Below are 55,676 nucleotides of genomic sequence, written 5' to 3'. Positions count from 1 at the left end.
CCTATCCGCTGATGCGCGGCTGCGCACCGCTGGTGGTGGCGCTGGTCAGCCGGTTCTGGTTGGGCGAAGCGCTGCCCGCGCTCGCCTGGCTGGGCGTCGCCACGATCTGCGCGGGCATTCTTACGATGGCGCTGTGGGCTAGGGCCTCGCTGCGCCCGGCCGGCCTCACCGCCGCGCTTGCCAATGCCGGGATCATCGCCGCCTACACGCTGATCGATGGCACGGGCGCGCGGCTCTCCGGCACGCCGACTGCCTACACGCTGTGGCTCTCGCTCCTCACGGGCCTCGCGATGATAGCCTGGGCGATGCGTTCGCGCGGGGCAGCAGCCTCCGCTTATATCCGCCGGAACTGGCCGATCGGATTGCTCGGCGGGCTGGGGACTATCGTGTCCTATTCCATTGCGCTCTGGGCGATGACGATGGCCCCCATCGCAATGGTCGCGGCGCTGCGCGAAACCTCGATCCTGTTTGCGACGGCGATCTCGGCCTTTGTGCTGCGTGAGCGCGTCGGCCCGCCGCGCATTGCGGCCGCCGCGATCATCGCATGCGGAGCGATGCTGATGCGCCTCGCCTGAGGCCGCCGCGCGGGCAGCCTCAGGAACAGTTGAAGTGGGTTCAGGCGTTCGGGTTCGGCGCGAAAGCGCAGATCTTGTTGCCGTCCGTATCGCGCAAGTAAGCGCCATACTGCTTGCCCGGTGCGTTCTCGCGCACACCCGGAGGGCCTTCGCAGGTGCCGCCATTGGCAAGGCCTGCCGCGTGGAACGCATCGACTTCGGCAAAGGTCTTGGCGGCAAAGCCCTGCGTGAAGCCGTTCGACCAGGTATGCGCCTCGCCATTGGCGGGCGTTCTGATCATCAGAGCACCAGTGGCGGCCGGGAATAGCGTGCCATTCGGCAACGGCACCGCCTGATAGCCCAGCGCGCCCATCACATCGGTGTAGAACGCGCGCGACCTTTCGAGATCGTTGGTGCCGAGAACGGTATGAGTAAACATGCAAAGCCTCTCTTTCTTCTATCCAAAAAACGTCGCCCAAGCAGGCACATGCGTGCCCAAAGCCCGGTCAGATCGCCAAAGTGCCCGTGATCCGGTCCGTGATATCGCCGCCGATCCAGAAACGATCAGCGACGCGGTCGACATAGACCCTTCCTTCCCGCCCAAGCACGGTCCCCTGGCTGACCACATAATGATCCGGCGCCAATCCGGCACCGATCAGCCACCGCGCAACGCTGGCGTTGAAGCTACCGGTGACCGGGTCTTCGCCTCCGGACAGGGTCGAATCGAACACCCGCACTTCGAAATCAGGATGGTCTCCACCGGAAGAGCCGCCCCAATGAGCGATCAGGCCGACCCCGTCCATGCGCAGTTTGGCCCAATCCGGCTTCACTCCCAGCAGGCGTTCGCGGCTCCTGATCAGCACTGCCGACTGTTCCAGCCCGGCATCGAGCAGGCGGGAGGCGACAATCTCGTCCTCCGCGAGACCAAGCCCAAGCCGGATCCGGCCAAGCGTGTCCGGATCGATCGGCTCGGATCGGCGCAGCGGCGGGGCGTCGAACGCGAGCCGTCCTGCGGTTCCCCGCAAGCGGACCAAACCTATGCCGCATTCCTGAACGATCTCGGCGCTTCTCGGCTGGCCCCCGGTAGCAAGCCAGACGTGACAGCTGCCGAGCGTCGGGTGGCCGGCAAACGGCAATTCTTCGCCCAGCGAAAAGATGCGAACGCGGTAGTCGGCCTGCGGATTGGTCGGGCGCAGCAGGAACGTGGTTTCGCTCAGATTGGTCCACCTGGAGAAGAGCTTCATCTGCTCATCGGTCAGTTCATCGGCGGCGACGACGACTGCCAGGGGATTGCCGCGAAATGGCACGGGCGAAAAAACATCAACTTGCCGAAAGGCGAGCGAGCTCGGGCGAACGCCCGCGGCGCGCGCCCCCGGCCCGGCCATCACGGCAAATGTCGTGATGGCAAGGCCGGACAAGGCTGCGCGGCGCGAGAGGGGCCAGTTGTTTTCGCTGCCGGAGTGCAATGGTTGCAAAGGCCCCTCCGGCGGTCGCTCGGTCCGGGGTTTCAGAACACCACGACCGAGCGGATCGACTTGCCAGCGTGCATCAGATCAAATGCGGTGTTGATTTCCTCGAGGCCCATGACGTGGGTGATCATCGGATCGATCTCGATCTTGCCCTGCATGTACATGTCGACGATCTTGGGCACATCGGTGCGGCCCTTGGCGCCGCCGAAGGCGGTGCCGCGCCAGTTGCGGCCCGTGACGAGCTGGAACGGACGCGTGCTGATTTCCTTGCCCGCTTCGGCCACGCCGATGATGATGCTCGTGCCCCAGCCGCGGTGGCAGGCTTCGAGCGCGGTGCGCATCACTTCGGTGTTGCCGGTGGCATCGAAGGTGTAGTCCGCGCCGCCGTCGGTCAGCGCGACGATCGCCGCCACGGTGTCCTCGCGGCTCATGCCCCTGGTGTTGAGGAAGTCGGTCATGCCGAACTTGCGGCCCCATTCCTCACGGTCCGGGTTGATGTCGACACCGATAATCTTGTTGGCGCCAGCAAGACGCGCGCCCTGGATCACGTTGAGCCCGATGCCGCCGAGGCCGAAGATCACGACATTGTCACCCACCTGGACCTTGGCGGTGTTGATCACCGCGCCCACGCCCGTCGTCACGCCGCAGCCGATATAGCAGCTCGACTGGAACGGCGCGTCTTCACGGATCTTGGCGAGCGCGATTTCTGGCAGGACGGTGAAGTTCGAGAAGGTGCTGCAGCCCATGTAGTGGAACACGGTCTGGCCCTTGTACGAGAAGCGCGAGGTGCCGTCCGGCATCAGGCCCTTGCCCTGCGTGGCGCGGATCGCGGTGCACAGGTTGGTCTTGCCCGAAAGGCAGCTTTTGCACTGGCGGCATTCGGGCGTGTAGAGCGGGATCACGTGATCGCCGGGCTTCACGGACGTCACACCCGCCCCCACTTCGCGCACGATGCCCGCGCCTTCATGGCCGAGCACCGAGGGGAAGATGCCCTCGCTGTCGAACCCGTCGAGCGTGTAGGCATCGGTGTGGCAGATGCCGGTCGCCATGATCTCGACCAGCACTTCACCGGCCTTGGGGCCTTCGAGATCGAGCTCGACAATCTCGAGCGGCTTCTTGGCTTCGAACGCAACGGCGGCGCGGGTCTTCATGGGCTAGTCCTCCCCGGGGAATGGTGTGCCTTGCCGATAGGCAAAGCGAGGCTTGGGTTCAATCGGGTTCGCGCCTCAATCAGCCTCTCTAAGGGCAAGCATGAGCATTAGCGCTGCGGCCATGACCGAACCGCATGCCATGATCGCCGAGACGGTGAACAGCGAGAGCCCTGCCTTGGCGAAGAGATCGCCGGCAAGGATCGGTGATCCCGCCGCTCCGATACGCCCCGCGCCGATGGCAAAGCCGGTGCCGGTGGCGCGGACATGCGCCGGGAAGCCATGGGCAAACGCGCTGTAGAAGCCGACGATGGCGGCATTGGTGGCAAAGCCGGTGCAGAACACCGCAAAGCGCCAGCCGACGAGCGTGGTCTCGCTACCGCCGAGGCCAAACACCGCGACCGCCGCCGCGCCCAGCAGCAGCATGACGATAGTCGGCCACTTGATCCCGAAGCGGTGCATGAGGAAGCCGAACAGCGCACCCCCGGTCGCCCCGCCGACATTGGCCCAGACCAGCACACTGGCCGCCTGCGGCGCGGCAAAGCCGAAGTCCGCCACGATCTTGGGGGACCATTTGAGGATATAGTAGAAGGTAATCGCGTGAAGCGAGTAGCCCACAGTGAGGACCAGCGTGGTGCCGATGAGGCCGGGCTTCAGGATATCGAGCACGCTCGCCTTGCTGTCACGCGCGTCGACGGGCGGCAGCGCGTCGATCCCGGGCAAGCGCAGTTTGGCCATCGCCGCATTGATCCGCTCCAGCGCGCGCGCCGGGCGGCGGGCCAGCAGATAGGCCGGGGTTTCGGGCACGCAGAACCAGATCAGCGGAATGAACACCACCGTGGCAATTGCGCCAAACTCGAAAACCACGCGCCAATCGCCGCTCTTGAGCAGCAAGGCCGCAATCGTCCCGCCGATGGTCGCGCCCAGCGGATAGCCGATCACCATCAGCGACATCGCAAGGCTGCGGCCCTTGGCGCTCGAAAGCTCGGCCGTCACTGCGTTGATCGCCGCCAGCATGCCGCCGATGCCGAGGCCGGTGATGAAGCGCCACAGCCCGAGCATCTGCGGGTTCTGCGCGGTCGTCGCCAGCGCCATGCCGCTCGCCATGACGACGAGGCACCCCAGCATCGTCGGACGCCGGCCAAACCGGTCCGCCGCGCCGCCGAGCAGGATCGAGCCGACCCCCATGCCGATCAGTTCCATCGCCAGCACCACGCCCAGCGCATCGCGCGCAATGCCCCATTCCTTGGCGATGCCCGGCGCGGCAAAGGCGCTCGAAAGCACGTCGAACCCGTCGAGCGCGTTCAAGGCGATCATCAGCACGACGGCGATCCACTGCGCCGCGCTCATCGGCGTGGCACGAATGATCTCGCGCGGATCGGTGTTCATCTTGTTCTTACTCCCCGGTGGGCAGCGTTCAAAGGTGCTGCCTCAATGTTGTATCCGTTCAACCAAAACCCGCTCATGCTGAGCTTTTCGAAGCATCATTCCCGACCGTCGCGCCAGCACCCTCCGACAGGCTCAGGGTGAGCGGAAGTGGGAGGAAATCACTGGCGAATCACGCCATCACTCATGAATGCGCGAAAGCAGTTCGATCAGCTGGCGCACTTCCTTGTCGCTGAAGCGGCTCTTCACCCAGGCCTCATGCTCGCCAATCGCCAGCTTGGCGCGTGCAAGCATCGCCTTGCCCGGCTCTTCAAGGAACAGCGCCTGCTTGCGGCCGTCCTTGTCGGAACGGTCGCGGCGGAGGAAATGCTTGGCTTGCAGGCGGTTGATGATCGCCATCGTGGTCGCGCGGTCCATGCGCAGGCGCTGCGCCAGATCGGTCTGCGCGATGCCGGGATGGTCATCCACCAGCCACAACACCGACACCTGCTTCTGCGTGAGATCGAGATCGGTGAACGTCTCGGTGAAGTGCCTCAGGCACGCCCCATGCGCGAGGCGGATGTGGAAACCCAGAATGTCCTTGATCGCGCCGATATCGGCTTCGCCCTCATCGGGCGGCGGAGCTGTCACCGCGTCGGCAAACTTGTCCTTGATCAATGCCGCATCCCCATTCCTGGCGCTTGTTCCGCCTTGCCTATTCGTTAGCAACACTTACAATCACACCCCAAGCGAAAACGCGCAAGAGAGGACCTGATCGTGGCCCAATTCCCCTCCAGCCCAAGCTTCACCGGGTTCAACACACCCTCGCGGATCGAGGCGGACATCGCCGACCTCGCGCACGATGGCACGATCCCCCAAGAGCTAAACGGCGCATTCTTCCGCGTCCAGCCCGACCCGCAATTTCCCCCGCGGCTGGGCGACGATATCGCGTTCAACGGCGATGGCATGATCACCCGCTTTCATATCCACGATGGCCAGGTCGATTTTGCCCAGCGCTGGGCGAAGACCGACAAGTGGAAGCTGGAAAAGGCGGCTGGCAAGGGCCTGTTCGGTGCCTACCGCAATCCGCTGACCGACGACGAAAGCGTGAAGGACGAAATCCGCGGCACCGCCAATACCAACGCCTTCGTCTTCGGCGGCAAGCTCTGGGCCCTGAAGGAAGACAGCCCCGGCCTTGTGATGGACCCGGCGACCCTGGAAACCCATGGCTACGAGAAGTTCGGCGGCAAGATGACCGGCCAGACCTTCACCGCGCACCCCAAGGTCGATCCGCGCACCGGTAACATGGTCGCCATCGGCTATGCCGCCAGCGGCCTGTGCACCGACGATGTGACATATATGGAAGTGAGCCCCGAGGGTGAGCTCATCCGCGAGGTGTGGTTCAAGGCGCCCTACTACTGCATGATGCACGATTTCGGGATCACCGAGGATTACCTCGTGCTCCATATCGTGCCCTCGATCGGCAGCTGGGAGCGGTTGGAACAGGGCCTCCCCCACTTCGGCTTCGACACCACCATGCCGGTCTATCTCGGCGTGATCCCCCGCCGCGACGGGGTGACGCAGGCCGATATCCGCTGGTTCAAGCGCGGCAACTGCTTCGCCAGCCATGTGCTCAATGCCTGGCAGGAGGGGACCAAGGTCCACTTCGTCACCTGCGAGGCGAAGAACAACATGTTCCCCTTCTTCCCGGACGTGCACGGCGCGCCGTTCAACGGGATGGAAGCGATGAGCTATCCGACCGACTGGGTGGTCGACATGGCCAGCAACGGCGAGGACTTTGCCGCAATCAACAAGCTCTCGGATTCGATGGGCGAGTTCCCCCGCATCGATGATCGCTTTACGGGTGCGAAGACGCGCTACGGCTGGTTCCTTGAAATGGACGTCCGCCGCCCGGTCGAACTAAAGGGTGGCAGCGCCGGCGGGCTCATCATGAACTGCCTGTTCCACAAGGACCTCGAAACCGGCGTCGAGCAGCATTGGTGGTGCGGCCCCGTGAGCAGCCTGCAGGAGCCCTGCTTCGTCCCCCGCAGCAAGACAGCGCCCGAAGGGGATGGCTGGATACTCCAGGTCTGCAACCGGCTGGAGGAACACCGCAGCGACCTCCTGATTTTCGATGCGCTCGAAATCGCCAAGGGCCCGGTCGCCACGGTGCAGATCCCCATCCGCCTGCGCTTCGGCCTCCACGGCAACTGGGCCGATGCGGCCGATATCGGACTCGCCGCCTGAAAGCCCTTTCCGCCCTCTCCGATTATTGCTATTATGCATAACAATAATCGGATAGGGAGAGTCTGATGTCTGTTCGCCTGTGGCATGCCGTTCTGGCTGCGAGCGTTGCGCTTGCCCCCGTGGCCGTTTCCGCGCAATCGGTCGCTCCTGCCGGCCCATCGCCCGCCGTCATCTCCATGCGCGAGCAATGGCTCAACCCGGCGATCAACAGCTTCACCTTCCGCGATACGGACAAGGTCTTCGAAAGCCGCGCCGTGCCGCGTTCCGGTCCGATCTCGCCGCTCGCCGCCGGCCCCGCGCTTGCCATGCCGCAGCACCAGTCCGCCGCCGCGGGGGCGATGGGCTATGGTGCCTGGGCAGACCGCACCTTCACCAACGCCCTGCTGGTGTTGAAGGACGGCAAGATTGTCTTCGAGGACTACCGCAACAAGTCGGACGCCGCGACGCACTTCATCTCGTTCTCGATGGCCAAGACGATCACCGCACTGCTCATCGGCATCGCGCTTCATGAAGGCAAGATCCGCTCGCTCGACGACAAGGTGGGGGACTATGTCCCCGAACTCAAGGCCGGGGGCTACGGCGATGCCACGATCCGCCAGATCATGCAGATGCGTTCGGGTGTAGACTATGAGGAGCGCTACGATTTCGGCGAGCACCCCAGCCTCGCCGCGATGATCCACATGAAAGCGATCGTGCGCAACCAGATGCGTTTTGCCGATCCTGCCGTGACCATCGGCAAGAAAACCGCGCCGGGCAGCACGTTCAACTACGCCACGCTCGATACCGCCGTGCTCGGCTGGATCCTTGAACGCGCGACAGGCGAAAAGCTGGAGAGCTACACCGCCAGCCGCCTGTGGGGTCCGCTCGGCGCTGAAGCGGGGGCCTTCTGGCTGGCCGATGGCCCGCCCGGCACCGGCCGCGCACTCAATGGCATGGGCTACAACGCGGTACTGCGCGATTTTGGCCGGATCGGGCAGATGATGCTCGACGGCGGCAAGGTGAACGGCAGCCAAGTGATCCCCGCCGGTTGGGTGAGCCAGATGACCACGATGATCCCCTTCCCCGCCGGCTCCGGCCGCAAGACCGAGTTCAAGGGCTATGGCTTCCAGACCTGGCAGGTCGACAGCGAACCCGGCGCCTTCAGCGCGGTCGGGCTCGCCGGGCAGTTCATCTACGTCCACCCCCAGACGCACACGGTGATCGTGAAGCTGAGCTACAACCCGCCGGTCGAGCCGGAATGGCTCACGCCGGAAGTGCTGGACTACTTCCACGCCATCGTGCGCGCACCGGTCAAGCCGTGATCAAGCCCGATCTCGAATTCGTCTACGAGGCGACCGGCGATCTCGAACCGCCGATCCCCATCGGCACGACGTATGACGGCACGCGGCGGATCATTCCCATCCTCGGCGGCGGGCGCGTCGAAGGCCCTCGCATCAAGGGCAGGCTGGTGGGCAACGCCGCAGACTGGCAGCTCACTCGCCCCGACGGGGTGACCGTGGCCGATGCGATCTACGCGCTTGAAACCGATGATGGCGTCATCATCCAGATCCGCAATCGCGGCCTGCGCCATGGCCCGCCCGAAGTCATGGCGCGGCTCGCGGCGGGGGAAGAGGTCGATCCGGCAGCTTACTACTTCCGCACCGTGCCCGAGTTCATCGCGCCCGATGGCCCCTATGACTGGATGAACCGCTCCATTTTCATCTGCTCCGGCGCGCGCTATCCCTTGGGGATAAAGCTGTGGGTATGGCAGGTTTTGTAAGATGCCTGCCACACCCCGAAAGGAACCTGATGTGGCCCGTGCCGACCGCCTCGAACGCCTCGACCGCCGCCGTGAAGGGCTGGAGGCAGACTACCGCGAGGCGCTGATCGCCGCGCTCAAGGTGACCGCTGCGGGGAGCTGGGGCCTGTTCGACCACCGTCAGGACCGTCACGACCGCGCCCGCGCCGCGCCCGCGGTTGCCGAACTGGAAGCGATGGCCGAAGAGATCGCCGAATTGCGCGAGCAGTTGCTGCTGGACGAACCCTTCACGCTGCACCAGCAGTTCCTCGCCGCACGCGGACCGGTGCGCGCGCAGGCTGTGGGTGAGCCCAAACAGGCGCGAGCCTGGCTGGAGCGTCTGGCGGGCGAAGCCGAACCGGAGTAGAGCCGCCGCGCAATTCTGCTGCTGAACCAAAGGCACAAGCATGGCCCGCAAGCATTCCAAAGGCGGTTGGCGAGACGACGAGGACGAAGCGGCAGAGGCCCCTCCCCCGCCGCCGTGCTGGCTCTGCGGCCGCCCCTGCGGCGCCACCATCGTCTGGCACCACCCCGTGCCCAAAAGCCGCGGCGGGCGTGAGACGGTGCCGATGCACGCGATCTGCCAGAACACGCTGATCACCAACTTCACCAATTCCGAACTGCAGCGCGCCGGGATGGATGTGGACCAGCTCCTCGCCAACCCCGCCGTGCGCAAGTTTGTTGATTGGGTGGCGAACAAGGACCCCGATTTCAACGCGGGGGCAGCGAAGAGGGGGCGTTAGGGCGGTTCACGCGCCGTCACGCGGCGGCCATTGCCGGGCAGCGTGAAGAATGCGCAACACTCGAACGCTATCCGCCGTCACGTCGTAGATCAGGATGTAATTGGGGTGGAGCACCAGTTCGCGGGTCCCCACTACGCGCCCGGGCCGCCCCATCGCTGGGTGCGAGGATAGCTGACTGCTACGCTCCGACACGAGTTCATCCAAGGCAAGCGCCGCACCTGGATTGCGTTCCGCAATGTAATCACGAATGGCGCGCCGGTCTGCCAGTGCGGCACCGGTCCAGAGCAGGTTCACGCAGACTTGCGCCGCAAGTTATCCCGCCAGAGCGCCGATTCCGCTTCAACATCATCTGCCGCGATCAGATCGCCCGCATTCGCTGCCTCAATGCCTGTCTGAACTTCCCTGCGGAACCATGCATCATGCTCCGCCATCTGCTGCTGATTGCGGACGAATTCGCGCATGAAGTCTCGCAGAAGCTGCGCACCTGTGCGATCCTGCGCTTTGGCCGCTAGGGCAAAGGCACTTTTGAGTTGCTCTTCGACGCGGAAGGTAAATGTCGCTTCGGTCATGGCAGACCTCAATGTGTTACAACGTACTGACGTCGTAGCACGATCTGCGGGATCAAACCAGTCCTCTACCCCGCCGCCCGCGCCAGCAGGCCCTGCTCATCGCGCTCGGCGCGGCGGGCGATCAGGATCATCAGCACCGCGATCGGCACGGCCACCCAGTTGATGCTGAGCATGGCAAAGCGCAGATTGCCCGTCGCATCCGACAACAGTCCCACGACATAAGGCCCGATGCCAAGGCCCAGAATGGTCATCACCAGCAGGTAGAGGCTCGAAGTCAGCCCGCGCATCCGGGGCAGCACCTGCTCGTACATGATGGCGTAGAGCGGCGGCATCCAGCCGGTCAGCACGAAGCTGTAGGGCAGGAAGCGCCAGAAGAAGGTTGCCGCATCGGGCGCGGTATAGACCCAGAGCGACATCAGCGGCGATGCCGTCATCGCGAAGAGCGCCACGCCCGCGCGGCCGGAGCCCGGCCAGCGCTTCTGCAACCGGTCCGAAAGCGGCCCCCACAGCAGCGGCCCGACAATGCCCATCCCCGCCGAAAGCAGCCCGAACTTGAGCGCCGTCTCGCCCAGCGAGAGGTGGTAGGTGCGGATCAGGAACGTGGGGTTGAACGCCATCATCCCGTAGTTGAGCACCGATTGCAGGGTGCCGACCGCCATGCACATGATCACCGTGGGCGAACCGCGGATCACCCGGCTGGCCTGGGGGTCAGAAAGGCTCACGCTCTGCACGAGGTTGACGATCACCAGCAGACCGAGCCCGATCACCCCCCATTGCAGGGCATGCGGATTGATCGCCGCACTCCCGAACATCAGCGGCGGACGCGGCGAGATCGCGGTGCTCGCCGCGATCAGCGTGACCATGGCCGCAGCGATGACGCCCATCAGCACGAGATTGCGGGCGATCATGGCGGGCGAAGCGGCCCGCGCGCGCATCACGATGAGATGAAAGCCCGGCATAACCGCGCCGAGCATCTCGAGGCTCGCGGCGAACGGGCGCGGATCGGGCGGGGTGGCGATACCGTCCATCAGGCCGCGCTCGGGCTCGCGCAAGGTCCACAGGAAGGCCGCGAGGATAAAGCCGGGCGCGGCGGCGACGAGGAACGCGAACTGCCAGCCCCGCAGCGCCGCACCGGGATGCGCCATGTCCCACCAGTTTGCCGCAAGGCCGCCGAGGATCAGCGAGCCGCCCAGCCCCAGCGCGATGGCCGAGGCCATGACCGCCATGACGAAACCGCGCTGCTGCCGGGGCCAATAGTCATAGAGCAGCGAGGTGCCCGCAGGCGAAGTTGCCGCCTCCCCGATCCCCACGCCCAGCCGCGAAAGCGCCAGCATGGCAAAGCTGGTGGTGAGGCCCGCAAGCCCCGTCGCAGCGGACCAGAACAGCAGGCTGATCGCCAGCAGCCGCGTGCGCACCCAGCCATCGGCGAGCCGCCCCACTGGCAGCGAGAACAGCGCGTAGAACAGTGCGAAGACCGTGCCGTAAAGTAGCCCCATCTCGGCATCGCCGACACCGAGGTCCTTCTTGATCGCCGGCGCGAGGATCGCGAGGATCTGCCGGTCGAGCAGGCTCATCGCCTGCGTCAGCGCAAGCAGGACGAGCGCGTAGCGCCCGCCCTTGGCGACAGCGGTGGGCAGCTGCGGCGCGTTCAAGCCAGCGCCGCCGCGATGGCATCCGCAATCGGCGTGGTCGACCGCCCGATCAGCCGCGAGAGCGCATGGCCGTCATCGAAGAGCGCGCCCTGGCTTGAGGCGACGCTCGAATTCGCCAGCATCGCCGCCAGCCAGCCGGGCAGCCCCGCGCCTTCCAGCGCGGCGGCATAGTCGGCCTGGCTCATGTCGACATAGGCCACCGGCTTGCCGGCAATGCGCGCGACATGCGCGGCGAACTCGGCCATGGTGAAAGCCTCGTCGCCCGCAAGCTCGTGGATATCGCCCGCCCCGCCATCCACCAGCGCCGCCACCGCCGCTGCCGCATAGTCCGCGCGCGAAGCCGAACAGATCCGCCCCGCACCCGCCGCGCCGATGATTGCGCCGTGCTCGATCGAGGGGCCGAGCGAGCCGGTGTAGTTCTCGTGGTACCAGCCATTGCGCAGCAGGATATGCGGCACCCCGCTCACAGCCAGCGCGGCCTCGGTCTCACGGTGTTCCTCGGCAAGGCCGATGGTCGAGGTTGGCGCATGAAGGATCGAGGTATAGGCGATCAGGCCCACGCCCGCCGCCTTTGCCGCATCGATCACGGCCTGATGCTGCGGTCCGCGCTTGCCGACTTCATTCGCCGAAATCAGGAGCAGCCGCTTGACACCCGCCAGCGCCGCCGGATCGACCGCGTCATAATCGAACGCGCGCACATTCACGCCCATGGCAGCCGCGTCCGCCAGCTTGGCCGGCGTGCGCACCAGCGCGACCACCTTGTCCGCGCCGACTTTCTCGATCAGCCCGGCCAGCACCAGTTGCCCAAGCTGACCCGAAGCACCTGCAATCGCGTACATACCCGTCTCCCGTTTTCAGAGCTTGAACCAACGCTCGGCGTTGGTCTGGAAGAACTTTTTCTTGAGTTCCAGGCTCATGTCCATCGCATCCATCGCGTGCACTTCGTCCGGCACATACTGGTATGGATAGTCCATGGCATACATCACCCGGTCCTCGCCCAGCACTTGCTGGCAGAACTTGATCGCCGGCTCCCACGCCATGCCCGAATTGGTGATCAGCACGTTGGAGCGCATGTATTCGGCAATGGTCTTTTTCAGCGGCTTCATCCGCTCGTACCGTTTCGAGCGCACGCCCGCCTGGTGCATGTAGTCCAGCCGGTAGAGCCAGTAGGGCAGCGCCTCGCCCATATGGCCTACCATGATCTGCAGGTCCGGGTACTTGTCGAAAATGCCGATGGTGATGAGGCGGAGGAGATGCATCCCGGTTTCCACGCCAAATCCGAAGATCGCCCCATCGAGCCCTGCTTCGAGCATCGGGCCGATCATGCCGTCCGGCGGTGTCGCGGGGTGGATATAGAGCGGCTGGCCCACATCGCACAGCGCGCGGAAGATCGGATCGAACCTGGGGTCGTCGAGATATTCGCCTTGCGTGTGGCTGTTGATCTGGATGCCCTTGAAGCCCAGCTCGTCAGCGCCCCGGCGGATTTCCGCTGCGGACCATTCCGGATCCTGCGGCGCCACGGTGCCGAGCCCGATGAAGCGATCCGGATACTTTTCGCAGTCTGCTGCGAGGCGGTCATTGGCCCGCGCGGCGATGCCCTTGGCCTCGTCCAGATCGAGCATCGGCTGCACACCTGGCGAGGTCAGCCCGAGGATCGCCTTGTCGATCCCCGTCGCGTCCATATCCGCAATCCGCCGCTCGCCGAGATCGAGCAGCCGCTCCATGATCTGCATCGCGCGTTCGGAGGGGCTGGTCGCGTAGAACCCCCAGAGCGAGACCATGCCCTTGTCGGCCGTGCCATCGCGGATCATCCGCAGGAACACGTCGATCTGTTCCTGCGTGGCGAAAGCTTCCTCGGTGGCGATGCGCAAGTAGCCTTGGGCGCCGCCGGTTTTGAGTTCAGTCATGACGATTTCCTATCCCTCGTGAACCGCCTTGGTCACCATGCAGGCAAGCACGCCTTCCGGCCCATCTTCCGCGCCGTGGCCCGACCAGCGCACGCCGCCGAAGGGCGAATCCGCGCCCGCGATCATGTTGGTGTTGATGCCCACCATCCCCGCCTCGATCTCGCGCGCCAGCCGCTGCTGGCGTTTGCCGTCTTGCGTCCAGGCGAAGGCGGCGAGGCCATAGGGCAGCCGGTTCGCCTCGGCGATCATCGCCTCTTCGCCGGCATAGGGATTGATCAGCGCGACAGGGCCGAACGGCTCCTCGTTCATGACCGCAGCATCGAGCGGAATGTCCGACAGCACCGAAGGCGCATAGAAGAACCCCGCATTGCCGACACGCTCGCCGCCCGTATGCAGCTTCGCGCCGCGCTGCACGGCATCGCCGATCAGCCGGTCCATCGCTTCGGGTCGGCGAGGATTGGCCATTGGCCCCATGCGGGTCGCCTCGTCCAGCCCGTTGCCTACGGTGATCGCCTTCGCCCGCTCGGCAAAGGCATCGCGGAAGCGTCCATAGACGCTTTCCTCGACGATAAACCGCGTCGGGCTCACGCAGACTTGCCCTGCGTTGCGGTACTTCTGCGTCACGACCGTATCGAGCACGCGGTCCAGATCGGCATCGCCGAAGACCAGCACCGGGCCGTGTCCGCCGAGCTCCATCGTTGTGCGCTTCATGTCGTCGGCCGCGAGCTTGGCGAGGTGCTTGCCCACCACCGTCGATCCGGTGAAGCTCAGCTTGCGGATGATCGGGGAGCCCAGCAGGTGCCGGCTCACTTCATCCGGCACGCCGAACACCGCCTGTGCCACATCGGGCGGCAACCCCGCATCGAGCAGGCACTGCAGCACGCCCAGCGCCGAGGCCGGGGTTTCCTCCGCTGCCTTGAGGATCACCGAACACCCCGCCGCAATCGGCGCGCCGAGCTTGCGCCCCGGATTGCCGAGCGGGAAATTCCACGGCGCGAAGGCCGCCACCGGCCCCACCGGCTCGTGCGTCACGGTTGAGCGCATGCCTTCCGGGCGCACCAGCGCGCGGCCATAGATGCGAAACACTTCGCCCGCGTAGAACTGGAACAGCCCCACGTTCATCAGCACTTCGATGCGTGCTTCCGCCAGCGGCTTGCCCTGCTCCAGCGTAGCGATCCGCGCGAGGTCCTCCTGGCGCTCCAGCAAGAGCCGCGCCGCGCCATTGAGCACCGCCGCGCGCTGCTGCGGGGTGGACTTGCGCCACAACTTGAAACCCCGCTGCGCCGCCTCGAGCGCACGGTCGAGATCAGCGGGCTCCGCCAGCGGCAGTTCGCCGATGGTCTCGCCGGTGGCCGGATTGACGACCGCATGGGTGCGGCGCCCGCCGCCGGAGACGCGCTCCCCGGCGATGATCATGTGCAGCGAAGGATAAGCGGTCACGAAGTATCTCCTTTGCGGACGCCGAAATTGCGCCCTACCCCCGTTTTGGCGGAAGCTCTAACCCTTCGCGGCCTTTTCCCGGTCGATATCACCCTGCCAGCGCTGCGCCACGATTTCCTCCCCCGTCACCGGATGCGGCATGTGGAAGGGCACCAGTTTGTGCGTCGGCCAGAGCCAGTGATCCTCGATCAGCGCGTCGGGCCCGGTCGGATCTTCGGGGTAGGTCACTTTGGGGAACGGCACATATTCGTGCGGCGTGTTGGCCCAGCCATGCTCGAAATCGGCGTGCCACTGCGGCATGTAGTTGAGGATGTGGATGCGCCACACCCCGTCCACCTTCTTGTAGGTGTTCTCGTAAATGCCGCCTTCCCACCACTGGCGCGCCTTGAGGTGGGGGGCATCGCCTTCGTAGTCCTTGTGCCGTCCGGCCTGCATCATCGAGCGCGCGCGGGCGAGCGCGGTGACGCCGTCCGCCTGCACGTGGATGATGTCCTGCAGCTGCGGGTGATCGAGCAGGAAGCCGTCGATCGGGCCGTTGTTGCCATAGGTGAAGCGCTTCTGGAACCGCTCGCAATAGAGCCGCCGCACGCCATCCTGGCCCTTCCAAACTCCGCCGAAAAAGCGCACTTCGCCATCAGGTGTGAAGAGGTCCGCCGTCTCAAGATAGAGGCACTTGTCGATCAGGTAGCCGTAGAGGTGCTGCAGCTTGCGGATGTCGAGCTCGTCCTCACGCACGGTGAGGCGGCGCTCCAGTTCGGCCAGCTTGCCTTCCAGCGCGGCGATACGATCTTCGGACATCCGGATTCTCCCAATTCGTTTGTATACCTAACAATCGCGACGAGGCACGCTGCTGTCAACGCCCATTGTGTTCAGCTTCCGGCCGCCTCCAGCCTCTCCACTTCCTCGCGGTAGGGCTTGATCGCACGGATCATCAGCAGGGTGGCGAGCGGCAGTAGCGTGCCCGCGGTGATCAGCAGCGCCTTCCACAGTTGGTGCGGATCGCCGACGATCACATCCTGTACGCGGCCCACCACGAAGCTGCCCATCGCGCCGAAGAAGGTGAACATGAACAAGTAGATCGCCGTCACCTGCCCGCGCATGGCATTGGGCGCGACGCGCTGGACGGCAGCGTTCTGCGGCACGGCTCCAGCCATGCCGAACATGCCTGAAAGCCCGAACAGGATGATCGAAGCCCACGGCGTCGCCATCAGGATCGCGGCGATGGTGCTCACGGTGGTGCCTGCAAAGCAGATCGCGGCGGCGCGCACATTGGCGTCCTTGTGCCGCTTCGCCAGCCATTCCACGAGTCCGCTGCCCAGCAGCAGGCCCGCGAGCGATCCCACCAGCACCGTCACGCTCAGCGCAGCGCCGATCTGCGCCTCGTCCCAACCGAACGTGCGCACCATGAACGGCACCCGCCAGAACTGCAGCCCGAACACCTCGACCGCGCTCAGCGCCAGCGCACCGAACAGCGGGTAGTAGACGCGCGGCTTGGCATTGATCGCCCGCAGCGCATCGAGGCCCATGAAGGTGAGGACGCGCCGCGCCAGCCCCGCATCCCGCGGCACTTGCGGCGCATCGGGCGCAGGGGCAAGGCGCGCGGGCTCCTTCACTGTCAGGAACAGCAGCCCCACGAGCAGGCCCGGCAGCCCCATCACGATCAGGATCCACTGCCAGCCCCGGATCGTCAGCGGCCCCAGTACGGTCGGCGCCCAGCTGGCCGACATCACCACCAGCTTGCCGCCGATCAGCGGGCCAAGCACCGTCCCGCCGATGAAGCCGAACTGCAGCAGCGCGAAGGCGCGGGTCAGCTTTTGCGGCGGGAACGCATCGGCCAGCAACGAGTACGACGAAGGCGCATGCGCCGATCCGCCTGCTGCCAGAAACACCCGGCTGCCAACGAACTGGACGAAAGTCTGCGCGAGGCCGCCCAGCGAGATGATGATGCCCACAACTGCAGCCCCGCCCGCCAGCACATATTTGCGCGGATAGATATCGGCGAGGCGCGCCAGCGGAATCCCCACGAAGAGGTAGCAGATGATGCTCGCCGGCCCGGCCAGAAAGCCCAGCTGCGAATCCGTAAGGCCGAAATCGTGCTTGATCCGCTCGGCCAGCATGCCGAACGTCACCGCATCGAAGAAGGTGATGAAAGTCGCCAACACGATCACCGTGAGCGCCCAGTAGGCCGCTCCTGTGGAGGGCCATTCGCGCTCCCCGCCAGTGCTTGTCGCTGCCCCCGGATCGGCCACAACCGTCGGTCCCGCCATCGTCATTCCTCTCGTCCGGTAGCCCCGCGCTGGAATCGCCGGAGCCTTTTCGTCTCGAACTCGTGCCAAAAATAATTGTTAGTCTTGCATACAATCTCGGCGTGGTGAATAGAAAAGGCAATCTAACAATCGGTGGAGTCAGCAAAGCCTTCACCATCCCAGGAGAGCGACCATGCAGAACCTCCCCGGCAAGACGGCCTTCATCACCGGCGGCGCCAGCGGCATCGGCCTTGGCATCGCCAAGGCGCTCCTCGGCGCGCGCATGAACGTGGTGATCGCCGATATCCGCGACGATCATCTCGCCGCCGCCGAGGCCGAACTCGCGGGCGGCGAAAGGGTGCTGCCGCTGAGGCTCGACGTGACCGACCGCGCCGCTTTCGCCGCTGCCGCAGACGCTGCCGAGGCGAAATTCGGCAAGATCCATATCCTCTGCAACAACGCCGGAGTAGCGGTGGTCGGCCCCACCGAACTCGCGACGTTTGCCGATTGGGATTGGGTCATGGGCGTCAATCTGGGCGGCACGATCAACGGCATCGTCACCATGCTCCCGCGCATCCTCGCGCATGGTGAGGGCGGCCACATCGTCAACACCGCTTCGATGTCTGCGCTGGTGCCGGTTGGCGGGACGACGATCTATTCCAGCGGCAAGGCCGCCGTCACCTCGATGATGGAATGCATGCGCCCCGAACTTGAGGCGCGCGGCGTGATCTGCTCGGCGTTCTGCCCGGGCGCGGTGCAATCGAACATCGCCGAAGCCGGCAAGACGCGCCCCGCAGACCTTGCCGAAACCGGTTATGCCGAGGCCGACAAGCGCCGCGCCTCGGGCGGGAACTTCATGCACCTCTACCAGACCAAGGAGGAAGTCGGGCAGCGCGTGCTGGAGGGCATCCTCAACGACGAGCTCTACATCCTCACCCACAGCGAATTCCTCGCCGGCGTGCGCGAACGCGGCGAAGCGACCACGGCCGCGGTGCAGACCCACCTCCCCGAAAACGCCGAGTACAAGCAGACCTTCGCGATGCTCTTCCGCAATCCGGCGATCACCGCCGAGATCGCCCGGCAGGAAGCGCTGAAGGCCGCGCGCATGGGAGACGCAGCATGAAAGACTTCGCAGGCCGCACCGCCTTCGTCACCGGCGGCGCCAACGGCGTCGGCATCGGGCTCGTCCGCCAGCTCCTCAATGAGGGCTGCAAGGTCGCCATCGCCGATATCCGCCAGGATTCGATCGACAAGGCCCTCACCAGCCTCGACAACCGCGAGGTCATGGGCGTCCAGCTCGATGTTGCCAGCCGCGACGGGTTCAAGGCGGCAGCGGACGAGGTCGAGGCCAAGTTCGGCCCCGTTTCGATCCTGTGCAACAATGCGGGCGTCAACCTGTTCCAGCCGATCGAGGAAAGCTCCTACGATGATTGGGACTGGCTCCTCGGCGTCAATCTCCACGGCGTGATCAACGGGGTGATGACGTTCGTGCCGCGCATGGTGGAGCGGATCAAGGCGGGCGAGCAGAAGGGCGGCCACGTGGTCAATACCGCCTCGATGGCCGCGTTCCTCGCCGCCGGCACGCCCGGCATCTACAACACCACCAAGTTCGCCGTGCGCGGCCTTTCGGAATCGCTACACTACTCGCTGCTGCAGTACGAGATCGGCGTCTCGGTGCTCTGCCCCGGCCTGGTCAAAAGCTACATCTACGCCAGCGACGATATCCGCCCGGACGAACTCAAGGGCGCGATGAAGCCGGTGAACAGCGAAGCGGTAGAGCGGCTAGCCGGCATCCACGAATTCGGCATGGAGCCCGATGTGATCGGCGCGCGCGTGATCGAGGCGATGAAGGCCAACCGCCTCCACATCTTCAGCCATCCCGATCACAAGGAAGAGATGCGCGAGATCTTCGACGAGATCATCGGCGAGTATCAGGACTACCCGAAGGACCCCGGCCACGACCAGCGGGTCGCCTTCGAGAAGTTCCGCCGCGACGCGTTCGCGCAGGCTCGCGCCAAATCGCGCGCGGCGGATTACTGAAGGATCAGGCCGCTTCCGCCAGCCGCTCGGCCAGCCGGTCGAGGATGTGCTGGTTGAAGGCATAGCGTTCCAGCGCATCGGCATCGAGCTGATCGGCGCCGGCAATGCGGCCGAGACACGCGCTGCTACCGCACAGGCAATCGAACGCGCGGTCCATTGTCCATTCGGTCGAGGGGTAGAAGAACTGCACTTCCTCGCCCGGTGTGATGGCGCGCAAGGCGATGATCTCCATCCGCGTCGTATCGAAGAACACGTTCGGATCGCAGCTATGGTTAATGTACTGCAGGTGCTCGGGCGAGAGCAGGATATGCGTGTCCGGCCCGGTCTGCACTGTCAGGTAGTTAGGCGTGGAAAGCGTCTCGCGCGCGCCGAACGGCGCCAGAACTTCGCCTTCGGCAAGGGCCACGGTCGCGACCGCGCGGCTATAGCCATCATCGTTACGCAGCACATCGATACGCGCGTCACCAGCAACTCTGATTTCCATTCTCTACCCTTTCGGCCCCTGAAATTGTAACCGGGATTTACCGTTTCTGGGGGTCAGGTTTCAAATGAACTCGCGGTCATTTGCCGGTCATGCCGGGCAGCGGACACGCGCGCTCAGGCGCAGCTGAGCAGGATCTGCAAGGTCTGTTCGGGCTGGTCGCCCATCACGTCGTGGCTGGCCTTGGCCTCGTGGTATTCCCAGCCCTTCTCGCTGGTCACCCGCGCCACGAACTGGCGGAATGGCGTCGGCTCCCAGGCATTCGCGAAGACATAAATGCGGCGGCCGACCTTGGCTTCCTCGCCGGTGAGCTTCACCGCTTCGAGCAAAGTCAGCAGCGGATGCGGCGAAAGCCCCGGATGTTCCAGCCCCGGCAGCGGCGCGACTGCGGCGGGGGTGAACTTCTGGCTGCCGATATAGTGATTGTGCTCGAAGTCGCCGGTCAGGTCCCACAGCGATTGGCCGTCCTGCGGCAGGAACGCATCGAGATAGACCAGCGCCGTGATCCGCGCGCCCAGCCGCGTCGCCACGCCCGTCACGATCATCCCGCCATAGGAATGGCCGACCAGCACGAACTTGTCGAAACCCCCAGTCGCACTTTTGGCCGAGGCGATCTGGTTCACCACATCATCGATATGCGTCGTCAGCGTGATGCCGGGGTGAAACTCGCCCTTGCGCGTGCCGAGCCCGGTCAGCTGCGCCAGCACGACGCGGTGCCCGGCGGCGCGCAGTTCGCGGGCCAGCCGGTCATAGCCCCAGCTGCCGCCCCAGGCCCCGTGGACAAGCACATAGTCCGTCATGCCGAAATCCCGTGTTTGACGTTGTAGGCATGGATCCACTCCAGCGTCTTCACCATGCCGCCGAAGGGGTAGAAGTGCAGCCGCACGCGGCCATGCTGCGGCCCGAGGCCCTTCGCAAAGGCATCGACCAGCTTGTCCGGCCCCGCGTTGCCGAGAAGGTTGGTGACCGAGATGCCGTACTTGCGCAGCACCGCGGTCGAGGCGCCCACGCCGCAGCGCGCGGCAAAGGTCAGCAGCCGCTTGATCCCCGCCGGCCCGGGCACGCCGATCCGCACCGGCGCATCGATCCCGAGCGCGCGCAGCTTCAGCAGCCAGGCGAGGAATGCATCGGGATCGAAGCCGAACTGGGTCACGATCAGCGGCGCCATGCCGCGCGCCTCGATCTCGGCGACCTTCTTCACCAGCACGTCCCAACATTGCTGTTCGGTCATGTTGGGATGCCCTTCGGGGTGACCGCCGATGCCGATGGCCTTGATCCCGCTGCGCTCGAACGCACCTGTGGCAATCAGCGCCGAAGTATCGAAATACGGCCCGACCGGCTCGGGCGGATCGCCCGCAACGATGAACGCGCGGGAGACGCCCGCCTGCTCGACCACGGCCTTGAGATAGCCCTCGAAATCATCTTCCGAGGTGATCCGCCGTGCCGAAAAGTGCGGCATCGGCTCGAAACCAAGCTCGCGCACTGCGACAGTCGCCCTGACCCGCGCGGCGACATCCTCGCCAGGCAGGAAAGTGACCGCGATCGGTGTATCGACCGGGATCAGCGGCGCAGCATCGCGCAAGGAGCCTTCGTCCTTCGCGGTCATCTCGAGGCTGAAGCCCTCGGTAATCCCGAGCGGCGGCTTGTCCCAATTGGGATGGATCAGGGGGGTGGCCATGGGAATTTGCCTCAAGAGTCGTTCACAAAACCCCGCCCGTCCTGAGCTTGTCGAAGGACCGCACTTCACTTCGCGGCATGTGCAAAGCCCAAGCAAAAAGCAGCCCTTCGACAAGCTCAGGGTGGACGGGTTTGGGGGAGCTGTGAGTGCTACCCCAAACCTCGATCAGCGCCCGGTGCGCCAGCCTTCCGCGTAGTTCTCGCGCGCCACGCGGCTGTAGGGCACCGAGGAAACGATCGCGCGCACTTCGATCTGCTTGTGCGGCTCGACCGTGGTCTTGCGCGTGCCGCCATCGGGCTCGCCCCACACCACGCGTACTTCGGTGCCGACCGGGATTTCCGGATCAACCGTCGCGAGCGAGAGCGCCTGCTTCTCGTTGTAGGAATAGCCGGTGAACATCGAGACGCCGACCGTCTTGCCGCCCGCATCGACCACGCGGTCGTAATTCGACGAGGCATAGTTCGCCAGCGGCACGTCGAAGAACTTGTACTGCTCGCCGTCCGGGTTGAACAGCGAAGCGGTGATCTTCGCCATGTCCTCGGGGTTCCACGCCAGCGTCACCTTCTTGCGCTGCTCGGCGGGGTTGAGCTTTTCCAGCGCCTCGCGGCCATGGAAATCGTGGTCGAACTTGACGAACGGGCCGTACCCCAGCTCCCACGGGTTGAGGTAGTAATCCTCGATGCTCTCACCCACGAATGAGCCGCCGATCGAGCCGGTAGCCTCGTAGCTGTCGGCACCCAGCCACTCGCGGAAGCCCTTGAGCTTCTCGCCAGTGTAGATCGCTGGCAGCGGCGAGGGGATCCAGCCCGATTCCAGCGTGTTCGAAGGATAAGCGCGGCTGCCGCAAGCGATCAGGCCGAACTCCTTGCCCGCTTCCAGAATGGCGGCGCGGATTTCTTCCTGCTCGGCATAAGGACCCCAGATTTCGAGGCCCGGCGCGCCCGACATGCCGTGGCGCAGCGTGCGCACGGTCTTGCCGGCAATGTTCATCGTGCTCATGTTGAAGAACTTGAGCTGCTCCAGCGGCCCGCCGTGCAGCTTCTCGATCACGTTCCACGCCTGCGGACCCTGGATCTGGAAGCGCCATTCCTTGCGGGTGACGGGCTTGCCCATCGGGCGCATCGGCGAACGGTCATCGAGCTCGATCTCGACATCGTAACCACCGGTCGCGCCGTGATAGCGCAGCCAGTTCGAAGCCGGCGCGCGGCCGACATAAGTGAAGCTTTCCTCTTCTTCCCAGAAGATGATGCCATCGCCGATCACGTGGCCATACGGCGTCGTCGGCACATACTGCTTGGCCTTGTTGACCGACCAGCCCTTCGAGCTGTTGATCATCGTGTCCGAGAGCAGCTTCGCCGCATCCTTGCCGCGAATGTAGAGATTCACCATGTGGTGCGACTGGTCGAACAGCACCGCCGAATGCTGCCAGGCCCACTGCTCGGAGCGCCAGTTGGAGAATTCCGGCGCCACCACCGGATAGACATAGGCCCCAAGCTGCGAATTGCGCAGCATTTCAACGATATTGCCTTGGCCCTGAAGGACCTCTTCGAGGTTCGCTGCCATGCCGTCTCTCCCGATCAAAAATGGCTGGTTGAATTTTGTATGCAACACATACAATATCAGGACAGATTCGCAATGCCAAATTGTGCAGGCCCCATGCAGGGCATCACGCACGGCTGGCGGTGAGCAGCCATGCGGCCTATGGGGCGCGCGGCCCAGCGAACGAGTGAACGGGGAGAGATTTGAATGACTTCACCAGTGATCCTGACGCTTTCGTGCGAGGACAGGCCCGGAATCGTCGCCCGGGTTACCGGCAACCTCTATGAGGCGGGCGCCAACATTCTCGAGGCGCAGCAGTTCGACGATACCGAAAGCGGCCGATTCTTCATGCGCGTGGTGCTCGATCCGGGCTCGGGCAATCAGGAAACGCTGCGCAGCGCCTTCACGCCGGTGGCGCAGCAGTTCGGCATGGAATGGACGATGCGCGATAGCGCGCACAAGCGCCGCACCGTGCTGATGGTCAGCAAGTTCGACCACTGCCTCGGCGATCTGCTTTACCGCACCCGCATCGGCGAACTGCCGATGGACGTCGTCGCGATCATCGGCAACCACCCCAAAGAAGCGCTCAACATCACCTTGCTGGGCGACGTCCCCTATCACCACCTGCCGATCACGAAGGACACCAAGCCGCAGCAGGAAGCGCAGGTAAAGGCCATCGTGAACGAAACCGGCGCCGAGCTCGTCGTCCTCGCGCGCTACATGCAGATCCTCTCGGATGACATGGCCTCGTTCCTCAACGGCCGCTGCATCAACATCCACCACTCGTTCCTGCCGAGCTTCAAGGGCGCCAAGCCCTATCACCAGGCCCACGCGCGCGGCGTGAAGATGATCGGTGCGACCGGCCACTACGTCACGACCGACCTCGATGAAGGCCCGATCATCCACCAGGACGTGACGACCGTCACCCATGCCGACACGCCCGAAGACCTCGTCCGCAAGGGCCGCGACGTGGAACGCCGCGTGCTCGCCGAAGCGGTGCGCCTCCACCTCGAAGACCGCGCGCTGCTCAACGGCACCAAGACGGTGGTGTTCCGGAGCTGAAACTCCTTGCTCTCTCCCCTTCAGGGGAGAGATACGAAGGCATGCGAGCTTGCTCGCTAGCCGAAGTTGAGAGGGGCTCTGGCGCTGCGCCAGATCCCCTCTCCCAACCCTCTCCCCTCAAAGGGAGAGGGCTTTAAGTGAGGGAGCAGGCAATGCAGGTCAACTGGCTCGATCACGTCAACGTGATAACCGACAAGCTCGATGAAACCGCCGAGTTCTACAAGGCGCTGCTGAACCTCGAACGCCGCAACGCGCCCCCGCCGCTGACGCCCGATAACGCGCAGTGGATGTACGACGCAGGCGGCAAGGCGATCGTCCACATCAACTCGGTCGATTGCCCCCGCGCCTTCGATCGTCCCGTCGAACCCGGCGCGCTGACCGGCGCGGTGCACCACGTCGCGCTCAACTGCTCGGGCTACGACGAACTGATGGAGCGCGTTGGCGCACTGGGCACGCCCTTCCAGCTCAACACCGTGGCCTCCATCGGCCTCAGGCAGATTTTCGTCAGCGATCCCAACAACGTACTGCTGGAACTCAATTTCTTCGGGGATTGAGAGGGCAACTGGCGCCCCTGGCTTCCCGCCTGCGCGGGAATGACGAGAGAAAGCCTGTCCTTGTTGAACCCCACCCCAAAACCTCGTCATTCCCGCGCAGGCGGGAAGCCAGAGCGGCAACACACCACGTTGCCCCCTACTCCGGCCGCTCCCCCGCCATCGTCGTGCGGTACATCTCGCGCCGGAACCCATCGTAATCATTCGGCGCCAGATGGAGCGCCGCGCGGTTGTCCCACATCGCGATCATGCCGGGTTCCCAGCGCAGGCGGCAGGTGAAACCAGCCTGCGTCACATGCCGCGTCAGCATGTCGAGGATCGGGCGGCTCTCCGCCTCGGTCATCCCCTCGATCCCCACGGCATAGACCTCGTCCACATAGAGCGAGGGCAGCCCGGTGAAGGGATGCGTGCGCACCAGCGGGTGGAAATTGCCATTGAGCGCGGAACTGCGCCGGTCATCATTGGCAAAGGCCATCGGCTTGCCGCTGATCCGCTCCTGCGTCGCCACGTTCGCCTCGGCCGACATATGCACTTTCAGCGGGCGCAACATGGCCTGCATTGCGGGGCTCAGCATCCGCCAGGCGAGCTGCGTATCCGCCCAGGTTGTGTCTCCGCCGTAGGGAGGCACCTGAATGGCGCGCAGGATCGTCACCGAAGGCGGCTCGTCGAGGAACGGCGAATCGGTGTGCCAGCCGCTGCCGAACAGCGCCTTGGTCTTCGTGTCCGCTTCCTTGATCAGCGGGTGCACATTGCGGTGCCCCTCCACCCCTTGCGTATAGGCATCGACCGCAAACGGCCCGAACCGCGCGGAGAACGCCTCATGCTCCGAATGCGTGAGGTGCTGGTCCTTCAGAAACACCATCTTGTGCCGCCACAGCGCATCGCGGATTTCGTCGAAAGCCTCGGGCGCAAGGTCATGCCCCAGCCGCACCCCGGTGATTTCCGCCCCCATCGCGGCGGTCAGCGGATGCGCGGTGATATGCGCATAATCGCGGGCCGCATTGTCGAAATCGCCCTGCGGGCTCAGCCTTACTTCGCGCATCAGATCGTCTCCATCAGGACGGGATTGCCCCCTCCAGCGCATCGGCGAGTTCCACCGGACGCGAGAGGTAGGGGCTGTGATCAGCGTCCAATGTCACCACCCGCGCGCCCGGGCTCATCGCCTGCATGCGGCGCTGGCTGTCGATGGGAATCGTGCGGTCCTCGGTGCACTCGACATAAGTGCGTGGGCGCGAACCCCAGCGCTCCGCCGTCAGCGCCAGCGGCTCCGAACGCGGCCCATGCGGCTCCGCCACAAGGCGCGGCAGCACGCCGGCCACCAGTTCCGGCGGCGAAAGCTGCGCAAAAACCGGCGCGGCGCGCGCGGGATCGACCACTGTCGCCACCCCGCCATGCACCTTGCTGATGATCGCATCGAACGCAGGATTGGGCTCTTCCATTTCCTTGAACTCCGCGCGCGAGGCACCCGTAGGCAGCATCATCGCGCAGATGTAGACCAGCGCATCCATCGCGGCGGGGTCGCGCTCCGCCGCCGTGCTGACCACCAGCCCGCCGCGCGAATGGCCCGCGAGCACCACCGGTGCGCCGCCCAGCTCAGCCTTCAGGTCGCGGCAATGCTGCGCAGCAAATTCGCCCCAGTCGCCCAGCGTGATCGCGGCCATTTCCGCCGCCGTCCCGCCCATCGCAGGCAGCGTCGGCGCGACCACGGCATGCCCACGCGCGCGCAGCAAGTCCGCGACCGGGTCGAAACACCAGCCGCCATGCCAGGAACCATGGATCAGCACGAACCCGGCCATCAGCGCACATGCCCCGACCATGTGCGCAGGCCCGGCGCCGTGCGGTCCTCAGACTTGAGCGCCGCCGCCATGCCCGGCCGCGCGGTCACCCGCTCGCGCCATTCGACGAGGCGCGGCGCGCGTTTGGCGATTTCCAGTTCGGGGAACATTCGCTCCACCATCATCCCGCAGTGCGAATAGAAATTGATATCCGCCAGCGTGTAAGTCTCACCCGCCAGCCACGGCGTTTCGGCCAGCTGCTTCTCCACCTTGTCCACCGCGTACTCGATCTTGGATGTCGCATTGGCGAGGTCTGCCTCCGAAAAGCCCGAACGCGCCGTCGCCCACTTCTTGCGCTGATCGGGCAGCGGAATGCTCTCGAGCAGCTTCTCGAACTCCCCGCTCTCGATGTTGCGGGCAATCACGCCGACCATCCGGTGCCAGCCGTGCATCGAGACGAAGTTCATCACCTGCTCGTCGACGAACTTGTTCCAGTATCGCATCCGCGCGGCGCCCACCGGATCGCGCGGCCGCAGCGGACCATCAGCAGGCTGGGCATCGGGAAACACGTCTTCAAGATACTCGTTGATCACCGTCGTGTGCGTGATGATCGTGCCGTCATGATCGAGCACGGGCACCTGCCCCTCGGGATTGATCGCGGTGAACCACGGCTGGTGCTGCTCGAACTTGTGCAGATCGACGTACACGCTCTCGTACGCCAGCCCCTTCTCCTTGAGCGGGGCCATGGATTTGAGCGAATTGGCCAGCGGTTCGGCGTGATAGTACTTGAGTGTCATGGGGTTACCTGATCGCAAGAGTGCCGAGCACACCGCCGTCCACGGCCCAGCTCTGGCCGGTGACATGCGCGGCGGCCCGCGAAAGCAGGAACGCGGCGACTTCCGCCACATCCTCGGAACTGCCCAGTCGCTGCTGCGGCACATTGGCGGCAAGCGAGGTCAGCTGCTCGGGCGGAACGCCGTCCAGCAGCGGCGTCTCGATGAAGCCGGGCACCAGGCAATTGACCCGCACGCCGTGCGCCGCCCCTTCCAGCGCCGCCGCGCGGGCGAGGCCGAGCACGGCATGCTTGCTCATCACATAGCCCACGTTCATCGCCATGCCACGCTCCGAAGCGAGGCTGCCGGTAATCAGGATGCTGCCCGTCCTGCGTGCCTTCATCACCGGCAGCACATGGCGCACCGCCCAGAATGCAGACTTCATGTTGACCGCCATCAGCGCATCGAAATTCTCGTCCGAATAGGCTTCCAGCGGCGCAAACGTACCGCCCGTCCCCGCATTGAGGAACAGCGCATCGACCGGTCCATGCTGCGCCGCCGCGCTATCGAGCGCTGCAACAAGTTGGTCCTGCCTGCCCACGTCCGCCGCAGCCCAGCCTGCGCCTGCGCCAAGCTCGGCGCAGAGATCCGCCAGCAGTTCGCCCCGCCGCGCAATCAGCGTCACCCGCGCCCCGCTGCGCACCACGCGCACAGCTGTCGCCTTGCCGATCCCGGTCGAAGCGCCGGTGATCACCACATGCTGGCCGGAAAAATCCATCAGTCTGCCCTCGGCGCAATAAACCGCGCCCAGACCGCGCATTCGGGACTGTCGCTCCGGTCCGGCTCCCACTGCTGCGCCATCAGCGCGCGCGCTTCCGCTTCGGGCATGGCGCGCACATCGCGGTTGAGCCGGTAGAAGAATGCCGAAACGCGCCAGTTCATGATGCAGTGGATGTGAACCGGCTTTGGCCCTGCCTCCAGCGCAGCAGAAAAAGCCGCGAAATGCGTATCGTCCGGCGCATCGAACGGCACCGGAATATGCGTGTAGCCGATCCCCGCCGCCGCCAGCTTCGCGCCTTCATCCGCCAGCGCATCGGGATGGCTATCGAGCGCGAGATTGACGACCTGCTTTACCCCGAGCGCCGCCAGCCGGGCAACGTCATGCTCCTCCAGCCGCCCAGAGGTCGTGATCTCGCCGCTAAGCCGCTGCCAGCCGCGAATATCGGCCGGATCTTCAACCATGCCGGCTCAGACGAGCCCGAGCACGCGCAGTGCGTTGTCCTTCATGATGCCCGGCAGAACTTCGTCCTTGAAGCCCACCTTCAGCGCGGCATCGATCCACTTCTGCGGATGGATCAGCGGGAAGTCGCTGCCAAACAGCATCTTATGCTTCAGCTGCGTGTTGGCGTACTGGATGATCTGCGGCGCGAAATACTTCGGGCTCCAGCCCGAAAGGTCGATGAACACGTTGTCCTTGTGCAGCGCCATCGAAAGGCTTTCGTCCACCCACGGCCACGAGGGATGCGCAAGGATCACCTTCATGTCGGGGAAATCGGCGGCCACATCGTCCACAAGGATCGGCTGGCCATACTTGAGCCGCACACCCGCGCCGCCGCGCATGCCGGTGCCCATGCCCGAATGGCCGGTGTGGAAGATCGCCGGCAAGCCGTATTCCGCGATCACTTCATAGATCGGGTAGCCGACGCGCGCGGCCGGCTCGATGTTCTGCATGATGTGGTGGAACTTGAAGCCCTTGACCCCGTAGTTCTCGATCAAATCACGCGCCTCGCGCGCGCCCATCTTGCCCTTGTGCGGATCGATCGAGGCAAAGGCCATGCAGATATCGTCGTTCTTTGCAGCGAATTCCGCCACTTCGTAGTTCGAGATCCGCTTGGCGCCGATGCCGCTCTCGCAGTCGACAGTGAAGATGCAGAAGGCGATTTCCTGCTCGCGGTAGATATCCGCGATCTCGGGCATCTTGGGCCGCTCGCGCGGCGCCTTGAAATAGGCCGAAGCCGCATCGAAGAACTTGCCCATCACCGGATCTTCCGGATCGTGGCACGAAACCTCGGCGTGCACGTGCACGTCGATGGCTTTGATCTTCTGGATATCGATGGGCACGGAAAACACCTCTCTGCTCTCTCCCCTTCACGGGAGAGATACGAAGGCTTGGCGCGAAGCGCTTAGCCGAAGTTGAGAGGGGCACGCAGCACGTGCGTCCCCCTCTCCCAACCCTCTCCCCTCAAGGGGAGAGGGCCCTCTTTTCATATCAAACCAGCGCGTCCTTCTTGACGGTGATCACCTGGCTGTAGGTGAACTCCTTAAGGCCTTCGACGCCGTATTCAGCGCCGAAGCCGGACTGCTTGTGGCCGCCGAAGGGTGCAAACGGCGAAAGGTGGAGGAACTCGTTGATCCACACCGTACCCGTCTCGAGCTGCTCGGCGAGCTTCACGCCGCGGTCGGTATCCTTGGTCCACACCGCACCGGCGAGGCCGTAGTCCGAGTTGTTCGCGCGGGCGATGACTTCATCGTCGCTCGAGAACTTCATCAGCGGCATGACCGGGCCGAACTGCTCCTCTGCCACGATCCGGGCGTCTTCCGGCGGATTGTCGAGGATGGTGATCGGCACGTAATAGCCCGAGCCCGAAGGATCGACATCGCCGCCGACAAGGAACTTGTAGCCGTTGTCCTTGGCGTCCTCGATCAGCTCGCACACGCGGTCGAACTGCTTCTTGTTCTGGATCGGGCCAACGCCGGTGCCCTGCTCGGACCCGTCGCCCACCTTCACGGTCTTGGCATAAGCCGCGATCGCCGCGCTCAGCTCGTCATAGATATCCTCGTGGATATAGATGCGCTTGGCCGCGACGCAGATCTGGCCGGCGTTGGTGAAGCTCGACCAGAACAGCTGCTCGGCCACCTTGGCGACGTCGGCATCGGGCAGCACGATCGAGGCGTCGTTGCCGCCGAGCTCGAGCGTGATGCGCTTCAGGTCCTTCGAGGCGCCTTCCATGATCTTCTTGCCGGTCGCGGTCGAGCCGGTGAAGGTGATCTTGTCAATATCCGGGTGCGCGGTGATCATCGGGCCCAGCGCATCTTCGCCGGAGATGATGTTCACAACGCCGGCAGGCACGATGTCCTTGATCAGCTCGGCAAACTTGAGCGTGGTCAGCGGCGTGAACGGCGAGGGCTTGAGCACGATGGTGCAGCCCGAAAGGATCGCCGGGGCGATCTTCTGCACCGCCATCAGCAGCGGGAAGTTCCACGGCACGATGCCGCCGACCACGCCCACCGGCACGCGGCGGGTGCGGCTGAAGCGGGTTTCGCTGTCCTCGTTGATCGTTTCGTCGAGGTTCAGTGTCGACTGCGCGTTCATCATCGCCGAGCAGCCGCCGATTTCGAACTGGGCCTGCTGGTGCGGCTTGCCCTGTTCGGCGGTGAGCAGACGGTAGAGCTCCTCGAAGTTGGCGTCGATCGCGGCGGCCATCTTCTGGATCACGGCGCGGCGATCATCGACCGGCGTCTTCGACCAGGTCTTGAAGGCGCGGCGCGCGGCGGCGACAGCACGGTCAAGCTCTTCGGCGCCGCAAGCCGGCACCTGGCCGATCACCTGTTCGTTCGCCGGGTTCACCACATCGAGCGCGCTGGCAGTGGTCACCATCTCGCCGTCGATCAGATTGGGGTAGAGTGTGGTCATGGGTCTCTCTGTCCTCTCAAGATTGTTCTAGTATATAGCAGTCTCTCAGCGCGATGCCAGCGCCTTGTCTTCGTTGGCCCGCTTGATCAGGTACATCCGGATTGCCTCGGCGTCGGGCGCCTTCAGCGCCGATTTGAACGAGACCATGCCGAGTTCATGCAGCTGTCCGCCCAGTACGATTGCCTTCAGCGCTTCAGCGGAGCCGATCGTGCCCGAATGGCGCAGATCGGGGTTGAGTCCGCCCGCCACCGCAGCATCACCGTGGCACACCGCGCAGTAGCGGCCATAGAGCTGCCCGCCATGCGTCGCCTGCGCAAGGGTGCCGGTGAACGGCGGCGGGTCGAGCACCATCTGGTTCATCGGCGGAGCTTCGGGCAGCTGGCCCTTGGCGCCCAGCTTGAACACGAGAAGGCGGCTGATATTGCGCACCGAACCGGCCTTGTTCGCCAGCACGCCGGTGGCGACATCCCACACACCGCCCCAGCCGACGAGGATCGCGACATACTGCTCGCCGTCCACCACATAGGTCATGGGCGCGGCGATAATGCCGCTTTGCGCGGGGAACGACCACAGCTTCTCGCCCTTATCGGCCGTATAGGCAACGAAATCGCCCGCCGCCGTGCCCTGGAACACGAGGTTGCCCGCGGTCGAAAGCACACCGCCGTTTGACGGGCCGACGAGGTTGACCTTCCATGCCGGCTTCCGGTTCGCGACGTCCCACGCCACCAATTGCCCGGTGGTCGCCGCCTTCGCCCCGGCCTGCGCCTTGAGATCGGCCGGCATTGCCACGGCATAGCCATCAAGCCCCGTCTGGAACCCGATATCGGTCGGCTTCCAACCCGCCGCCGCCATATAGGGGAACGCGGCGAGGTTAGTCGGGATATAGAGGTACCCGGTTTTGGGGCTGTAGCTCTGCGGCTGCCAGCTATGCGCGCCAACCGCGCCGGGCAGGCTGATGAAGGGCTTGCCCGTCTTTTCATACTGCGCATCGGGATTGATGGTGGGTCGCCCGGTCTCGGAATCCACGCCCTTTGCCCAGTTCACCGGAACCCAGGGGGTCGCCGAGATGAACTTGCCGGTCTTGACGTCGAGCACATAGACGTGCCCGTTCTTGGGTGCGTGCATGGCGACGTGGCGCTTCTCGCCGCCGATGTTCACGTCCGCAATGGTGATCTGCTGATCCGAGTCGAAATCCCAGCGGTCTTCCGGCGTTTCCTGGAAGTGCCAGACATACTGACCGGTGTCCGCATTCACCGCCACGATCGAGGAGGTGTACAGGCTGTCACCCGCGCGGCCGTTTGCAGCCGGGTTCCACGGCTCGGCATTGCCGGTACCGAACAGGACGAGGTTGGTCTCGGGATCGTAAGTGATCGAATCCCACACGGTGCCGCCACCGCCGAGGGTCCACCACTTGTTGCCCCAGGTCTTGGCCGCCGCCTCGTGCGCTGCCTTGTTGAGGCCTTCCTTGCCGAAGCCCTTGGCCGGATCGCCGGGCACCGTGTTGAAGCGCCACACTTCCTTACCCGTTTCAGGGTCATAAGCCGCAAGGTATCCGCGCGCCTTGTATTCCGCGCCCGCCGCGCCGATCAGCACGCGGCCCTTCACGATGCGCGGCGCGCCGGTGATCGTGTAGTCGGTCTGGTTGGGAACGGTGACCTTCTCCCAGATCACCTTGCCGGTCTTCTGGTCGAGCGCGATCAGCCGCCCGTCGAGCGCTGCCACGAAGAGCTTGTCGCCATAGAGCGCCACGCCGCGGTTTACCGCATCGCAGCAGGTGCGCACCAGTGTATCGCGCGGGACCTTGGGATCGTAAGCCCAGATCGGCTTGCCGGTTCTGGCGTCGTAGGCTTTCACCATCGACCAGGCCGTGGTGACATAGAGCACCCCGTCATGCACCAGCGGCGTCGCTTCCTGCCCGCGCGCGGTGTCCATATCGGCGTACCAGGCAAGACCCAGCTGATCGGCGTTATACTCGTTGACCAGCGTCAGCGGCGAGAAGCGTTGCTCGGCATAATCGCGGCCATAGCTGAGCCATTCGCCCGCCGGCACGTTGCGCAGCATGGCCTCGGTCACACCGGCCATGGCCCCCGTTTGGGCCACCGCCCCCGCGGCGAGTGCAAGAACCGATGCCAATGCCAGCTTGCGAACGAACGAAACGCGCATACCTGTCTACCCTCTCCTCTCGGTCCGGTGTTTCCCGGATCGCTTTAATCGACTGTTTAAACCAGCCCTGATTAAACCACCATGGCTCAATTCACCATACGCTGCGCATCGCCCCAATACTTTTTGCGCAGTTCCTTCTTGTCCATCTTGCCCGCCGCGGTGCGGGGAATAGCGGCGATGAACTCGATCGATTTCGGCGCCTTCACGCCGCCGAGGCGCTGCTTGGTATAGGCGATGATTTCCTCGCCGGTGATCCCTTCCGCGACGACAACGGCGTGGACCTGCTCGCCCCACTTCTCGTGCGGGATGCCGAATACGCAGGCCTCGCGCACTTGCGCCAGTTCGGTGACTGCTGCCTCGACTTCGGCGGTGAAGACGTTGAACCCGCCGGAGACCACCATGTCCTTCTTGCGGTCGACGATATAGAGATAGCCGTCCTTGTCGAACTTGCCGACGTCGCCGGTATGGTGCCAGCCAAACTTGCGAATCTCGGCGGTTTCCTCGGGCTTCTCGAAGTAGGAATGCGTCACCAGCGCGCCGCGCACGCAGATTTCACCCGCCTCGCCCAGCGGCACGTGATTGCCGTCATCGTCCATCAGGGTGACCTTGATTGAGCGAGTCGGCTTGCCGCAGGACGCCAGCTTCTCGGGCGCCTCATAGGCAAAGCGCGCCACATCCTCGGGCGGGAACCACGCGACGATCATCGGGCATTCGACCTGGCCATAGGCCTGGCACATGCACGGCCCGAAGATCTCCACCGCCTGGCGCAGCTTCTCGGGGCTGCAGGGCGAACCGACGAGGATGAAGATCTTGAGGCTCGAGTAATCGTGCTGGCCGATTTCCGGGCTCGCGAGGCACTGGTACATTGCCGTCGGCGGCAGATACATGTGCGTGACCTTGTATTCCGCGATGGTCCGCAGCACGTCCTCGGCATCGAAGCCGGGCAGGATCACCTGCGTCGCGCCAAGGCTCATGGTCGAAAGCGCAATCGGCCCCGCCGCATGGGTGATCGGCGCGGAAACCAGCGCCACCGGATTGTCGGTGCGCCCGCCCATGCCGTCGGCGGCCGTCTCGATCATCGTGCCCCAGCCCAGGTTCGTCACGTTCGCGCCCTTCGAAGGGCCGGTCGTGCCGCCGGTCGGGAAGATGCCGACCATGTCCATCAGGTTGCCGAACGCATCGGTCTCGGGCTCGACGAAATCGGCCTCGCTCACCCCGGCCATGAATTCCTCGAGGCTCGGATCATCGCCCAGCCGCTTGTCGAGGCACACGAAGTGCTGGAGCGTGGGGCACAAGTTCTTGAGCTGCTGCACCTCTTCGGCTTTCGACGAATGATAGACCAGCCACTTCAGGCGCACATAGTTGATATAGGCCGCGTTGGCGTCGATCGCGTTGCGCGTGTTGACCGGGATCCACTTGCCGTTGGCACGCCACATCGCCAGCACCGCCACGAGCAGCATGCCATCGTTCGGGCCATAGAACCCGAGCAGGTCCTGATTTTCAAAGCCATGCTTCTGCAGCGCGGCGGCAATCCGCTCGGTCAGCGCCTTGGTCTCGGCAAAGGTCAGCTTGAGGCCGCTTTCGGTATCGATGATCGCGAGACGCTGCGGATCGCGGTCGTGGCCGCGGTCGAAATAGTCGATGGCGCGCATGGTCTTGTCTTATCCCCAACGGTTGATTTCAGGGCCCGGAGCCCAGGAACGGAGCGGTTCGGCGTGGTTCGCCAAAGCCAGAGCGGAAACGACACAGGGCCGCACGGCAACGCGGGCGAGCCACGCGCTCGTCAGCGGCCTTGCAGCAAAGACTTCGGGGTGGATCGGGGCCATCCCCGCGAGCCAGCTGTAGGTGACGAGATCGGCAATGGAGAAATCGCCCATCAGGAATTCGCGCCCGTCTGCCAGCTTGTCCTCGCAGCGCTGCGCGGCCTGATCGACCTTGGCCTCGCTGTCGGCCACTTGCGCGGCATCGATTGCGCCGTCGTGAAGCGCTTGCCAGCGCGCGCGCAGGTCGTCGGAAACGATGGTGCCGGTCAGCGCCGCGAAGTCGTCCGCGGGAATAGCCGCAATCGCGGCTTGCGAATGCGCCAGATTGCCCAGCAGCGCCGCCGCCGGCGAAAGCCGCTCGGTGATCTGGCGGCACCACATCAGCATTTCCCAATGGGCATAAGCGTCATCAGGCTGCAGGCCGCAGCCCCCCGCCAGCTCATCGAGATACTGCGCGAGGAACACCGATTCCGTCATCGCCTCGCCGCGCACCACCAGCACCGGCCCCTCGCCTTCGATCCCAAGGTCGAGCGCGATGGAGTCGCTGATCCCCGGCAGGCCATGCCGCGCGCCCGCCAGCAGATCGATCGGCTGGCACGGAATATCGAGCCCGCTCTCGGCCAGCGCCGCCAGCACCGTCAGCGAAGCGCCATTGGGTTCGCCGTGATAGAGAACAGCCTGCGCCATCAGACGATCCCTTCCATCACCAGGCTGTAGCGCGCCGCCATGTCGGTCTTGCCCATCGCCCAGGTCTTGCCCACCGCCTCGCGCTCATAGACGCGCTTCAGCCAGCGCATGATGTTGGGCGTCTTGTCCTTGCTGGCGAGATCGGACTGCGAAAGCGGCAGCGAATAGGTCGAATTGAAGATGTTGATATCGGCAAGGCTGTAGCCATCCGAGCCCACGTAATCGCGCTTGCCGAGCTCGTCCTCCAGCCGCGCAATGCCCAGCGCCACGCGGCGGCGGCTTTCGGCCATCTCGCTTGCCGAAAAGTCCCCGCTGATCGCCTTCTTCCACGCCGCGCGCCGCTCGGGCAGCGGAATGCGCTCGATCGCGGCGGCCAGTTCCTCAGGATCGCGCTCACGCACGCGCGGGCCCACAAAGACGCTCCAGCCGATCATCGAGAAGCTGGGGCCGAGCCACTGGTCCATGAACTTCATCCACCAGCGCACCCGCCAGCGATCCTGCGCGTCAGCCGGCATCAGGTCCGGCCCCGGGAACGCCGCGTTCACATATTCCATGATCGCGGTGCTTTCGGTCAGCACCCTGCTGCCATGCGTCATCGCCGGGATCGTACCTTGCGGGTTGATCGCGAGGTACTCGGGCTTGTGCTGATCGAACTGCAGCATATCGATGTAGTGGCTGGCAAAGGGCACGCCCTTTTCCATCAGCGCCAGCATCGGCTTGCCCGAATTGGCGTTGGGCTCCCAGTGATAGAGCGTCACGTCGGTCACGCGTTCAGGGGTCATGCGTTGAGGACCATGGCAGCCAAGCTCTCTCCCGACTCCGCGCATGCAGAGCTGATTGTTAGTGTTGCATACTAAATCAGCCCGCCTGCCGGTTCAAGCAGTCCTGCCCGCAGAGGCAGAACAGAGCACTCGCTTAGGCGCAAGACTGCCCGCACGCTAAGCGCTGCGGCGCGGTCAAATTTCATCTGATGAAAGGGTAATTTGGAGGAAACGCGCTTCAACGCGCCGCCATGCTCCATCGTATCAGTCCATCGTGCCCGGAAAGCGGCGCGGCAAGGCGCGTCTCGGCGCTGCGCCGCAGCCCCTGCTCTTCCAGCAGAGCGCGCAGCACGGTCCAGTCGCTCCACCGCGTCAGCCCCTCCACCCGCGCGGCACCGGCGAGCGCAGCATGGGCATCCCGCAGCGAAAGGCGCGCAAGGTCGATCCCTTGCCCGCCGCCAAAGCTCGCGGATTCGGCCAGCCTGCTGTCATAGACCACCGCCGCCGCGCCTACAGCAGCCCGCGCCGCCACCGGCACCGCCGCCGCTGCACCCGCAAGAGCCCCACCCTTCAGCACCCCGCGCCGCGTGGTCCGCATCAGCCCGCCTTTCCGAGATACTGCGCCACCGCATCGAGTTCGGCGTCGGTCACATCGACCCTGGTCTGCCCCGGCATCGCGCCCTTGCCCAGGCGCACCACGCTTCTCACATAGTCCGCGGTCAGGTCGGTGCGGTTGGCGAGCAGGCCCTTGTCCGGCGTCTCGCCCATCATCATCCGCTGCTTGGTGAGCAGGTTGGTCCCCATCCCGCCGAGCAGATGGCAATAGCCGCAATGCACTTCGAACAGCACCTTGCCGTCCCCGCCTGGCTTCAGCCGGTCACCCGCCGGCGCGGCAGGCCGCATCTGGTACGGCGGCGGCGGCCCCGGCGGCGGACCGGGGGGTAGCGCGGCGACAGCGGCAGCCGAAGTCAGCAGCGCGGCGGCGAGGATCAGGCGCTTCATGCCTTGCCTCCTCTTTGTTCGGCATAGGCCGCCGGCCAGATCCCCTGCTTGCCCGGCGCCACCACGCCATTGGGATCGAGCGCGTTCTTCACCTTTTCGCCAAAGCGGCGCAGTGCGTGATCGTTGAAATCGAAGGTATCCATCACCGGATCCATCCAGCCCAGATGCGTGCGGTATTCGGCATAACCGGCCTTCGCCGTCTCGCTGATCAGTGTGTCGAACAGGCGCCGCATCTTCGCCACTTCCGCGGCGTTGTCGCGGTCATACATCAGCATGTTGACGTTGTTGGCAAAGCGCCCGCCAATGGTGAAGCTCGCGTAGAAATCGACATCGAAATCCGCAATGATCTTGCGGCTGCGGTGCATCTGGTCGAGCACGTGCTTGCCGGTCGCGGGCACCACCGGCGAAAAGCCCATGTGCGCCCCGCGCCCGCCGATCCAGTCGCTCATCTGCAGGGGCACGGCAGAGGGGATCCCCATCGTAATCTCGACCCCGTGGATATAGTCGCCCGGATGCCACCAATGCTCCACCGGCGGGGCCGCCAGATTGCGCTTCATCGCCGCCTTGACCACGTCGGCCTTGGCCTTGACCACACCCTCGTCGCCATAAAGCCGCAGCGCCACCTGCCAGTAGCCGAGCCCATACTGCTTGAGCAGTTCCTCCACCCGCGCTTCGGGGATCGCGCCGGGCTTGTCCCAGAAGTCCTTGCGCTGTCCTTTCAGCACCATCTTGCCCAGCCAGCTCGGGATGAACACGTTCTGGTCGATCAGCCCTGAAATCTTGAGCGGCGCGATCGTATCGATCACCCAGCCGATATCGTCGACCGCCGGAATGTCCCAGATCAGCTCGAGCGAGCTCTCCGGCGCCGGCTGCATCCACACGCCCGCCTTGGTGACGATGCCGAGGTTGGATTGCGAGAACGCGAGATCGAAAGTGGGGCCATAGCTCATCGGGAAGAGGTGCCAGGCCGGGTTGCCCGTCATCGCGCCCATCCCGGTGCGCACCAGATCGCCATCGGGCAGCACCGCCTCGATCCCGCACAAGTTGCGCGCGTGGAGGCCGTACGAGGTATAACCGATGCCGTGCTCCAGCGCATTGCCGAGCACAGAGCCCCAGGCATTGCCCGGCACCGAAAGCCACAGCGGCGCCTTCTCGCGCTGCACCGCCTCATAAAGATCGAAGAAGCCCACCCCCGGCTCGACCACGCAGTAAGCCAGCTTGCTGTCGAGCTCGAGGATCCGGTTCATCCGGCCCAGATCGAGCACGATGGAGCCCGCCATGCGCGGCGCTGCCGTGCCGTAGCCCAGGTTCTTGCCGCGCGCGACCGGCCAGAGCGGCGTCTTGTGCTCGTTTGCCAGCCGCACGATGGCGCGCACTTCCTCGACGCTCGCGGGCGCAATCGCAGCGCTTGCAGGCCATTCCTCGGACGAGCCGGGTGCATAGACATCGGAATAGGCATCGCGATCAGCGTCGCTCGCCATGACCCAGTCCTTGCCGACCACGCCGGCCGCAGCCGTGAGCATGGCATCGAACGCTTTCGGGCTGACGCGGGGCGGCAGGTGCAGCTTCACCGGCGGTATTCTCCCATGCTTATTTTCTACCAATTGTTAGCTTTTGTACCACGCACGATCGGAGCGTCAAGCCAAACTCCCCCTCCTCTTTAGAGGAGGGGGCCGGGGGGTGGTGGCAGGCAAACGCAGCGCATGCGGCAAGCCACCACCCCCAACCCCCTCCTCTTCAGAGGAGGGGCTAAGACCGCCTAAGTCAGCGCATAATACCGCACGTGGTTGCCATCTGGCCGCCGCTCGCCCACGCCGATGAAAACGTGCCGCGTCAGCCAGTCGTGCGGGCCCTTGCTTGTCTCGAACGTCGGCTGCGCACGCAGATAGTATTCGGCATGCGGCACAGGCGCGCCGCCCGCAAACGCCCAGCTGCGCAGCCGCTCCATCGTCCCCGGCTCGCGGCCCCAGAGGAACCCCTTGTTCTGCATGTAGATCAAGGTGCCATCATCGACCTCGAGCATATAGCGCGCATCGAAAACCGCCGTGTCATCCGGTCGGAAGAAGGCATAGTCACCCCCGGAGTTAGGCACCGCCCGCCCCTTCAGCCGCGGCCCCTCGAACTCGCCATCATCGACATAGACCGCACTGCGCATGCCCCCCGTCGGCACATCAGGCACCACCTGCACGCGGGTGAACCGCAAGGTGCAGGCGAAGGCGAACTCCAGCCGGGGGTTGTCGAGTGTTGAAAAGTCCATGATCTTTCTTTTTCCCAACTTGTTCCCACCCCGCTCATGCTGAGCTTGTCGAAGCATCGTGCACGGCGGTAGCGCCAACACCCTTCGACGGGCTCAGGGTGAGCGGGGTTGGGGGTTCAAAAACGGGGATGGTCCCCATCAATAATTGCTCAAGATCGTCAGGCTCGGCCCATCCAGCGGCTTGCCCGCCTTCTGCTTCGCCAGTTCATCGGCCCGCGTCTTGACCTGCAGATCGATCAGATAGGCATGGATCGCATCGGCATCACCCGGTGAAAGCACATCATTCCAGCGCGGCATCCCGCCCGGCACCAGCGCGCCGTCCAGCACGATCTGGCGGAACATGGCGTGCGTTTCCGGCTGCATCCGCCTGAGGTCCGGCGTGATCGAGCGGTGCCGGTTGGCATGGCAGATCGCGCAATTGCCGAAGAACAGCCCCCGCCCGCGCGCAATCATCGCAGCGTCCGCGCCTGCAACCTGCGCCGGCGGCTCAGGCGCGACTTCCAATGGCGGCAGCAGCGGCGGTTGCTCCACCTTGCCCCCGCCCAGCCGGAACACCAGCAGCCGGTTCATGTTGCCCCGGTCATAGGCCGCCGAATAGCGCGGCACGAACGGGAACCCGCCGCCGCCCCACCCGGCCATGACTGCGATGTATTGCACCCCGTTCAGCTCATACGTCATCGGTGCCGCCATGATCGGCGTGCCCGTTTCGATCTGCTTGAGCACCGCGCCGGTCTTCGCATCGCGCACATAGAGCCGCCCGCCCACATCGCCATGGATCAGCAGCCCCGAAGCGGTCGTCAGCACGCCCGCGCGGTCCTGCCAGCCTGCTGTATCCGCCGCCCACACGGTCTTGCCGGTCAACGGCTCGATGGCCCGGATCTGCGCCTTGCCCGGATCGCGCAGCGCCTCGGCATAGGCCGGCAGCGCGCGCACCGCGTCAGCCATCGGCGGCGGCAGCGCGCCAAGGGCATCCTTCACATCGCTCGTGAAGATCAGCGCCGCATCATTATTGAGCCCGCGCGCCTTCAAGGGCTTCTGCCCCGGCGTCATGAAGATCAGGTTCCCCAGATCGAGCACCGCCGCATAGTAAAGCCCCGTCGCTGGATCGAACGAGGCCGGATGCCAATTGCGCGCGCCCGGAGTCGCGGGAAACACGATCTTCGGACCCGAGGTATAATCGCTCTCCTCCGGCGTCAGGATCGGGCGCCCGGTCTTGGGATCGATCCCCTTGGCCCAGTTCATCCGCACCAGCGGATTGGCCTTGATCAGCTTACCCGTCGCCCGGTCGATTACATAGAGAAAGCCGTTCTTGGGCGCGTGGAGGATCACCGAACGATCCGCCCCATCCACCTTCAGGTGCGTCAGGATCAGCGGCTGGGTCGAGGTGAAGTCCCAGTTGTCCCCCGGCGTTTCCTGATAGTGCCACACCATCCGGCCCGACTTCGGATCGAGTGCCACGAGGCTGCCGAGATAGAGGTTATCACCCCCCGCCGGGCTGCGCTTCGAAGTGGCGTAAGGCCCGCCATTGCCGGTGCCGACCAGCAGGTACCCCGTCTCCGGATCAAACGCGATCGCATCCCACGGCGCCCCGCCGCCGCCGACATCCCAGCGGCTTTTCGGATCCCAGGTCTTCAGCGCCGCTTCAAGCTCCGGCGTCTCCTGCGGCCCCAGCGCGGGATCGCGCGGCACCACATGCCAGCGCCAGCGCAGCTTGCCCGTTTCGAGATCGAGCGCCGTCACATAGCCGCGCACATCATATTCCGCGCCCGCCATGCCGATGACCACCACATCGCCCGCAATTTCCGGCGCACCGGTCGAATTGTCGCCTTTCTTGCGGTTCTCGATGAAGTCGGTTTTCCAGACCACCGCGCCGGTCTTCGCATCGAGCGCATAGAGCCAGCCATCGAGCGCCGCGACAAAGACCTTGCCCCGCGCCACCGCGACGCCGCGGTTGACCATGTCGCAGCACGCGGTCCGGTTGAGCTGCATGTCGACGTCCGGCTCAAAGGCCCAGAGCTGCTTGCCGCTCGCGGCATCCCAGGCATAGGCCCGCCCCGCCACGCCCGAGCTATAAAGCACCCCGCCGACCATCACCGGCGTCGCTTCCATGCCCCGCGAGGTGCCAAGCTCCGCCTGCCACGCCAGCCCCAGCGTGCCAACGTTCTGCGCATTGATCTGCGTGAGCGCCGAATGATGCGTCTTGCCCGCATCCCCGCCCGGGCTCGCCCATTCGGCACCCGCGCCGACCATCGGCGGCGCGGCACCAAGGGCGAGTGCGGCGAATGCGGCGCAAGCACCCTTCGACAAGCTCAGGGTGAGCGGGGTTTGAGAAAGCCGCTCACCTCCAAGTCTGGCCCCACCCCCAACGCCGCTCATCCTGAGCCTGTCGAAGGATGCTCGCGCCCACCTGAGCATCACAGCGAATCCCACGGGCTCGGCATCCTATAGGGCACCGTGATGAAATTGGCCTCGATCTGCTCGATCATCCCGTGGTCGATCTTGAACAGCTCCGAAATATAGAAGCTGTGCGGCCGCCGCACCGGGCTTTTTACCGTGCGTCCGTCGGTCAGCTGGTATTCGTCGATCCGCCCCGAATGGTCGATGAAGCCGAAGGCCAGCACCAGCCCCCGCTCCTCGTCCACCAGCGGAAACCGCCGCGCGCGCAGGTCGTCGTCATAGCGGTAGTTGCCCATGCGAAACTGCTCCTCGCAGCCCAGCGCCGATACCGGCACGATCTTGGCAAACTCCGGATTGCGTGTCGTCTGCACGCCGTTTTCCACCCGGTTGCACTCGGGATGGAACCTGGTGTGGATCGTCCCGTCGTTGCGCTGGAGCGTGTCGAAATAGCCATCGCCGAGCTTGATCATCTCGGCCCGCGGCACCGGCGCCACCACCTCGCGGTGCAGGATCGGCTTGTCCCAATAGCACGGGTTCTCGAACTTGATGCCGCTGTCCGACTGGCGCACGATCAGCATCTCGCATTCGGCAATCGCGCCTGCCTCGTCCAACTTCAGCCGCAGCGTGAAGGCGGATTCCTCGATCGCCTCGATCACCGTGCCGAAGTAGCCGACCTGGCAGGTAGCCGTATCGGCAAAGCGCAGCTGGTAATCGCCGAGCCGCTGGATCGTGCCCCACACCCCGTCGCCCACTTCCAGCATCACGTTGTTTTCGCTGTGATACGCGCCCTCGGCCCAGTTCAGCCGGGTGTGGTCGCCCGCATTCAGCGCAGCAAGGAACGCATCAAGTGCAGCATAGAGACCAGCGCGGTCCATAATCTCTCCCATCAGGCTTTGACGCCTTTCGATTTCAGGCATACCGTATCAAATGTTAGAATAAAAGGGGAGAGAGTCGATGGCGCGAACTGCAGCCGAACAGGCCAACCACGACCTCGTGATCGAGATGTACCACAATGTCCTCATCGCCATGGATAGCGGCGCGGTCGACCGCTACATTTCGCCGGACTACATCCAGCACTCCATGCTCGCCCCGCCCGGGGTCGATGCGCTGAGGGCCTTTCTGGATCATGTGAAAGTCGAATCGCCCGATGCGAAGCAGACCATCCACCGCAGCTTTGCCGAAGGCGATCACGTGATCGTCCACACCCATGTCGAACGCTGGCCGGGCGATCCGGGCCTCGCGGTGGTCGACATCTTCCGCTGCGCCGATGGCATGATCGTCGAACACTGGGACGTGCTGCAGGACGTGCCTGCCGATCCCGTCAATCCCAACTCGATGTTCTGAAAGGAAGCCCGATGCGCCGCATCCTCCTCGCCGCGATCGCCCTGCTTGCGGCACCCGGCCTCGCCCACGCCGAAACATGCAAGCTCACACCCAAGCAGGTCGTCACCCGGTTCCTCCACGAATTCTACATCGAGAAGAAGGTCCGTTCCTCGTTCGAGAAGTGGGTCGATCCGGGCTACATCCAGCACAACCCCTTCGCCCAGACCGGGCGCGAGGCGGCGATCAATTTCCTCGAGAAGTTCGTCGAAGGAAACCCCGGCCAGCACACCGAGATCCGCCGGATCATCGCCGATGGCAGCCTCGTCGCCGCGCATAGCCATGGCTGGCAGGAAAGCGGCACGCCCGAACAGAAACGCGGCTATGCCGTGGTCGACATGTTCCGCGTAAAGGGCTGCAAGGTCATGGAGCATTGGGACGTGATCCAGCCCGTCCCCGAAGCCGCCGCCAACACCAACACGATGTTCTGAGGTCACCCATGCGTTTCACCGATAAATGCGTCGTCGTGCTCGGCGGCAATGCCGGGATCGGCCTCGCCGCCGCGAAGATGTTCGCCGCCGAGGGCGCCAAGCTCGCCATCACCGGGCGCAACAAGGAAACCCTCGCTGCCGCTGCCGGGGGCCTCGGCGCGCTCGGCATTGCCAGCGACATGGGCGATGTCGGCCAGACCAGGGCCGCGATGACCGAGATCGAGCACACCCTCGGCGGCATCGATGTGCTGTTCGTCAACGCCGGGGTCGGCGGCTTCGCCGCCATTCCCGAAGTGACCGAGGAATTCTGGGACGGCATCCACTCGGTCAACTTGCGCGGCGCCTTCTTCGCCATCCAGAGCGCCCTGCCCTTGCTGCGCGACGGCGGCGCCATCGTCATCACCGGCTCGATCGGCAGCGAACTCGCGCTCGCCGGCAACGTGGCTTATGCCTCGGCCAAGGCAGGCCTGCGCGCCATGGCCCGCACCACGGCCAAGGAACTCCTCCCCCGCCGGATCCGCGTCAACATGGTCAGCCCCGGCCCGACCGAGACCGAAATCTTCAAGCGCGGCGCGAGCGAGGCCGAGATCGCCGCCACCCGCGCGATGCTCGGCGGTGTCGTCCCGCTCGGCCGCATGGGCGAGGCAGAGGAAGTCGCCCGCGCCGTCCTGTTCCTGGCTAGCCCTGAGGCCAGCTTCATCAACGGCGTCGATCTCTACGTCGACGGCGGCTGCGTGGAACTGGGGTGAAAGCTGCTGTGCTCTCTCCCCTTGAGGGGAGAGATACGAAGGCTTGGCAGCTTGCTGCCTAGCCGAAGTTGAGAGGGGCGCGGGCACAGCGCAAGTCCCCCTCTCCCAACCCTCTCCCCTGAAGGGGAGAGGGCTACAAGGCGCTTGGCACCCCATCCAGCAGCAGCGTCTTGACCTCCAGATAGGGCATCAACCCCTCGCGCCCGCCCTCGCGCCCGATGCCCGATTGCTTGAACCCGCCATAGGGCAGGCCGAAATCCATCCGCAGCCCGTTCTGCCCGAAGCCGCCCGCGCGCACCCGCCGCCCGATCCGGTAGGCTGCATCAACATCATGCGTCAGCACCGAACCATTGAGGCCAAAGCGCGACGCATTGGCGATGCGGATCATGTCCTCTTCGTCCTCCGCCGGAATCAGGCTGAGCACGGGTCCGAAGATTTCCTCCTGCGCGATCCGGCTGTCGTTCGGCACATTGGCAAACAGCGTCGGCTCGATGAAATAGCCTCGACCCAGATGCGCCGGCCGCCCGCCGCCACACATAAGATCGGCTACCTTGCGGCCTTCCGCGATATACATCTCCACCCGGTCGCGCTGCCGCTCCATGGCAAGCGGGCCGAGCTGTGTTCGAGGATCGTCCGAATGGCCGATCACCACACGGCGCATCTCGTCCGCAATCGCCGCAGCCAGTTCGTCATGCCGCGCGCGCGGCACGATCACCCGGCTCAGCATCGCGCAGACCTGCCCGCTCATCATCGTGATCGTTCCGCTGAGCATCTTCGCGGCAATATCGATGGGGAAATCATCGCGCACCAGCGCGGCAGACTTGCCGCCCAGTTCCAGCGTGCAGCGCGCGATCCGCTCCCCGCAGACGGCGGCAATGCGCTGGCCCGCCACGGTCGATCCGGTGAAGCTCACCTTGTCCACGCCGTGATTGCACACGAGGTGATCACTCGCCTCGCGGTGTCCGGTCACCAGGTTCACCACCCCCGCCGGCAGCCCCGCCGCTTCCGCCGCCTCGGCAATGATATAGGCCTCGAGCGGGGTTTCCGGCGAAGGCTTCATGATCACCGGGCAGCCCGCCAGCAGTGCATAGGCCACCTTGTTCGCCATGATCCCGAACGGCCCGTTCCACGGCGCGATCGCCGCGACCACGCCCACCGGCTCATGCACCACAAACCCCGCCGCCGCGCCCATGCTCGGCCGCTGCTCGACAAATGCGAACCCTTCCGCGATCGCGGCAATGCCTTCCAGCACCGCGACAGACCCTGCATGCATCGGCCCCGCAAAGCTCGCGAGCCCGCCCATCTGCGCTGTCCAGCAGCGCGCAAGCTCATCGACCCGCGTGCGCAAGTGCCCCACCATCCGCCGGAACGCCGCGATCCGCTCCGCCGGGGGCGTCACCGGCCACGGCCCGTGATCGAACGCAAGGCGCGCCGCTGCCACCGCCGCGTCCATATCGGCCTCGTCCGCCTCGGCCACGCGGGCCACCACCTGCTCGGTATCGGGCGAGATCAGCGCGATCAGCCGTCCGCTGTGCGCCGGCACCCATTGGCCGCCGATATAGAGCTTTTCCGGATGCGCGATGTTGGCGCCTGCTGGCAGCATCAATTCTCTCCCTGCAGCGCACGCATCGGCGCTTTCACCTAAATCTACCATTTGTTATGATTGAGGCAAGGCCCCGCATGCAAAAAGGGGCGACCATCGCTGGCCGCCCCTTCCCCTCATGACAGGGTATGCCTGAAAACTCAGAACTTCTTCTGCACCGTCACCGCCCATTCGCGCGGCCGCCCGACGGTCGCATAGGCCGTGCCGGCAAAGCCATAGAGCGCCGCAAAGCGCAGCGGCTGGACGTAGTACTTGTCGAACAGGTTCTGCACCTCGAACGAGATCGAAAGGTCTTCCTTGCCGTTCTTCCACGTCACGCGCGCATTGGCGATTGCGCGCGCCGGGTTGTAGTCCAGCACCGGGCTCCCCGCGAGGCGCCCCTGCGTCTGCCTGCTGATCGACGACACATCGAAGCGCGGGGTGATCGAGCCCTTCTCGCCGCCCAGTTCCGCGCGGTACTGGATGCCGAAGCTGGTGCGCCACTTGGGCGTGGTGATCGGATCGCCGATCTGGATGCCCGCATTGGGGTTGGTTGCCGGGCCCAGCTTGGTCGGGTCGAGCCGTGTCCACTTGCCGTCGATCCAGCTGGCCGAGGCGTCGATGTCGAGCCCTTCGACGGGATGCGCCGCGATCTCGAGTTCGGCGCCGTACATGTGCCCGTCACCTGCGTTGCCGATGGCGGCGCAAGGGAACGGATCCTTGCCGGGCGCGAACCCGTCGAGCGTCGCGCAATCGGCCAGTGGCAGCTGGATGTTCTTGTAGTCGTTGTAGAAGCCCGCAATGTTCAGCCGCAGCCTGCGGTCGAACAGGTCGGTCTTCAGGCCGGCTTCATAGGCCGTCAGCGTTTCCGGATTGAATGTGCCGTTGACCGCCTGCGCCTTGGTGAACGGACGCGCCGTCACGCCGCCACCCTTGAAGCCGGTGCTCACCGTCGCATAAGCCAGAACCTGCGGGCTGAAGCGGTAGTCGGCCGAAATGCGCCAATCGACGCGGTGGCCGTCGTAGTTGGCGACGCTGCCATTGAGCGCCCCCACGCCGAAGATGTCGGTCAGCACGCCGCCGTCCCACTGCGTGCGCGAGAACGTGTAGTCCTTGTGCTCCTTGGTATAGCGCACGCCGGCGGTCACGGTCAGCGCCGGGGCCGGATGCAGGATCACCGTACCGAACACCGCCTTGCTGTTGGCCTTGATCGGGTCGTTGCCCTGGAACTGGAGAAACAGCGAGGGCACGCCGATCGGAACAATGTACCGGATGTCCTGCCGCGTGAAGTAGACCGACTTCTGGTCGTTGTAGAAGCCGCCGATGGTCCACTCGGCCAGGTTGCCGATCTTGCCGTTGAGCCGCAATTCCTGGCTGAAGAAGCGGAAGCTGAGATCGTTGAAGCCGCCACCGGCAATCAGCGGCGCCGGGGTGTAGTCATCGTCCGTGCCGAAGATTTCGTGATACTTGCGGTAGGCGGTGATCGCCTGCAGCTTGATCGAATCCGAAAGCCCCAGCGTCAGGTTGCTCGACACGCCCCAGCCAGTGAACTTGGTCGTGTTGGGCATGTAATAGGCTTGCCCCGCCTGGCCACCTGCGGGCATGTAGAAGCTCGCATACGTGCAGAACCGGCCGCAGGTATAGTCGACACCGCCGGTCTTGGCGGTGTTCATCGCGGTGATCACGCCCGCCGCATTGGTACGCTTTTCGTAGGAATAGTCCCCCGTGACGATCCAGTCGATCTTGTCATTCGGGTTGTAGCGCAGCGAACCGCGCAGCCCCGCGTAATTCTTCTCGCCCAGCTTGTCGACGACGCAGTTCGCCGGGGTCGAAGCATTGCCGGTGAGGCCCAGCTTGTTGCCTGGATTGGCGCAGCCATAGTCGACCTGGTCGACATAGCCGTCCTGCTTCTTGTAGACGCCGGAGACGCGCGCATAGAGCCCCTCGGCCAGCTTGAAATTCGCGCTTCCGCGCAGGTCGAGCCGCTGGCGCGAACCATAGGCCACTTCGACCGTGCCGCTGTCCTCCGCGGTCGGCTTGGCGGAAAACAGCTTGATCGCACCGCCAATCGAATTGCGCCCGGTCAGCGTGCCCTGCGGCCCGCGCAGCACCTCAACCCGGTCGAGGTCGAGCAGGTCGAGCACCGATCCCGTCAGCGTGGCGTAATAGACATCGTCGACATAGAGGCCCACGCCCGGTTCGTAGGCGGGGTTGAAATCGTACTGGCCGATGCCGCGAATATAGACCGCCATCGACGAACCGAAAGCGCCGCCCTGCGGGGTCAGCTGTACGTTCGGCGCCTGCGCCGCGATCTGCGAGATATCGGTCTGGTTGCGCGAGGCGAGCAGGTTCGCATCGATCGCGGTGATCGATAGCGGCGTATCCTGCAGCTTCTGCGACCGGAACTGCGCGGTAACGACGATTTCCTTGATGCCGCCGGTATCCTCTGCCGCCTGCGCGCCGTCTTGCGGCTGGGCCTGCGGAGCCTGCTGCGCGGTGGCCGGAACCGCCAGAACGAGTGCCAGTGCACTGGCACTTCCTGCAGCGAGCAGGCGCACGAATTGCGTGGGTGTCTTCGCCATGGGTGATCCCCTCTCCAAGAATTGGTCCTCTGCGGGACCGTTCTACCGTTTGTTAGTAAGACATACTAATTGTTCCTTGGCAAGACCCTTCCGCCGCACGGTGGACAGGTCTTCCACCGCCGCGCGAGGGGGCCACACCAGCCCTCTTGCCGTCGCGGTCCGTCAACGCGATAAGCGCGCAATGGTCGCCAAGCCCGCCACGTCCGCAGCCCCCGCCCGCCCCGATCTCGATCTGGGCGAAGATGCCGCCCTCCTCGTCGATCTGCTCAAGCTGGGCACGTTCATCGCGCGGCCCATGCGCGAAGGCGTGGCAGAGCCGATGGGCCTTGCCCCCAACGACCTCAAGATCATCCTCGCGCTCGGCGGCGAAGGCGAACTGGCGGGGCACGAACTGTCCGAGATCATGGGCCTGCCGCCCATGAACGTGAGCCGCGCAATCGCCGCACTGCACACCCGCGGCCTCGTCGAACTCGTCCGCGACGCCTCCAACCGCCGCCGCAAGCCAGTCCGGCTGACGGCTGCGGGCATGGACCTGTTCCGCCAGACAATCCCGGCGATGGCCAAAGTCGGCGAGCACTTGTTCGCCGATTTCACGCCGCAAGAACGCGCGGTGTTCCATGCCGCGGCGCAGGCGATTCTGGCGCGGATGACGGGAGCGGGTCAGGGTTGTCCCTGATGGAGACCCAGCCGCCCTTTCCACCGAGCCGCCATGCCTGATGCGAGGTCGCGAGGAGGGGGGGTGTTAAAATCTCCCCACCCCAAACTCCTCGTCGCCCCGTGCTTGACACGGGGTTTGGCTACCTTCCGTGCACACCCGCCAGCACAGCGCGCCCCTAGTTCCCCTTCAACCCCGCAAACGCCTCCACCCGAAACGCCTCCGCCAGCACCGGATGGGCAAAGCTCATCGGCACTTCCTGCCGGTGCGGCCAGGTCTGGCGGTAGTTGTTCTCGGGCAGGATCACATCCGGCCCGGTCGGGTTCTCAGGATAGCACACCACCGCGGGCTGCAAGTGCGAGACGGTATGCGCCCAGCCGGTCTCGTAATCGCCCTGCCACTGCATCAGGTAATCGAGCCGCTTGATCTTCCACACGCCGTTTTCGCGCACGTAGTCGTTCTCGTAGATGCCCGATTCCCAGAATTGCTGCGGCATGTGCTCGGGCTTTTCGCCCAGCACCTCATCGTGCCAGCCGCCTGCCAGAATACCCCGGAAGCGGCCCTTGGCGGTCAGCCGGTCGGGCGCCACGGTGATCACGTCCTGCAGCTGGAAATGGTCGAGCAGCAAGCCATGCACCGGCCCGCGCTTGCCGCCGGTAAACAGTTCCTGGATCCACGTGCCATAGAGCCGCATCACCCCCGCATGGCCGCGATACTCGCCGGAAAGGAACACCACCGCCCCGTCCTCGGCAAACAGCCCCGCCACTTCCTCAGGCCGGTTGTAGTCGATGTAATAGCCATAGGCCCATTGCAGGCGGCGGATCGCGTTGATGTCCTCAAGCTCGCCGACGCGATTTTCGAGCGCAGCAAGACGCGCTTCCATATCAGACATTTATCCTGCTCCCGTTCGCTCCGCCTCAGCGGATATTTGTAAGGTAGGCTAACAACTCGCGAAACGATTGGCAATCGCCTCTGCTGCGGCCATGCTGCCGCAAAGGGGAGAGAAGAATGGATTCGCAACGCGAACCGAAAGCAGAACCATCCGTAGCCGAAATCCGCACCGTGATCGCCGCATCGGCGGCAGGCACGGCGTTTGAATGGTACGATTTCTATATCTACGGCACGCTCGCGCCGCTGTTTGGCAAGCTGTTCTTCCCCGGCTCCAGCCCGGCGGCGGGCTTCCTCCTCGCGCTCGCCACGTTCGGCGTCGGCTTTGCGGCTCGGCCCTTCGGCGCGGCGATCTTCGGCACCTTTGGAGACCGCTTCGGCCGCAAGGTCACGTTCCTCGTCACGATCACCCTGATGGGCCTTGCCACCACCGCGATCGGCCTCCTCGGCACATTCGCGCAATGGGGCATTGCCGCGCCGATCCTCCTCGTCGTGCTGCGCGCGCTGCAGGGCCTTGCGGTCGGCGGCGAATATGGCGGCGCGGTGATCTACGTTGCGGAACACGCGCCGCTCAAGAAGCGCGGGTTCTACACCGGCTGGATCCAGATCGGCGCCTCGGCGGGCTTCTCCCTCAGCCTCCTCGTCGTCCTCGCAACAGAGACGCTGGTGGGCGAGGAAGCATGGATCGCCTGGGGCTGGCGCATCCCCTTCATCTCCAGCCTCGTCCTCCTCGCCATCTCGGTGTGGATGCGCCTCAAGCTTTCCGAGAGTCCGGTCTTCGTCGCCATGCAGAAGGCCGGCGAACTCGCCCGCACGCCCTTGCGTGAGGCCTATGCCACGCCAAAGCAGCTGCGCCGCCTCTTCGCGGCCACGTTCGGCGGCGCGGTGGGCCAATCGATCTGCGGCTATATCGGCATGATCCAGCTGCTCAATTTCATGCAGGTTTCGGTGCACATGGACCCTGTGCTCACGCGCACGCTGCTGATTGGCGTACTCGCCGTCATGGCCTTCACCAATGTGCTCGCGGGCTGGCTGTCTGATTTCATCGGGCGCAAGCCGGTAGTCCTCGCAGGCTACCTCATGATGCTGGTGGTGCTGTTCCCCGGCTTCCATCTCATCGCCGATCAGGCCAACCCCGCCCTCGCCCGCGCCGCAAAGGAGCATCCCGTTGTCGTCTCCGGCGCGGAGTGCACCTACAATCCCTTCGCGCAGCACGGGCAGGCCAGTGCCTGCGGCAAAGTGCTCGATACGCTGACCCGCGCGGGCGTGCCCTATACCAAGCAGGATGCACCTCCCGGCACGGCGCCGGTCGTCAACATCGGCGGGCAACCCGCGCCGATGGAAGGCCTCGACGCCGCCCTCGCCGCCGCAGGATACACCACCAAGCCGGTTTCGCCGCCTGCCAGAAACCTGCTGATCATTGTCATCGCGATGGTCGTGGTCGGCCTGCCCGGCATCCTCACCTACGGACCGATGGGCGCGTGGCTCACCGAACAGTTCCCCGCCCGCACGCGCTACTCCTCGCTTGCCACCAGCTACAACTTCGGCGTCGGCATCTTCGCAGGCTTCATGCCCTTCATCGTGCAGGCTATCGTCGCGACGACCGGCAGCGTCATGGCGGGCTTCTGGTATCCCTTCATCATGGTCGTGATCGCCGCCGTGGTGGCCACGTTCGGCCTCCCTGAAACCGCCGGCAAACGCCTTGTCGAAGGGGCAAAGGCATGAGCTTCGCGGGACAAGTCGCGTTCATCACCGGCGGCGTCACCGGCATCGGCCTCGGCGCCGCGCAGGCCTTCAGCGATGCGGGCCTGCGCCTTGCCCTCAGCTACCGCAACGAGGATCACCGCGCGCAGACCGCCGCGTGGTTCGCCGCCAAGGGCCGCGAGGAACCGCTGTTCATCAAGCTCGATGTCACCGACCGCGCCGACTTCACCGCTGCCGCCGAGGCGGTGGAAGCGCATTTCGGCACGGTCCATGTGCTCGTCAACAATGCCGGGGTCAGCGTCTTCGGCCCTACCGACGAGGCCAGCTACGCCGATTACGACTGGATCATGGGCGTGAACTTCGGCGGCGTCGTCAATGGCCTCGTCAGCTTCCTGCCCAAGCTCAAGGCCGCGACTGGCCGCCGCCATGTCGTCAACATCGCCAGCATGGCCGCCTTCCTTCCCGGCCCGCAGGCGGGGATCTACACCGCGAGCAAGTTCGCGGTGCGCGGCCTCACCGAATCGCTGCGCTACAACCTCGCGCCTCACGGCATCGGCTGCTCGCTGTGCTGCCCCGCGCTCACCCGCACCAATGCGTGGGATTCCGCGCTGAAGCGCCCGGCAGAGTTCGCGGGCAGCGGCTTCGCCCCCGCCGACCGCAGCGAACTCGAACAATTCGGCACCGCCTTCGAAGCCGGGATGGACCCCTACGAAGTCGGTACCAAGATCCTGCGCGGCATGGAGCAGGGCGATGGCCTCATCCTCACACACCCCGAATTCGCCGAGGACTTCCGCGAGATCTACGAAAAGAGCCTCGCCGCCCTGCCGCAGGAAGAAGCTCCGCCCGCCCGCCTCGAAATCGAACGCCTCCGCCGCGCCGCCATGGCCGCCGCCGAAGCCGGCACGGTCATCGGCCTCGGCGACCTGACCTGACTTCCGCTCCCCTCCCTCACTCGTCATCCCCGCGAAGGCGGGGACCCAGAGCAGCCACAGCGCCACTACGCTCTGGATCCCCGCCTGCGCGGGGATGACGAAGGTGTGCAAATCAGCGAAACAACCGTTCAGCGCGCGATGCCGATCTCGACTGCGCTCGATCAGAACGGTTCCCCTCCCTCACTCGTCATCCCCGCGAAGGCGGGGACCCAGCGCAGCCACAGCGCCACCCCTCCCTGAATCCCTGCCTGCGCGCCGATGACGAAGGTGCAGGAACGGACTTCGCTCGACACGAACCAGCCATTGGGTAAATTACGCCAGCGACGCGCCCCCCAGCGAAAGGCCCCATCCCGTGTGTGACGATCTGACCGAAACCGAAAACGCCCTCTGGCTCAGCCGCCGCCAATTCAGCGCCGCCGGTGCCAGCGCCGCCGTGCTCGCCACGATGCCCGGCTGCAGCATGGCCCAGCAGGCTCCGGGCGATCTCCCCGTCAAAGGCCGCCCGGTCACTGTCACCACGCCTGATGGCAAGGTCGATGCCTGGTTCTACACGCCCGAAACCGGCAAGCATCCCGCCGTGATCATGTGGCCCGATATCGCCGGCCTGCGCGAAGCCTACAAGACCATGGCCTCCCGCCTCGCCTCGGCGGGCTATGCCGTCCTCGTGGTCAACCACTACTATCGCGGCGCGGTCGCCCCGGTGCTCGATTCGCTGGTGGCCTGGCGCACCCCTGAAGGTCAGGCAAAGCTCAAGCCGCTGATCGCGGGGATCACCCCCGCCGGCACGATGAGCGACGCCAAGGCCTTCGCCGCCTGGCTCGACACGCAAGCCGAAGTCGATACCGCCCGGAAGATCGGCACCTGCGGCTATTGCATGGGCGGCCCCTACACCGTGCGCACCGCCGCTGCCGTGCCTACCCGCATTGGCGCCGCCGCCTCGTTCCACGGCGCGGGCCTTGTCGGAGAAGGGCCGGACAGCCCGGTCAATCTCATCGCCAAAACCAAGGCCGGGTTCCTCTTCGCCATCGCCCAGAACGACGATGCCAGCGCCCCCGGCGACAAGACCGCCCTCGCCGCCGCCGCCAAGGCCGCTGGCCGCCCCGCCGAGGTCGAAGTCTATCCCGCGCAGCACGGCTGGTGCACGATCGACGCCCCGATCTACGACAGGGTGCAGGCCGAAAAAGCCTGGAGCCGCATGCTCGCGCTCTACGCGGCCAACCTCTGATCGGCTGAATTGCGGCGCTTCGGCCACAGTCGGGAAACATTCTACCGACCGTTACGGAGCGCCCCTTTCAATTCCGCCGCCGCGGTTCAATCTGGTTGTCCATAAGACCGGCGGAAGCGCATATGGGCGCAAGTCCCCCGGCGGGGACGGCCGGCCATGCGTTTGTGGAAACTGTCCTACACCAGCATCGCCGTCGCGGCCCATGATGTCGCTCTCCAGCAGGCCCACGAGATCTGCGCCCGCTCCGGTGAACGCAATGCCCGCATCGACGTCTCCAGCGTGCTGACCGTGCACCGGGGCCGCTTCGCGCAAGTCCTTGAAGGCCCGGAAGAAGCCGTGCGCGCCGTGCTCCGGCGGATCATGGGCGATGCGCGCCATCACTCCGTCACGGTGATCGCCGATGGCCCGATCGTCGCGCGCCGCTATGGCAGCTGGGCAATGGCCTACCGCGATCCCAAGACCTACCTCGCCGAACAGATCGACGATATCCTCCAGCAGACCGCCGATGTCGTGCGCGCGATGAAGGCAACCTGGCACTAACGCGTAGCTTGCGGCCCGATCAGTGCAAACACCACGAAGCACACCGCGATCCCGGCCAGCGTCGCCAGCACATCCTGCCAGTCGAACACGAGATTGCGGCTGAGCATCTGCACGGCTTCCCAGCCCAGCAGCCCCGCGCCGCTGATCGCCGCGCTCAGGCGGAAACGCCGCGTCTGCGCGGGGCCATCCGCGCCGGGCTGCTGCTCGGCCCATACCCCCAGCAGCACGAACGTGATCGCAATCGCTGCCGCAAAATTCGGCCCCACGCCGATCAGGTAGGTCAGCACCGCGCCGTGCTGCAAATGGTGCTGGCGCGCCCATTGCACCAGCGTCAGCAGCGCCAGTCCGCCCAGCCCTGCCAGTCCGTATCGAGTCGATAGCTTCATCGGCACCGCCCCTTTCGGAGCTGCAGACTAGCAGACCCTTACGCTGTGCGCAGCATCCCGGCGTTATCCTCGATCATCGCCCGCACCGAACGCGCCTTGCGCCCCGTCAGCCGTTCGACATCATCGGTGCAGACCGCAAGGAACCCCTCGCGGATGGCCCGCCCGAAAGTCACCATGTCATCGCTGTTCCACGGGATGCCGGCCACGCTCAGGTCGTCCACCGGGCGGCGCGGGATGCCCATCGCATCGAACATCGCGTACTGCTCGTCGTCGGTGGTCGAGACATAGGCAATCGGGCGCCCGGTGATCTCCGCCATCAGCGCCGCCACTTCGCGGAAGGTCTGCAGTTCCGGCCCGGTGATGTTGTAGATCTGCCCCTCATGCCCCTCGCCCAGCAGCACGGCGGCGGCTGAGGCCACGCAATCGTCGCGCCAGACCATCGCCTCCAGCCCTTCGCCCGCATTGCTCACCCACTGCCCGCTCTGCATCACTTGCGGTCCCGCCATCAGGATCATCGCATCGGCATAGTGCGCATCGCGCAGCATCGTCCACGCCATGCCCGAAGCGCGGATCAGCCGCTCGGTCTCGATATGATCGTGGCGCACTTCGGCGGGGTTCGCCGGATCGTCGATGCCGATGAAGCTGGTATAGGCAATGTGCCGCACACCTGCCGCCGCCGCCGCGTCGATCGCTGCCTTGTGCTGCACCATCCGCGCACCGACCCGCGTGCCCGATATGAGCAGCATCCGCGTCCCGCCCTGCACCGCCTCGGCGAGCGTCTCGGGCTTGTCGAAATCGCCATAGCGCACGGTGCACCCCTGCGCCGCGCGGTCGGCCAGCTTGTCCGGGCTGCGCGTGATCAGGATCAGGTCCGCAGCCCGC

57 protein-coding genes (2 of these 57 only partly in view) are annotated in these 55,676 nt (G+C 65.0%); 18 read left to right on the top strand and 39 right to left on the bottom strand.

Annotated elements, in window-relative coordinates; translation table 11 throughout:
• Positions 1–575, top strand: partial view of an EamA family transporter gene (locus ACO056_RS07485; protein WP_421854107.1) — the 3' portion only. The gene continues 265 nt to the left of window position 1, outside the view; 575 of the gene's 840 nt are visible here — the last part of the coding sequence; the start codon falls outside the window, past its left edge; it ends in the stop codon at positions 573–575.
• A gap of 40 nt (positions 576–615) precedes the next feature.
• Here ACO056_RS07485 and ACO056_RS07480 read toward each other — a convergent pair whose 3' ends face one another.
• The 5 genes from ACO056_RS07480 to ACO056_RS07460 form a co-directional block, all read right to left on the bottom strand.
• The gene (locus ACO056_RS07480) at positions 616–993 is read right to left on the bottom strand and encodes a VOC family protein (protein WP_421854104.1); all 378 of its coding nucleotides are present in this window, start codon (positions 991–993) and stop codon (positions 616–618) included.
• Between the two features lie 67 nt (positions 994–1,060).
• Positions 1,061–2,029 (bottom strand): PhzF family phenazine biosynthesis protein, encoded by a 969-nt coding sequence (locus tag ACO056_RS07475; RefSeq protein WP_421854101.1) that lies wholly within the window; start codon positions 2,027–2,029, stop codon positions 1,061–1,063.
• Between the two features lie 32 nt (positions 2,030–2,061).
• Entirely contained in the window at positions 2,062–3,174 is a 1,113-nt protein-coding gene (locus ACO056_RS07470) for an S-(hydroxymethyl)glutathione dehydrogenase/class III alcohol dehydrogenase (protein ID WP_421854098.1), read from the bottom strand.
• A gap of 75 nt (positions 3,175–3,249) precedes the next feature.
• Positions 3,250–4,560, bottom strand: a complete 1,311-nt coding sequence (locus tag ACO056_RS07465) for an MFS transporter (protein WP_421854095.1) — start codon at positions 4,558–4,560, stop codon at positions 3,250–3,252.
• A 177-nt stretch (positions 4,561–4,737) separates the two neighbouring features.
• A complete protein-coding gene (locus tag ACO056_RS07460) occupies positions 4,738–5,214 on the bottom strand; it encodes a MarR family winged helix-turn-helix transcriptional regulator (protein WP_421854092.1) in 477 nt (158 codons plus the stop codon).
• A gap of 99 nt (positions 5,215–5,313) precedes the next feature.
• Here ACO056_RS07460 and ACO056_RS07455 point away from each other — a divergent pair, with 99 nt between their 5' ends.
• The 5 genes from ACO056_RS07455 (at position 5,314) to ACO056_RS07435 (ending at position 9,303) form a co-directional block, all read left to right on the top strand.
• Positions 5,314–6,783 carry a carotenoid oxygenase family protein gene (locus ACO056_RS07455; protein WP_421854089.1) on the top strand — a complete coding sequence of 490 codons (1,470 nt, stop codon included), beginning with the start codon at positions 5,314–5,316 and terminating at the stop codon, positions 6,781–6,783.
• 65 nt (positions 6,784–6,848) lie between these two features.
• Entirely contained in the window at positions 6,849–8,084 is a 1,236-nt protein-coding gene (locus tag ACO056_RS07450; RefSeq protein WP_421854086.1) for a serine hydrolase domain-containing protein, read from the top strand.
• Positions 8,081–8,542 (top strand): DUF3237 domain-containing protein, encoded by a 462-nt coding sequence (locus ACO056_RS07445; RefSeq protein WP_421854083.1) that lies wholly within the window; start codon positions 8,081–8,083, stop codon positions 8,540–8,542. The genes ACO056_RS07450 and ACO056_RS07445 overlap by 4 nt, the downstream gene beginning before the upstream one ends.
• A 31-nt stretch (positions 8,543–8,573) precedes the next feature.
• Positions 8,574–8,927 (top strand): hypothetical protein, encoded by a 354-nt coding sequence (locus tag ACO056_RS07440; RefSeq protein WP_421854080.1) that lies wholly within the window; start codon positions 8,574–8,576, stop codon positions 8,925–8,927.
• Positions 8,928–8,967: 40 nt separating this feature from the next.
• Positions 8,968–9,303, top strand: coding sequence for a hypothetical protein (locus ACO056_RS07435; RefSeq protein ID WP_421854077.1), 336 nt, complete (start codon positions 8,968–8,970; stop codon positions 9,301–9,303).
• A gap of 6 nt (positions 9,304–9,309) precedes the next feature.
• Here ACO056_RS07435 and ACO056_RS07430 read toward each other — a convergent pair whose 3' ends face one another.
• From ACO056_RS07430 to ACO056_RS07395, 8 genes are all read right to left on the bottom strand, one after another.
• The gene (locus tag ACO056_RS07430) at positions 9,310–9,597 is read right to left on the bottom strand and encodes a type II toxin-antitoxin system RelE/ParE family toxin (RefSeq protein ID WP_421854074.1); all 288 of its coding nucleotides are present in this window, start codon (positions 9,595–9,597) and stop codon (positions 9,310–9,312) included.
• Complete coding sequence (locus tag ACO056_RS07425; RefSeq protein ID WP_421854071.1) at positions 9,594–9,872, bottom strand: CopG family ribbon-helix-helix protein; 279 nt, start codon at positions 9,870–9,872, stop codon at positions 9,594–9,596. The genes ACO056_RS07430 and ACO056_RS07425 overlap by 4 nt, the downstream gene beginning before the upstream one ends.
• Positions 9,873–9,937: 65 nt before the next feature.
• Positions 9,938–11,524 (bottom strand): MFS transporter, encoded by a 1,587-nt coding sequence (locus tag ACO056_RS07420; protein WP_421854068.1) that lies wholly within the window; start codon positions 11,522–11,524, stop codon positions 9,938–9,940.
• A complete protein-coding gene (locus ACO056_RS07415) occupies positions 11,521–12,363 on the bottom strand; it encodes an NAD(P)H-binding protein (RefSeq protein WP_421854066.1) in 843 nt (280 codons plus the stop codon). The genes ACO056_RS07420 and ACO056_RS07415 overlap by 4 nt, the downstream gene beginning before the upstream one ends.
• 15 nt (positions 12,364–12,378) lie before the next feature.
• A complete protein-coding gene (locus ACO056_RS07410) occupies positions 12,379–13,431 on the bottom strand; it encodes an amidohydrolase family protein (RefSeq protein ID WP_421854063.1) in 1,053 nt (350 codons plus the stop codon).
• Positions 13,432–13,440: 9 nt separating this feature from the next.
• A complete protein-coding gene (locus ACO056_RS07405; RefSeq protein WP_421854060.1) occupies positions 13,441–14,871 on the bottom strand; it encodes an NAD-dependent succinate-semialdehyde dehydrogenase in 1,431 nt (476 codons plus the stop codon).
• Between the two features lie 57 nt (positions 14,872–14,928).
• Positions 14,929–15,669, bottom strand: a complete 741-nt coding sequence (locus ACO056_RS07400; RefSeq protein ID WP_421854057.1) for a nuclear transport factor 2 family protein — start codon at positions 15,667–15,669, stop codon at positions 14,929–14,931.
• A gap of 71 nt (positions 15,670–15,740) precedes the next feature.
• Positions 15,741–17,138, bottom strand: a complete 1,398-nt coding sequence (locus tag ACO056_RS07395; RefSeq protein ID WP_421854054.1) for an MFS transporter — start codon at positions 17,136–17,138, stop codon at positions 15,741–15,743.
• 172 nt (positions 17,139–17,310) lie between these two features.
• Here ACO056_RS07395 and ACO056_RS07390 point away from each other — a divergent pair, with 172 nt between their 5' ends.
• Both ACO056_RS07390 and ACO056_RS07385 read left to right on the top strand, forming a co-directional pair.
• Positions 17,311–18,240, top strand: coding sequence for an SDR family NAD(P)-dependent oxidoreductase (locus tag ACO056_RS07390; protein ID WP_421854051.1), 930 nt, complete (start codon positions 17,311–17,313; stop codon positions 18,238–18,240).
• Entirely contained in the window at positions 18,237–19,157 is a 921-nt protein-coding gene (locus ACO056_RS07385) for an SDR family NAD(P)-dependent oxidoreductase (RefSeq protein ID WP_421854048.1), read from the top strand. Before ACO056_RS07390 ends, ACO056_RS07385 begins: the two co-directional genes overlap by 4 nt.
• 4 nt (positions 19,158–19,161) lie before the next feature.
• Here the strand turns inward: ACO056_RS07385 and ACO056_RS07380 are convergent, their stop codons facing one another.
• From ACO056_RS07380 to ligM, 4 genes are all read right to left on the bottom strand, one after another.
• On the bottom strand, positions 19,162–19,641 hold the full coding sequence (locus tag ACO056_RS07380) for an SET domain-containing protein-lysine N-methyltransferase (protein ID WP_421854045.1): 480 nt from the start codon (positions 19,639–19,641) through the stop codon (positions 19,162–19,164).
• 113 nt (positions 19,642–19,754) lie between these two features.
• Positions 19,755–20,438, bottom strand: a complete 684-nt coding sequence (locus tag ACO056_RS07375) for an alpha/beta fold hydrolase (protein ID WP_421854042.1) — start codon at positions 20,436–20,438, stop codon at positions 19,755–19,757.
• Complete coding sequence (locus ACO056_RS07370; protein ID WP_421854039.1) at positions 20,435–21,316, bottom strand: methylenetetrahydrofolate reductase; 882 nt, start codon at positions 21,314–21,316, stop codon at positions 20,435–20,437. The genes ACO056_RS07375 and ACO056_RS07370 overlap by 4 nt, the downstream gene beginning before the upstream one ends.
• Before the next feature lie 165 nt (positions 21,317–21,481).
• Complete coding sequence (gene ligM, locus ACO056_RS07365; RefSeq protein ID WP_421854036.1) at positions 21,482–22,879, bottom strand: vanillate/3-O-methylgallate O-demethylase; 1,398 nt, start codon at positions 22,877–22,879, stop codon at positions 21,482–21,484.
• Positions 22,880–23,062: 183 nt separating this feature from the next.
• On the opposite strand from ligM, the gene purU reads away from it, so the two are divergent.
• Complete coding sequence (gene purU / locus ACO056_RS07360) at positions 23,063–23,917, top strand: formyltetrahydrofolate deformylase (RefSeq protein WP_421854033.1); 855 nt, start codon at positions 23,063–23,065, stop codon at positions 23,915–23,917.
• 137 nt (positions 23,918–24,054) lie between these two features.
• Complete coding sequence (locus tag ACO056_RS07355) at positions 24,055–24,471, top strand: VOC family protein (protein ID WP_421854030.1); 417 nt, start codon at positions 24,055–24,057, stop codon at positions 24,469–24,471.
• Positions 24,472–24,607: 136 nt separating this feature from the next.
• Here ACO056_RS07355 and ACO056_RS07350 read toward each other — a convergent pair whose 3' ends face one another.
• The 17 genes from ACO056_RS07350 to ACO056_RS07270 all read right to left on the bottom strand — a co-directional run bounded on the left by ACO056_RS07350 (position 24,608) and on the right by ACO056_RS07270 (position 42,615).
• Entirely contained in the window at positions 24,608–25,510 is a 903-nt protein-coding gene (locus tag ACO056_RS07350; RefSeq protein ID WP_421854027.1) for a TauD/TfdA dioxygenase family protein, read from the bottom strand.
• A 13-nt stretch (positions 25,511–25,523) separates the two neighbouring features.
• Positions 25,524–26,264 carry an alpha/beta fold hydrolase gene (locus tag ACO056_RS07345; RefSeq protein WP_421854024.1) on the bottom strand — a complete coding sequence of 247 codons (741 nt, stop codon included), beginning with the start codon at positions 26,262–26,264 and terminating at the stop codon, positions 25,524–25,526.
• Positions 26,264–27,040, bottom strand: coding sequence for a glutathione S-transferase family protein (locus ACO056_RS07340; RefSeq protein ID WP_421854021.1), 777 nt, complete (start codon positions 27,038–27,040; stop codon positions 26,264–26,266). Before ACO056_RS07340 ends, ACO056_RS07345 begins: the two co-directional genes overlap by 1 nt.
• A 4-nt stretch (positions 27,041–27,044) precedes the next feature.
• Positions 27,045–27,794 (bottom strand): SDR family NAD(P)-dependent oxidoreductase, encoded by a 750-nt coding sequence (locus ACO056_RS07335; RefSeq protein ID WP_421854018.1) that lies wholly within the window; start codon positions 27,792–27,794, stop codon positions 27,045–27,047.
• On the bottom strand, positions 27,794–28,258 hold the full coding sequence (locus tag ACO056_RS07330; RefSeq protein ID WP_421854015.1) for a beta-lactamase hydrolase domain-containing protein: 465 nt from the start codon (positions 28,256–28,258) through the stop codon (positions 27,794–27,796). The genes ACO056_RS07335 and ACO056_RS07330 overlap by 1 nt, the downstream gene beginning before the upstream one ends.
• A 6-nt stretch (positions 28,259–28,264) precedes the next feature.
• On the bottom strand, positions 28,265–29,137 hold the full coding sequence (locus ACO056_RS07325) for an amidohydrolase family protein (RefSeq protein WP_421854013.1): 873 nt from the start codon (positions 29,135–29,137) through the stop codon (positions 28,265–28,267).
• Between the two features lie 148 nt (positions 29,138–29,285).
• Complete coding sequence (locus ACO056_RS07320; protein WP_421854010.1) at positions 29,286–30,710, bottom strand: aldehyde dehydrogenase family protein; 1,425 nt, start codon at positions 30,708–30,710, stop codon at positions 29,286–29,288.
• Between the two features lie 45 nt (positions 30,711–30,755).
• Positions 30,756–32,873, bottom strand: coding sequence for a PQQ-dependent dehydrogenase, methanol/ethanol family (locus ACO056_RS07315; RefSeq protein ID WP_421854007.1), 2,118 nt, complete (start codon positions 32,871–32,873; stop codon positions 30,756–30,758).
• A gap of 86 nt (positions 32,874–32,959) precedes the next feature.
• Positions 32,960–34,525 carry a class I adenylate-forming enzyme family protein gene (locus tag ACO056_RS07310; protein WP_421854004.1) on the bottom strand — a complete coding sequence of 522 codons (1,566 nt, stop codon included), beginning with the start codon at positions 34,523–34,525 and terminating at the stop codon, positions 32,960–32,962.
• A gap of 9 nt (positions 34,526–34,534) precedes the next feature.
• A complete protein-coding gene (locus ACO056_RS07305; RefSeq protein WP_421854001.1) occupies positions 34,535–35,323 on the bottom strand; it encodes a glutathione S-transferase family protein in 789 nt (262 codons plus the stop codon).
• Positions 35,323–36,105, bottom strand: coding sequence for a glutathione S-transferase family protein (locus tag ACO056_RS07300; RefSeq protein ID WP_421853998.1), 783 nt, complete (start codon positions 36,103–36,105; stop codon positions 35,323–35,325). The genes ACO056_RS07305 and ACO056_RS07300 overlap by 1 nt, the downstream gene beginning before the upstream one ends.
• A gap of 217 nt (positions 36,106–36,322) precedes the next feature.
• Positions 36,323–36,682, bottom strand: coding sequence for a hypothetical protein (locus ACO056_RS07295; RefSeq protein ID WP_421853995.1), 360 nt, complete (start codon positions 36,680–36,682; stop codon positions 36,323–36,325).
• A complete protein-coding gene (locus tag ACO056_RS07290) occupies positions 36,682–37,086 on the bottom strand; it encodes a c-type cytochrome (protein WP_421853992.1) in 405 nt (134 codons plus the stop codon). Before ACO056_RS07290 ends, ACO056_RS07295 begins: the two co-directional genes overlap by 1 nt.
• Positions 37,083–38,657 (bottom strand): FAD-binding oxidoreductase, encoded by a 1,575-nt coding sequence (locus tag ACO056_RS07285; RefSeq protein WP_421853989.1) that lies wholly within the window; start codon positions 38,655–38,657, stop codon positions 37,083–37,085. Before ACO056_RS07285 ends, ACO056_RS07290 begins: the two co-directional genes overlap by 4 nt.
• Before the next feature lie 188 nt (positions 38,658–38,845).
• Entirely contained in the window at positions 38,846–39,343 is a 498-nt protein-coding gene (locus ACO056_RS07280; protein ID WP_421853986.1) for a DUF3237 domain-containing protein, read from the bottom strand.
• 138 nt (positions 39,344–39,481) lie between these two features.
• Positions 39,482–41,650 carry a PQQ-dependent dehydrogenase, methanol/ethanol family gene (locus ACO056_RS07275; protein ID WP_421853983.1) on the bottom strand — a complete coding sequence of 723 codons (2,169 nt, stop codon included), beginning with the start codon at positions 41,648–41,650 and terminating at the stop codon, positions 39,482–39,484.
• 107 nt (positions 41,651–41,757) lie between these two features.
• On the bottom strand, positions 41,758–42,615 hold the full coding sequence (locus ACO056_RS07270; protein ID WP_421853980.1) for a hypothetical protein: 858 nt from the start codon (positions 42,613–42,615) through the stop codon (positions 41,758–41,760).
• Between the two features lie 79 nt (positions 42,616–42,694).
• Between ACO056_RS07270 and ACO056_RS07265 the strand changes: the two genes are divergently transcribed.
• The 3 genes from ACO056_RS07265 to ACO056_RS07255 are packed head-to-tail and all read left to right on the top strand — an operon-like array spanning position 42,695 to position 44,300.
• Entirely contained in the window at positions 42,695–43,084 is a 390-nt protein-coding gene (locus tag ACO056_RS07265) for a nuclear transport factor 2 family protein (protein ID WP_421853977.1), read from the top strand.
• A gap of 11 nt (positions 43,085–43,095) precedes the next feature.
• Positions 43,096–43,551: a nuclear transport factor 2 family protein gene (locus ACO056_RS07260; protein WP_421853974.1), complete on the top strand. Its 456-nt coding sequence runs from the start codon at positions 43,096–43,098 to the stop codon at positions 43,549–43,551.
• Positions 43,552–43,559: 8 nt separating this feature from the next.
• On the top strand, positions 43,560–44,300 hold the full coding sequence (locus ACO056_RS07255; RefSeq protein ID WP_421853971.1) for an SDR family oxidoreductase: 741 nt from the start codon (positions 43,560–43,562) through the stop codon (positions 44,298–44,300).
• Between the two features lie 133 nt (positions 44,301–44,433).
• Here ACO056_RS07255 and ACO056_RS07250 read toward each other — a convergent pair whose 3' ends face one another.
• Positions 44,434–45,903, bottom strand: coding sequence for an aldehyde dehydrogenase (locus tag ACO056_RS07250; protein ID WP_421853968.1), 1,470 nt, complete (start codon positions 45,901–45,903; stop codon positions 44,434–44,436).
• Between the two features lie 140 nt (positions 45,904–46,043).
• A complete protein-coding gene (locus ACO056_RS07245) occupies positions 46,044–48,464 on the bottom strand; it encodes a TonB-dependent receptor (RefSeq protein ID WP_421853965.1) in 2,421 nt (806 codons plus the stop codon).
• A 181-nt stretch (positions 48,465–48,645) separates the two neighbouring features.
• On the opposite strand from ACO056_RS07245, the gene ACO056_RS07240 reads away from it, so the two are divergent.
• On the top strand, positions 48,646–49,140 hold the full coding sequence (locus ACO056_RS07240; protein ID WP_421853962.1) for a MarR family winged helix-turn-helix transcriptional regulator: 495 nt from the start codon (positions 48,646–48,648) through the stop codon (positions 49,138–49,140).
• Between the two features lie 157 nt (positions 49,141–49,297).
• Here the strand turns inward: ACO056_RS07240 and ACO056_RS07235 are convergent, their stop codons facing one another.
• Positions 49,298–50,011, bottom strand: a complete 714-nt coding sequence (locus ACO056_RS07235; RefSeq protein WP_421853959.1) for a nuclear transport factor 2 family protein — start codon at positions 50,009–50,011, stop codon at positions 49,298–49,300.
• Between the two features lie 116 nt (positions 50,012–50,127).
• Between ACO056_RS07235 and ACO056_RS07230 the strand changes: the two genes are divergently transcribed.
• From ACO056_RS07230 to ACO056_RS07215, 4 genes are all read left to right on the top strand, one after another.
• Entirely contained in the window at positions 50,128–51,732 is a 1,605-nt protein-coding gene (locus ACO056_RS07230; RefSeq protein WP_421853956.1) for an MFS transporter, read from the top strand.
• Entirely contained in the window at positions 51,729–52,643 is a 915-nt protein-coding gene (locus tag ACO056_RS07225) for an SDR family NAD(P)-dependent oxidoreductase (RefSeq protein WP_421853953.1), read from the top strand. Before ACO056_RS07230 ends, ACO056_RS07225 begins: the two co-directional genes overlap by 4 nt.
• Positions 52,644–52,995: 352 nt before the next feature.
• Positions 52,996–53,868 (top strand): dienelactone hydrolase family protein, encoded by an 873-nt coding sequence (locus tag ACO056_RS07220; RefSeq protein ID WP_421853950.1) that lies wholly within the window; start codon positions 52,996–52,998, stop codon positions 53,866–53,868.
• A gap of 156 nt (positions 53,869–54,024) precedes the next feature.
• The gene (locus ACO056_RS07215) at positions 54,025–54,408 is read left to right on the top strand and encodes a BLUF domain-containing protein (RefSeq protein WP_421853947.1); all 384 of its coding nucleotides are present in this window, start codon (positions 54,025–54,027) and stop codon (positions 54,406–54,408) included.
• Here the strand turns inward: ACO056_RS07215 and ACO056_RS07210 are convergent.
• Together ACO056_RS07210 and ACO056_RS07205 are read right to left on the bottom strand one after the other, a co-directional pair.
• The gene (locus ACO056_RS07210; RefSeq protein ID WP_421853944.1) at positions 54,405–54,794 is read right to left on the bottom strand and encodes a hypothetical protein; all 390 of its coding nucleotides are present in this window, start codon (positions 54,792–54,794) and stop codon (positions 54,405–54,407) included. The two genes, ACO056_RS07215 and ACO056_RS07210, sit on opposite strands and share 4 nt — an antisense overlap.
• A gap of 38 nt (positions 54,795–54,832) precedes the next feature.
• Positions 54,833–55,676, bottom strand: the 3' portion of a protein-coding gene (locus ACO056_RS07205) for an SDR family oxidoreductase (RefSeq protein ID WP_421853941.1). It continues 74 nt past the right edge of the window; only the last 844 of its 918 coding nucleotides appear in the window; its start codon lies off the right edge, out of view; the stop codon is at positions 54,833–54,835.

Origin of the sequence: Novosphingobium sp. (assembly GCF_965228995.1) — a bacterium.
Taxonomy (GTDB): domain Bacteria; phylum Pseudomonadota; class Alphaproteobacteria; order Sphingomonadales; family Sphingomonadaceae; genus Novosphingobium.
Note: the sequence above shows the minus strand (reverse complement) of the source record. Positions and strands in the feature narration are given on the sequence as shown.

What these genes read in the sequence shown, in the direction of transcription:
- ACO056_RS07480 (WP_421854104.1), bottom strand. Translation starts at nt 993, where the DNA reads ATGTTTACTCATACCGTTCTCGGCACCAACGATCTCGAAAGGTCGCGC.
- ACO056_RS07470 (WP_421854098.1), bottom strand. Translation starts at nt 3,174, where the DNA reads ATGAAGACCCGCGCCGCCGTTGCGTTCGAAGCCAAGAAGCCGCTCGAG.
- ACO056_RS07465 (WP_421854095.1), bottom strand. Translation starts at nt 4,560, where the DNA reads ATGAACACCGATCCGCGCGAGATCATTCGTGCCACGCCGATGAGCGCG.
- ACO056_RS07450 (WP_421854086.1), top strand. Translation starts at nt 6,849, where the DNA reads ATGTCTGTTCGCCTGTGGCATGCCGTTCTGGCTGCGAGCGTTGCGCTT.
- ACO056_RS07435 (WP_421854077.1), top strand. Translation starts at nt 8,968, where the DNA reads ATGGCCCGCAAGCATTCCAAAGGCGGTTGGCGAGACGACGAGGACGAA.
- ACO056_RS07425 (WP_421854071.1), bottom strand. Translation starts at nt 9,872, where the DNA reads ATGACCGAAGCGACATTTACCTTCCGCGTCGAAGAGCAACTCAAAAGT.
- ACO056_RS07415 (WP_421854066.1), bottom strand. Translation starts at nt 12,363, where the DNA reads ATGTACGCGATTGCAGGTGCTTCGGGTCAGCTTGGGCAACTGGTGCTG.
- ACO056_RS07410 (WP_421854063.1), bottom strand. Translation starts at nt 13,431, where the DNA reads ATGACTGAACTCAAAACCGGCGGCGCCCAAGGCTACTTGCGCATCGCC.
- ACO056_RS07400 (WP_421854057.1), bottom strand. Translation starts at nt 15,669, where the DNA reads ATGTCCGAAGATCGTATCGCCGCGCTGGAAGGCAAGCTGGCCGAACTG.
- ACO056_RS07395 (WP_421854054.1), bottom strand. Translation starts at nt 17,138, where the DNA reads ATGGCGGGACCGACGGTTGTGGCCGATCCGGGGGCAGCGACAAGCACT.
- ACO056_RS07390 (WP_421854051.1), top strand. Translation starts at nt 17,311, where the DNA reads ATGCAGAACCTCCCCGGCAAGACGGCCTTCATCACCGGCGGCGCCAGC.
- ACO056_RS07385 (WP_421854048.1), top strand. Translation starts at nt 18,237, where the DNA reads ATGAAAGACTTCGCAGGCCGCACCGCCTTCGTCACCGGCGGCGCCAAC.
- ACO056_RS07380 (WP_421854045.1), bottom strand. Translation starts at nt 19,641, where the DNA reads ATGGAAATCAGAGTTGCTGGTGACGCGCGTATCGATGTGCTGCGTAAC.
- ACO056_RS07375 (WP_421854042.1), bottom strand. Translation starts at nt 20,438, where the DNA reads ATGACGGACTATGTGCTTGTCCACGGGGCCTGGGGCGGCAGCTGGGGC.
- ACO056_RS07370 (WP_421854039.1), bottom strand. Translation starts at nt 21,316, where the DNA reads ATGGCCACCCCCCTGATCCATCCCAATTGGGACAAGCCGCCGCTCGGG.
- ligM (WP_421854036.1), bottom strand. Translation starts at nt 22,879, where the DNA reads ATGGCAGCGAACCTCGAAGAGGTCCTTCAGGGCCAAGGCAATATCGTT.
- purU (WP_421854033.1), top strand. Translation starts at nt 23,063, where the DNA reads ATGACTTCACCAGTGATCCTGACGCTTTCGTGCGAGGACAGGCCCGGA.
- ACO056_RS07350 (WP_421854027.1), bottom strand. Translation starts at nt 25,510, where the DNA reads ATGCGCGAAGTAAGGCTGAGCCCGCAGGGCGATTTCGACAATGCGGCC.
- ACO056_RS07345 (WP_421854024.1), bottom strand. Translation starts at nt 26,264, where the DNA reads ATGGCCGGGTTCGTGCTGATCCATGGTTCCTGGCATGGCGGCTGGTGT.
- ACO056_RS07340 (WP_421854021.1), bottom strand. Translation starts at nt 27,040, where the DNA reads ATGACACTCAAGTACTATCACGCCGAACCGCTGGCCAATTCGCTCAAA.
- ACO056_RS07335 (WP_421854018.1), bottom strand. Translation starts at nt 27,794, where the DNA reads ATGGATTTTTCCGGCCAGCATGTGGTGATCACCGGCGCTTCGACCGGG.
- ACO056_RS07330 (WP_421854015.1), bottom strand. Translation starts at nt 28,258, where the DNA reads ATGGTTGAAGATCCGGCCGATATTCGCGGCTGGCAGCGGCTTAGCGGC.
- ACO056_RS07320 (WP_421854010.1), bottom strand. Translation starts at nt 30,710, where the DNA reads ATGACCACACTCTACCCCAATCTGATCGACGGCGAGATGGTGACCACT.
- ACO056_RS07315 (WP_421854007.1), bottom strand. Translation starts at nt 32,873, where the DNA reads ATGCGCGTTTCGTTCGTTCGCAAGCTGGCATTGGCATCGGTTCTTGCA.
- ACO056_RS07310 (WP_421854004.1), bottom strand. Translation starts at nt 34,525, where the DNA reads ATGCGCGCCATCGACTATTTCGACCGCGGCCACGACCGCGATCCGCAG.
- ACO056_RS07305 (WP_421854001.1), bottom strand. Translation starts at nt 35,323, where the DNA reads ATGGCGCAGGCTGTTCTCTATCACGGCGAACCCAATGGCGCTTCGCTG.
- ACO056_RS07300 (WP_421853998.1), bottom strand. Translation starts at nt 36,105, where the DNA reads ATGACCCCTGAACGCGTGACCGACGTGACGCTCTATCACTGGGAGCCC.
- ACO056_RS07295 (WP_421853995.1), bottom strand. Translation starts at nt 36,682, where the DNA reads ATGCGGACCACGCGGCGCGGGGTGCTGAAGGGTGGGGCTCTTGCGGGT.
- ACO056_RS07290 (WP_421853992.1), bottom strand. Translation starts at nt 37,086, where the DNA reads ATGAAGCGCCTGATCCTCGCCGCCGCGCTGCTGACTTCGGCTGCCGCT.
- ACO056_RS07280 (WP_421853986.1), bottom strand. Translation starts at nt 39,343, where the DNA reads ATGGACTTTTCAACACTCGACAACCCCCGGCTGGAGTTCGCCTTCGCC.
- ACO056_RS07270 (WP_421853980.1), bottom strand. Translation starts at nt 42,615, where the DNA reads ATGGACCGCGCTGGTCTCTATGCTGCACTTGATGCGTTCCTTGCTGCG.
- ACO056_RS07265 (WP_421853977.1), top strand. Translation starts at nt 42,695, where the DNA reads ATGGCGCGAACTGCAGCCGAACAGGCCAACCACGACCTCGTGATCGAG.
- ACO056_RS07260 (WP_421853974.1), top strand. Translation starts at nt 43,096, where the DNA reads ATGCGCCGCATCCTCCTCGCCGCGATCGCCCTGCTTGCGGCACCCGGC.
- ACO056_RS07255 (WP_421853971.1), top strand. Translation starts at nt 43,560, where the DNA reads ATGCGTTTCACCGATAAATGCGTCGTCGTGCTCGGCGGCAATGCCGGG.
- ACO056_RS07250 (WP_421853968.1), bottom strand. Translation starts at nt 45,903, where the DNA reads ATGCTGCCAGCAGGCGCCAACATCGCGCATCCGGAAAAGCTCTATATC.
- ACO056_RS07245 (WP_421853965.1), bottom strand. Translation starts at nt 48,464, where the DNA reads ATGGCGAAGACACCCACGCAATTCGTGCGCCTGCTCGCTGCAGGAAGT.
- ACO056_RS07240 (WP_421853962.1), top strand. Translation starts at nt 48,646, where the DNA reads ATGGTCGCCAAGCCCGCCACGTCCGCAGCCCCCGCCCGCCCCGATCTC.
- ACO056_RS07235 (WP_421853959.1), bottom strand. Translation starts at nt 50,011, where the DNA reads ATGTCTGATATGGAAGCGCGTCTTGCTGCGCTCGAAAATCGCGTCGGC.
- ACO056_RS07230 (WP_421853956.1), top strand. Translation starts at nt 50,128, where the DNA reads ATGGATTCGCAACGCGAACCGAAAGCAGAACCATCCGTAGCCGAAATC.
- ACO056_RS07225 (WP_421853953.1), top strand. Translation starts at nt 51,729, where the DNA reads ATGAGCTTCGCGGGACAAGTCGCGTTCATCACCGGCGGCGTCACCGGC.
- ACO056_RS07215 (WP_421853947.1), top strand. Translation starts at nt 54,025, where the DNA reads ATGCGTTTGTGGAAACTGTCCTACACCAGCATCGCCGTCGCGGCCCAT.
- ACO056_RS07210 (WP_421853944.1), bottom strand. Translation starts at nt 54,794, where the DNA reads ATGAAGCTATCGACTCGATACGGACTGGCAGGGCTGGGCGGACTGGCG.